The sequence below is a fragment of the Nonomuraea sp. CX421 genome (genome assembly GCF_059358955.1).
Genome location: NZ_JCADBK010000020.1, coordinates 1 through 57671, shown reverse-complemented (window position 1 = coordinate 57671; position 57671 = coordinate 1). Strand labels below are relative to the sequence as shown.

Here is a 57671-nt window from a genome sequence, read left to right as displayed (position 1 = left end):
TCGGCGCCGCCGACGCCCACTGGGCAAGCTGGAACCCACACTTCGGCAGGCCCAACACCGACACATCCACAGTCGGCACCCACGAACCATCCACCGACTCACCATCCACCACTCCGGCGGAAAACCGTCAGACCACCGCCTCCCAGGACCCCTCCCAGCGAGCCGACCCCGCAGCGCACACGGGACCGCCACCACGGCCAGCACCATACGGCGACGCGCCGTCACGGACCGCACAAGACGTCGAACCGGCGCCAGGCACCGATCCGCCCCCACGTCCGACAGCAGCCACAGACCCTCGCACCATGCTCGCCCAGCACGAACCTCAACAGCACGCGAGCCCCGACGGCGCGCGACAGGCGCAGCAGCCCTCCACCCCACGTCAGGACCTCGTACCTGGGCCCCGCTCCATCGACAGCCTCCTCAACTGGGGCCCGGAACGGCCCGCCAGCGATCAACCCGCGCCGCCGCACACATCCCGAACGGTAGCGGCCTCATCTCCGCCGGAGAGCCCATCCCAGCACCTCGCCCCCCAGAGCCGGGAAGCCGGGATCATCGCGGACCTCAGGGACACCACTTCGCCCGGCGCCGATCGCCCCCTGATGGACCCCGCCCAGCGGCTGACCGAGAACCTCAGCGATGTCGCGACCCTGGGCAGGTACGGCGACACCACCGTTGTCATCTTCCGAGACGGGTCGCAGGCACTTGAGCTGACCGGCGAGGCAGCCACCCAAGCGATAGAGGCCGCGCTGACCCGGCGCGCCCTCGGCCTGGACGGCCCCGCCATCCACCAGACCGCCGACGGCGTCGTCTACCAGGCCCACGGCAGCGACCAACTGCGCGCCGCCCTGGCCAGCGGCATCCGCCAGACCGACCTGATGCCGCTCCTCCTGGCGGGGAAAGAAGTGGTGACGTTCAACGACGGCACGCGCGCCATTCGCCACGAGTTCATCACCGTCAAACAGGCCGACAAGTTCGAGATGCGTGCCAACGCCGCGCACAGCATCAGGAATGGCGTTCCGGGCACCTACCGGGCCGCCCCACCATTGTCTACGAGCACCGCATCGACCCACCGTACGTGGAGAACAAGGGCGCCGCGCCCGCCGCGCTCCGGCCGGAGCTGGACAGGCGAGCGCTGTACGTCGCACTCACCCGCAACGACGGCTTTCTCACCCGCAACAACGGCTTTCGGGACGGACCGCCCGTGTCGGCGGCGATCCGGCGGAACCCACTCCTGAAGCATGTCGCCTACGTCGGCAAGGCACTGCTCACCGAAGCCGACAGCACCGCGCTGCGCGCTCGATACGAGGCGTTGCGGCCAGAGTTCGAAAGACATGGCCTGACCGCCCACTACGACGAACACCTGAAACTGATCAGCCGCACCGACCCGAACGCGCCGCTCGACCTCGGCCCGCTACACGATTCCTCCCCTCTGACACCCGACTTCCGGGACATGCCCTGGCGACCACCAGACCACCACGCCCGCGCACTGCCACACCTGCTGGAGAGCACCCATCTGCGCCAGGTCAACGAACTCCTCGCCGAACGCATCGACGACCCGGCGCTCGTCACCGCCGCCGAGTCCATCCTCGGCAGGGCGGACGCCGAGCTCGCCGCCCGGCTCACCACGGAGGGCCACGTCTCGGCGCGCGTGCCCGCCCACTGGCTGCCGCGCTACGTCCGGCCCGGCAGCGAGATCGCCTTCCACGGAATCTTGGAAGGCGTCAACGCACCTAACTTCCTGGGCGACATGCCCAACAGCGTGCGCCTGACCATCAGGGGCGAGTACATCGGAGTGACGGATCTTTCGGGCAAACCCGCCCACGCCGTCTTCCGAGCCGGGGTCCGGCTGAAGGTGGTGGCCCAGCTGGAGTCGTTCGGCGAGCGGCATCTGCTGGTCATGCAGGTGCCCGAGGGCCGCGACACTGACTCGATCGCGATCTCGGAACCGCGAAACAAACCCCGACTCTCCCGGCAGCTGCGCCACCACCTCTTCCAGGACGTCGAGCGGATCCCCGCAGGCGTATGGCTGCGCGACCTCAACGACGCGCACGACATGCAACTGGCCCCTCACGCCCGCGCCAGAGTGCCCGTCAACGGCCTCTTCAACGTCGTGGGGCACGGCTCAGAGGACGGCAACTGGATCGGCGCACAACGCCTGGACGCCGACCAGACCGCCTCGCTGCTGTTGCACATGCCCTGGCTGTCGGAGCACGACGTCATCCTGCTCACTAACTGCCATGTTGGCGCGAACCGGCACGCGTTAGAGATCGCCCAGTGGACCGGGCACGTGGTGATCGCCAACGACTCCGAGACCTGGCTGTCGCTGGACGGCTACCTGTCGACGGCCGAGCCGGGGAAACTGGGCAGCAGCGGCCAGTTACGCATCTTCCTCCCGGACGACATAGTTCCCCCCAAGTGATCGACAAGGTCAAGGGACGGTTCCGGCGGTGAGGAGGGCTGACAGAGATGGCTTTCCCTGCTTGGAGCGGACGCGTACGATGGCTGACGTGATCGTCAAGTCTGAGGCGCTGACAGCTCGCGGGCGGCGGACCAGGGCCGCGCTGGTGCAGGCTGGGCGGGAGGCGTTCGACGAGCACGGATACGAGGCCGCGCGCATCGACGACGTCTGCGCCCGGGCCGGGGTGTCGCACGGCACGTTCTACACCTACTTCGACTCCAAGGAGTCGCTGTTCGGTGAGGTCGCCGGGGCCGTGGTGGGCGAGATGTTCACCGCGAGCATCGTCGGCCCGGCCGCGCCCGGCGACCCCTACACCCGGATCGAGGCCGCCAACCGGCTCTACCTGCGCGCCTGGGCCGCCAACTCGCGGCTGGTCAGGATGCTGGAGCAGGCCGCGCTGACCGAGGACGGCTTCCGCGACCTGCTGCTGGAGCTGCGCGAGGTGTTCGTGCGCCGGGGCGCTGAGGGGCTGCGCCGGCTGCAGGAGCAGGGGCTGGCCGATCCCACCCTCGACCCCAGGCTCACCGCGATCATGCTCGGCGGCATGGTCGAGCACTTCGCGCACGTCTGGCTCGACCTGGGTGAGCGGGCCGACGAGCGGACGGCGGTCGACCTGCTGACCAAGCTCTGGGCGCGGGCCATCGGCCTGACGCCGGTGTCAACTACGGAGGCGGGCCAGTGATCAGGAGCGAGCTCGACCCGACGGCGGCCGACCATCTCGGGCGGCGGGCGGCGATGCTGGCCAAGCTGGCCGACCTCGACGCCGAGCACGCCAAGGCGGTCGCGGGCGGCGGGGCGAAGTACGTCGAGCGGCACCGCGCGCGGGGCAAGCTGCTGGCCAGGGAGCGCGTCGAGCTGCTCGTCGATCCCGACTCGCCGTTCCTGGAGCTGTCGCCGCTCGCGGCGTGGGGCAGCGACTTCCCGGTGGGCGCCAGCGTGGTCACCGGCATCGGCGTGGTGGAGGGCGTCGAGTGCCTGATCTCGGCGAGCGACCCCACGGTCAGGGGCGGCGCGTCCAACCCGTGGACGCTGCGCAAGTCGCTGCGGGCCTCCGACATCGCGCTGCGCAACCGGCTGCCGTTCATCAACCTGGTGGAGAGCGGCGGCGCGGACCTGCCGACGCAGAAGGAGATCTTCATCCCGGGCGGCCGGATATTTCGTGATCTGACGCGGATGTCCGCGGCCGGGATCCCCACGATCGCGCTCGTGTTCGGCAACTCCACCGCCGGCGGCGCGTACGTGCCCGGCCTGAGCGACCACGTGGTGATGGTGCGCGAGCGAGCCAAGGTGTTCCTGGGCGGCCCGCCGCTGGTCAAGATGGCGACCGGCGAGGAGTCCGACGACGAGTCGCTGGGCGGCGCCGAGATGCACGCGCGCACCAGCGGCCTGGCCGACTACCTGGCCCTGGACGAGCACGACGCGCTGCGGATCGGCCGGCGGATCGTGCGCTCGCTCAACTGGCGCAAGCGCGGCGTGCAGCCGCTGCCCGTGCGCGAGCCCGCCTACCCGGCCGACGAGCTGCTGGGCATCGTGCCCGAGGACCTGAGGATCCCGTTCGACCCCCGCGAGGTGATCGCGCGGATCGTGGACGGGAGCGAGTTCGAGGAGTTCAAGCCGGTCTACGGGACGTCCCTGGTCACCGGGTGGGCCACCCTGCACGGCTATCCGGTGGGCATCCTGGCCAACGCGCGGGGCGTGCTGTTCAGCGAGGAGTCGCAGAAGGCGACCCAGTTCATCCAGCTGGCCGACCAGTCGCGCACGCCGCTGCTGTTCCTGCAGAACACGACCGGCTACATGGTCGGCAAGGAGTACGAGCAGGGCGGCATCATCAAGCACGGCGCGATGATGATCAACGCCGTGTCCAACTCGACGGTGCCGCACCTGACCGTGGTGATGGGCGCCTCGTACGGAGCGGGCAACTACGGGATGTGCGGGCGGGCCTACGATCCGCGCTTCCTGTTCAGCTGGCCCAGCGCGAAGTCGGCCGTGATGGGGCCCGCGCAGCTGGCCGGAGTGCTGTCGATCGTCGGGCGGGCCTCGGCCCAGGCCCGAGGGCAGGTCTACGACGAGGAGGCCGACGCGGCGATGCGGGCGATGGTGGAGGCGCAGATCGAGGCGGAGTCGCTGCCGTTCTTCCTGTCCGGGCGGCTCTACGACGACGGGGTGATCGATCCCCGCGACACCCGGACGGTGCTGGGGATGTGCCTGTCGGCGATCAACAGCGCCCCGGTGCCGGAGGCGGCGGGATTCGGGGTGTTCCGGCCATGACCACTCCTCCCACGAACACCCCCGTGAACACTCCTCCCGAGACCGCTCCTGTCGCCATCACTCCTGTCGCCATCACGCGCCTGCTGGTGGCCAACCGGGGAGAGATCGCCCGGCGGATCTTCCGCACCTGCCGCGCGCTCGGCATCGAGACCGTGGCCGTGCACTCCGACGCCGACGCCTCCGCGCCGCACGTGGCCGAGGCCGACTACGCGGTACGTCTCGACGGCGTGCTGCCCGCCGAGACGTACCTCGACATCCCGAGGATCACGGCGGCCTGCCGGGCCGCCGGCGCCGACGCGGTGCACCCGGGCTACGGGTTCCTGTCGGAGAACGCCGCCTTCGCCCAGGAGGTGCTGGACGCGGGGCTGGTGTGGGTGGGGCCGCCGCCCTCGGCGATCGCCGCGATGGGTTCGAAGATCGAGGCGAAGCGGCTGATGAGTGAGGCGGGAATGCCCGTGCTGCCGTCGCTGCCGCCCGAGGGGCCGGCCGGCGCGCCGGACTGGGAGTATCCCGTGCTGGTGAAGGCGTCCGCCGGAGGCGGCGGGCGCGGCATGCGCGTGGTGCGGGCGGCGGCCGATCTCGAACGCGAGGTCGCGTCCGCGCGGCGCGAGGCCGAGGCCGCGTTCGGCGACGGGTCGGTGTTCGTAGAGCCGCTGCTGGAACGGGCCCGGCACGTGGAGGTGCAGATCCTCGCCGACCGGCACGGGCACGTCTGGGCGCTCGGCGAGCGCGAGTGCAGCATCCAGCGCCGGCACCAGAAGATCGTGGAGGAGTGCCCGTCGCCCGGGATCGGCGACGAGACGCGGGCCCTGCTGCTGGAGGCCGCGGTCAGGGCCGCCCGCACCATCGGGTACGTGGGTGCCGGGACCGTGGAGTTCCTGGTGCGGGACGACCGGGTGGCGTTCCTGGAGATGAACACCCGGCTCCAGGTGGAGCACCCCGTCACCGAGCTGGTCTACGGGGTCGATCTCGTCCGGCTGCAGGTGGAGGTCGCCGAGGGGGCCGCGCTGCCGGACGGGCCGCCGGAGCCGCGCGGGCACGCGATCGAGGTCCGGCTGTACGCCGAGGACCACGACCACCTGCCCCAGACGGGGGTGCTGCGGCGCTTCGAGATCCCGGGTGACGTCCGCGTCGACTCGGGGGTGGAGTCAGGCTCGGTGGTCTCGCCGTATTACGACGCGATGCTGGCCAAGGTGATCGCGTACGGGGCCGGGCGCGACGAGGCCGTGCGGAAGCTCGCGGCGGCCCTGCGGCGCGCGAAGCTGCACGGGGTGACCACGAACCGCGAGCTGCTGGTAAGCATCCTGAAAAATCCTGAATTTCGGGCGGGCAACACGCACACCGGTTTCCTCGACGACCACCGGGAGGCGCTGGTCGGGGGACGACCCGAGGTCCCGCGATCCGCGCGGCCCGCGCCGCCGCACCTGCCCGTCCAGGCCGAGCAGGCCGAGCAGGCCGAGCAAGCCGGGCCGCCCATGCTGTCCGTGCTGGCCGCCGCGCTCGCCATGGCCGCCGCCAACCGCGGCCGGGCCAGAGTGCTGGGCAGTCTGCCCGGCGGCTGGCGCAACGTCCGGTCACAACCGCACCTCGCCAGGTTCGAGGAGGCCGAGGTCGTCTACCAGCCACTTCCCGACGGCGTCACGGTCGTCGCCGCCGAGCCTCACCGGGTCGTCCTGGAGCACGACGGCGTCCGGCACACTTTCGACGTCGCCCAGTACGGACGCTCGCACGACGGCGGGCCTGACAACGCGCACGACGAGAAGGTGTACGTCGACTCCCCCGCCGGGTCCGTCGCGCTGACCCCGGTGCCGAGGCTGCCCGAGCCGGTCGCGCACGTGGCCCCGGGATCCCTGCTCGCCCCCATGCCCGGTAGCGTGCTGCGCGTCGAGGTCGAGCCGGGTGACCGCGTCGTCAAGGGCCGGCCGGTGCTCGTCCTGGAGGCGATGAAGATGGAGCACCGGATAACCGCGCCGGCGGACGGGGTCGTCTCCGACGTACGCGTGGAGAAGGGCCGGCAGGTCGAGGCGGGAGAGGTGCTGGCGATCATCGAGCAGATCACCCAGGAGAGGGAAGCATGACACGGCTGGTGCACCAGGAGCTCGTGAACGGCGTGGCGACGATCACGCTCGACTCGCCGCCCAACCGCAACGCGCTGTCCGTGCGGCTGCTGAGCGACCTGAAGGACCGGCTGGACTGGGCGCTGGCCGAGCCCGAGGCGCGGGTCATCGTGCTGACCGGCGCCGGCAAGGTCTTCTGCTCCGGCGCCGACCTGAAGGAGCAGCGGGCCGACCCGGCCTCGGGCGCGGCGCGGGCGCCGGTGACCGCGTCGTTCCCCGAGATCCTCACGCTCATCTGGGAGAGCCCGAAGCCGGTCATCTGCCGGCTCAACGGCACGGCCCGGGCGGGCGGGCTCGGCCTGGTCGCCGCGTGCGACCTGTCGATCGCACCGCTGACCGCCTCGTTCGCCTTCACCGAGGTGCGCCTGGGCGTGGTGCCCGCGATGATCGCGGTGCCCGTGCTGCGCCGGCTGGACTCCAGGGCGGCGGCCGAATACTTCCTGACCGGCGAGGTGTTCGACGCCGCCAGGGCCGTGCAGATCGGGCTGCTGACGCGGGCCGTGCCCGAGGAGGAGCTCGACGCGACGACCGCCCGCTACGCCGGGCTGCTGGCCAGGGGCGGCCCCGAAGCGCTCGCCATCACGAAGAGGCTGATCAGGGACCTTCCGGAGGTGCCGTTCGAGGAGGGGCTGCGGCAGATGGCGGAGCTGTCGGCCGAGCGCTTCACCTCCGCGGAGGGCCAGGAGGGCATCGCGGCCTTCATGCAGAAGCGTCCCCCGTCGTGGGTCCCTCCGGCCCTGTGAGGAGCAGCCATGTCCACCAGCGCGGCCGGTGACCGGGTATCGGCGCGGGCGCCGTTGCGCGTCGCCAACTGCAGCGGCTTCTACGGCGACCGGCTGTCGGCGGCGCGCGAGCAGGTGGAGGGCGGCCCGATCGACGTGCTCACCGGCGACTGGCTGGCCGAGCTGACCATGCTCATCCTGGCCGGCAACCGCCTCAAGGGCCGTCCCGGCTACGCGACGACGTTCCTGAGGCAGCTCGAGGACGTCCTGGGGACGTGTCTCGACCGGGGCATCAAGATCGTGGCCAACGCCGGCGGGCTCGACCCGGCCGGATGCGCGCAGGCCGTGCGAGAGCTGGCCGCCGGGCTGGGCCTGTCGCCCAGGATCGCCCACGTGACCGGCGACGACCTCACCGGCCGCGACCTCGACCTGGTCAACGCCGACACGGGTGAGCGGCTGAGCGCCACCCCGCTCACCGCCAACGCCTACCTGGGCGGCCGCCCGATCGCGACCGCCCTGTCGGCGGGCGCCGACGTCGTGGTGACCGGCCGCGTGACCGACGCCGCCCTGGTGACGGGGCCCGGCATCTGGTGGCACCGCTGGCGGCCCGGCGACCTCGACGCCCTGGCCGGCTCGGTCGTGGCGGGCCACGTCATCGAGTGCGGCTGCCAGGCCACGGGCGGCAACTACGCCTTCTTCCAGGACGTGCCCGACCTCGCGCACTGCGGCTTCCCCATCGCCGAGCTGCACGCCGACGGCTCCTCCGTCATCACCAAGCACCCCGGCACCGGCGGGCTGGTCTCGACCGGCACGGTCACGGCCCAGCTGATGTACGAGATCGGGGGCCCCCGCTACCTGGGCCCGGACGTGACGGCCAGGTTCGACACGATCGTCCTGTCCGACGACGGCCCCGACCGCGTCCGGATCTCCGGCGTGCGCGGTGAGCCGCCGCCCGGCACGCTCAAGGTCGCGGTCAACCACCTGGGCGGCTACCGCAACACGATGACCCTGGTGCTCACCGGGCTCGATCTCCCGGCCAAGGCCCGGCTGGCCGAGGAGGCCATCTGGGCCAGGGTGCCGCGCGACTCGTTCGACCAGGTCGACGTCACCCTCACCGACTCGGGGCTGCTGCGGATCACCGTCATGGACGCCGACCGACGCCGGGCCGGTCGCGCCTTCTCCGCCGCCGTGGTGGAGACGGGGCTGGCCAGCTATCCGGGGTTCTACGGTCTCAACCCGCCGGGCGACGCGTCGCCGTACGGGGTCTACTGGCCGGTGCTCGTCCCGGCGGGCGAGGTGCAGCCCGAAGTCTTCCTGGACGGTGAGCCGCTCCCCTCCGCCGTCCTGGTACCCGACGCCGCTCTCGCCGCCAGTGCGCCCGACGGCCCGGTACCCGACGCCGCTCTCGCCGCCGGGGCCTCCGACAGCCCGGCCCCGCCTCCGGACGCGCCGGTTCCGAGCCCGCCGGCCGGCCGGACCCTCGACGTGCCGCCCGGCCAGACCGTCTTCATCCCGTGCGGCCGTACGGTCGAGGTGCCGCTGGGGCGCGTCGTGGGGGCCCGCTCGGGCGACAAGGGCGGCAACGCCAACCTGGGCGTCTGGGTGCGCACGACCGAGCAGTACACCTGGCTGGCCGGGCACCTCACCGCCGACCGGCTGCGGGAGCTGCTGCCCGGCCTTGCCGGGCACCGGATCGACCGCTACGAGTTCCCCAACCTCAACGCCCTGAACTTCGTCGTCCACGGCCTGCTCGGCCGGGGTGTGGCGGCCAGCCCCCGGATGGACCCTCAGGCCAAGGCCCTGGGCGAGGAGCTCCGTGCCCGGCCCGTCGCCCTGCCGGAGGAGCTGCTGCCGTAAAGGCCGCCATACCTGCACAAATCTGTTTGAACGGGTCGGAACGAATACTGCAGGATGACGCGCATGAACATCCGCCGCCTCACCGCCGACGACCTCGACGACTGCGCCCGCCTGGCCAAGGACCGTGACTGGCCGCCCGAGCGGCACAAGTGGGCGCTGCTGCTGGAGGTTGGCGAGGGTTACGGCATCGACGCCGACGACGGCGACGGGCTGGCGGCGACCAACGTCATGACCCGTTACGGCGACGACCACGCCGTTATCAGCATGGTGCTGACCGCGTCCCGCTACGCCCGGCGGGGGCTGGGCCGCGCGCTGATGGAGCACGTGCTGGAGCGGGCGGAGGACCGGACCGTCTCGCTGCACGCGACCGAGAACGGCCGCCCCCTGTACGAACGCCTCGGTTTCCGCACGGTGAGCCGGGTCGCCATGCGCACCGGCGTCTTCCGGGGCGAGCCGTCGGGCGCGACCCGTCTTGCCACCGAGGACGACCTCGGCGAGATCCTGGCGCTCGACGCCGAGGTGTTCGGCACCGACCGGTCACGGCTGCTGCGCCGGATGTTCGGCTTCGGTGAGCAGGTGCGGATCGCCGACGGCGGCTTCGGTCACTGCTGGCGCAACGACCACAACGTGGTCCTCGGCCCCGTCGTGGCCCGCGACCTGGCGACCGCCCAGGCGCTGATCGGCGATCTGGCGCTGCACGCCGGCGGCACGGTGCGGATGGACCTCGATCAGGCCCAGGAGGAGCTGGCCGGGTGGGCCGGGCGGCACGGCATGGGCGAGCCTTGGGAGGTCTCGCTCATGGTGCGCGACGGCGACCCGCCTGGCGACCGGAGCCGTCAGTTCCTGCCGTTCATGCAAGCTCTGGGTTGACCGTGTCGGCGCGGCTCTCGTAGGGTCGCGACTAGAATATCATTCGGTCCTAAAGGACGGCCATGACCTCCACCCACATCGACGTCAACGCCATCGACCTCGGCGGGCTCGGCGCGTGGATGGACGCCAAGGGCCTGCCCGGCGGCCCGATCACCGGCACCGCTCCGGTCGCGGGCGGCACCCAGAACGTCATGGTCCGCTTCGAGCGCGGCGGCAGCACCTACATCCTGCGCAGGCCCCCTCAGCACGCCCGGCGCAAGAGCAACGAGGTGCTGCGCCGCGAGGCGCGGCTGCTCGCGGCGCTGCGCGACACGCGGGTGCCCGCGCCGCGACTGGTGGCCGCGCAGACCGAGCACGAGCCGGTCTACTATCTGATGGAGCCGGTCGACGGGTTCAACCCATCGCTCGGGCTGCCCGACCCGCACGCCTCCGACCCGGCCATCAGGCACCGGATGGGGCTGGAGGCCGCGGCGGCGCTGGCCGAGCTGGGCCGGGTCGATCCCGGCGTGCTGCCCGGCTTCGGCCGGCCGGACGGCTTCCTCGAACGGCAGGTGCCGCGCTGGCTGGGCGAGCTCGACTCCTACGGCCGGCTCGACGGCTATCCCGGCCCTGACATCCCCCACCTGGCCGAGACGGCCGGCTGGCTGGAACGCCACCGCCCGGCGACGTTCACCCCGGGCGTCATGCACGGCGACTACCACTTCGCCAACCTGATGTTCGCCCACGACAGCCCCCGGGTGGCCGCGATCGTCGACTGGGAGATGTCCACGATCGGCGATCCCCTGCTCGACCTCGGCTGGCTGGTGGCCATGTGGCCCGCCAACAACGGTCACGTGCCGGGGCTGCCGTCGCCACGGGAGATCGTCGACTGCTACGGCGCCCTGTCCGACCGCGACCTGTCCGCCCTCGACTGGTACGCCGTCCTCGCCTGCTTCAAGCTCGGCATCGTCCTGGAGGGCACCCACGCGCGCGCCTTCGCCGGCCAGGCGCCCAAGGAGATCGGGGACCTGCTGCACGCCACCACGCTCACCCTGTTCGGCCGGGCCCGGCAGATCATGGACGGGCTGCTCGACGAGGGCTGACCCGCACCGGGCACGGGATCGACCAGAACAGTCAGATTCCAGAAAACTCACCATATATACCGATTTTTCATGAAACGATCACGTATGCCCTGAGAAGCCGTACAATTGCGCGCAATTGCAGTTTTCATCGGGGAAGGAATGTCCATGCGTATGCGGTTCCTCGGCTCCACCTCGGAGGCGGGCGCCTGCCCCACCCTGTACGAAACCGATCGCGGCACCATCGTCGTGCAGGGACTTCAGCTCACCGACCCTCAGGCACTCGCCGACCTGCGCGACGTGCTCGACGGCGAGACCGCGGTCGAAGTGCCCCGCGAGCTCATCACCGAGATCGCCCGCCGGGTGCTGCCCGACGGCTCGGCGACCACGTGGCCCGCCCACCCCTCCCCACCTACAGCGATGGGTTAGTCACAATTGCGCGACTGCCCCTGGCATGATCCACCCACGCGGGTCTAGCCTCTTGGCGCGTGACGTCCTTTCAGCAGGCGCGCATCGACCTCGGCAGCCAGCTCCGGCAGCTGCGCGAGACCGCACATCTGTCGGGGAAGGAGCTTGCCGAGAGGCTGCGCTGGCAGCCCTCCAAGGTCTCCCGGCTGGAGAACGCCCGGCAGACTCCGACCGAAGACGACGTCGTCGTGTGGGCGCAGGCCGTCCACGCGGCTCCCGAGACGACCGACACCCTGATCAGGCAGGCGATCGCGCTGCTGGAGCGGCACGACGGCTGGAAGCAACGCCACCGCAGCGGCCTGGCCGCCATCCAGGAGGACGTCCGCGACCTCGAGTCCAAGACCAAGCTCTTCAGGGTGTTCGAGCCCAACATCGTGGTCGGGCTGCTGCAGACGGCGGAGTACGCCAGGCACGTGTTCCACAAGGTGAAGCGCCTCTACAGCGCACCCGACCAGATCGACGCTGCGGTCCGGATCCGGATGCAGCGGCAGGAGATCCTCTACGACCGCAACCGCTCGTTCAGGTTCGTGGTGTACGAATCGGCCCTGCGCACCCGGCTCACCCCGATCGACGTCATGCGGGGCCAGTTCGACCGGCTGCTCGCGGTCAGCACGCTGCCCAACGTGGAGTTCGGCGTCATCCCGTTCGGCGCCGAGCTGCCGGCCTCACCGATCAACGGCTTCTGGATCTTCAACGAGGCTCTAGTCATCGTCGGCACCATGACGAAGGATCTGATCCTGCGCGACCCCGATGACATCGCGTTCTACGCGCGGGCCTTCGACGACTACGCAAAGGCGGCACAGTTCGACGAAGCCGGACGAGATGTCATCATCCGCATTCTTGACGAATATCGGAAACAATCGTCACATTAATCCACGCAATTGCTTGCCTGCCACCGCAAGATCGTGCAATTCTGTCGCCGAAGACGTTGCGGAGGTGACGCATGATGCTTGATACCGCGCACAGCCTCGAGCGGTTCGCGTGGTGCGCCGGCCGTCACGCTGACCTGTCGGTCCAGAACGTCGCCCTGGCCAGCGAGCCCGCCTACGTGTCGGTGCGCAACCGGTTCTCCGCCACCCTCGCCGAGAGCGTCACCTGCTCCGAGGACGGCAGCTTCGTCACCTCGTGGGGCTACCGCCTCGGCACCGTCGACGACGTCGAGGGCGCGGCCGCGCGGCTCGCCTTCCTCCTCGCCGCCCTGCCCGCCTGACGGGTCGCCACTGCTCCCGCCGGAACCCCGTTGCCCGTTCCCCGTCACCGGCCCGCCGCGGCCTCGGACGTCGCGCAGGCCCCTCTCAGTCAGCGGCCCTGCGCGAAGACGCTCACCGGGATGCCGGCCTCCCGGGCCGCGGCCGTGCGGGCGTGGGCGAGCAGGCGGGCGCCCGACAGGACGTCAGGATGCAGGGTGTAGCGGATGACCAGGCCGTCGAGCATGGCGTCGATCCGCTCGGCCGCGCCCTCGGGGTCGTCGCAGGCGAACTCGCCGGAGCTCGTGCCGTCGGCCAGCACCCGGCTCAGCGCCGTCAGCCAGGTGGTCTCCAGCTCCAGCATGATCTGGTTGATCGCGGGCTCGCGCAGCGCGGTGTTCCAGGCGTCGATCCAGAGCAGCCAGCTCTGGTCGGACCTCGACTCGGGGATGTAGTAGCGCAGCACCCGGTCGAGGCGCTCGACCGCCGTGCCCGGCCCCCCGACCAGCTCGTCGAGCCTGGCGCTCTCGACGTCGAGGGAGGCCCGGAGCATGGCGGTGATCAGCTCGTCCTTGGTGGCGAAGTGGTAGTGGACGAGGCCGCCGCTGACGTTGACGGACTTGGCGATGTCGGCGATGCGCGTGTGGGCCAGACCTCGCTCCAGGACCACCCTGCGGGTGGCCTCCAGCAGCTCGGCCCTGCGCTGGTCGGCCTGCTCGGCCCGGCTCGTACTCCGCACCGGGCAAGCCTATCCGCCTTCGGCGGCGTGCTTCGCGGAGCGCCGCCCGCCATGGTCATCAGGAGGGTCGTCAGGAAGGTCGTCAGGAAGGTCGTCAGGAGGGTCGTCGGGACGTTCCGCGGCTCGGGTGGAAGATCCACACGCGCAGCAGGAGGAAGCGCACCAGGGTGGCGCACGCGTTCGCGATGACGACCGCGACCAGTCGCACCTCATGGGAGACGCCGTCGGGCAGCAGCGCCAGCCCTCCGGTGGTGAGCGCTAGCCCGACGAGAAACGCGATGAGCCCCTCGACCTGGTGCCGCAGCGCCCCGGCCGGGCCGCTCACGCCGAAGGTGAAGCGGCGGTTCGCGGCGGTGTTGGCCACGGCCGTCACGAGCAGCGCGACGGCGTTCGCGGCGAGCACCGGCATCATCAGCCCTAGCAGCGAGAACAGCAGCAGATAGGCGACGGTGCTGACCACCCCCACGATCGCGAACCTGGGCAACTGGTGCGCCATGCCTCGCGGCAGCCGGGCCTCGCGCACCCGGGCGGGCATGGGGAGGTTGGCGGCGCCGGACAGGGTCCTGCGGGCCACCCTGGTAAGGCCGCGCAGGTCGTCCAGAGCGGTGCGCAGGATGTCGACGCGGCTGTCCGGATCGTCCACCCAGTCGACGGGCACCTCGTGGATGCGCAACCCGTACCGTTCGGCGAGCAGCAGTAACTCGGTGTCGAAGAACCACTGCTCGTCCTCGACGGCGGGCAGCAGCGCCTGCGCGATCTCGGTGCGCGCCGCCTTGAAGCCGCACTGCGCGTCGGAGAACCGCGCGCCCATCACGGACCGGAGCAGCAGGTTGTACGAACGGGAGATGAACTCACGCTTGGGCCCGCGCACCACCCGCGACGCCCTGGACAGCCGGGTGCCGATCGCCAGGTCGCTGTGGCCCGACAGGAGCGGCGCGACCAGCGGCAGGAACGCGTCCAGGTCGGTGGACAGGTCGACGTCCATGTAGCTGACGACGTCGGCGGCGCTGACCGACCAGACCTGGCGCAGCGCCCTGCCCCGCCCCTTGGCGTCGAGGTGGACGGCCCGCACGTTCGCCAGCTCGGCCGCCAGCTCCCTAGCTAACCGCCAGGTGTCGTCGGTGCTGGCGTTGTCGGCGATCGTGATCTGGAAGCCGTACGGGAACGTGCTGGTGAGATAGGTGTGCAGCCGCAGGACGCTCGCGCGCAGGGCCCGCTGCTCGTTGTGAACGGGGACGACCACCTCGACCAGGCGCGTCTTGACTGATGATTCCATGCCCCCAGCTCACGCCCCCGGCCTATAAGCAGACTTATCCGATTATGAGGGTGAAGTGCGATCACCGGGAAGAGTGATCGTCGCGATCACCCCGCCGTCCGGCGCGTTGGCCAGCCGTACGTCTCCCCCGGCCTCGGCCACGGCCTGCGCCACGATCGCCAGGCCGAGCCCCGACCCGGGCAGGCCGCGCGCCGACGGCGACCGCCAGAAGCGCTCGAAGACGTGCGGCAGATCCTCCTCGGGGATGCCCGGCCCGTGGTCGCGGACGGTCAGCGTGCCGCCGTGGAGGCCCACCTCGACCTGGCCGGGACCGAACTTCCCGGCGTTGTCGATGAGGTTGAGCACCGCCCGTTCTAGAGAGGCGGCGTTGCCGACGACGTACCAGGGTTCGAGGTCGGTGGTGACCTCCGCGCCGCGCAGCCTGGCCCGGTCGACGGCGGCCCGCACCACGTCGTGCAGGGCCACCTCGACGTGCGGCTCGTGGTCGGTGTCGCCGCGGGCCAGTTGCAGCAGATCGCCGACGAGCGTGGACAGCTCGGCGAACTGCGCCTTCACGTTGACCAGCAGCCGCTCCTTGGCGCCGGGATCGAGCTGCCGGCCGGTCTGCTCGCTGCGCAGCAGCAGGTCGATGTTGGTGCGCAGGGTGGTGAGCGGGGTGCGCAGCTCGTGGCCGGCGTCGGCGACGAGCTGGTGCTGCCGGTCGCGCGACCCCGCCAGGGAGGCGGTCATGGCGTTGAACGAGGCGCTCAGCCGGGCGATCTCGTCGGTGCCCTCGACCGGGATGCGGGTGTCGAGATCCTCGGTCTGCGCGATGTGCTCGACTGCCTTGGTCAGGCGGCCCACGGGCGCCAGCCCGGCCCGCGCGACGGCCATCCCGGCCCACGCCGCTCCCAGGACACCGAGCGCGGCCACGGCGCCGAGCAGCAGCGCGACGTTGCGCAGGGTGTCCTTCAGCTGGTCGATCCGCTTGGCGTCCATGACGGCCATGCCGGGGCCGACGTTCTCGGTGAGGATCCGCATCGGGGTGCCGTCCGCGGTGGTGCCGTTGTGCAGGTGGGACCTGCCCCCCTGGGCGGCGATGCGCAGGTCGTACGGCGTGATCGTCAGAGCCGGGCCCATGTGGCAGGTGGGCCGCCCGTCGCTGTAGATCACCTGGGTGGACTCGGGCGGCCGGTACCGGCCCGTCGGCTGCTCCGGCGAGGTGGTGCAGTGCTTCATCAGCCAGTCGAGGTCGTTCTGCTTCTGGTACGAGTTCTGCGCCTTGGCGGGAGACGGCACGAGGGCGCGGTCCACCTGGTCGTACAGCTGCTTGCGGACGATCATGAAGCACGCGCCGGCGCTGATCGCGATGGCCAGGGCCACCGCGACCGTGACCAGGAGCGTCAGCCTGGAGCGCAGGCTGCCCCATCTCATGACGCCGCTCGCAACACGTACCCGACCCCGCGGACGGTGTGGATCAGCCGCGCCTCCCCGCCCGCCTCGGTCTTGCGCCGCAGGTACATCACGTACACGTCGAGCGAGTTGGACGTCGGCTCGAAGTCGAACCCCCAGACCTCGCCGAGGATCTGGTCACGCGTCAGCACCTGGCGCGGATGCGCCAGGAACAGCTCCAGCAGGAGGTATTCGGTCCTGGTCAGGTCGAGCGGCCGGTCGCCCCTGGTGACCTCCCGGGTGGCCGGGTCCATGCGCAGGTCGTCGTAGGACAGCACGCTCTCCTGGGCGCCGGCGCCGAGCGCGCCCCGCCGCAGCAGCGCGCGCACCCGCGCCAGCAACTCGTCCAGCTCGAACGGCTTGACCAGGTAGTCGTCGGCCCCCGCGTCGAGGCCGGAGACCCGGTCGCCGACGGCGTCGCGGGCCGTCAGCATGAGCACCGGCACGTGGTTGCCGGTCGCGCGGAGCCGGCGGCAGGCGGTCAGCCCGTCGAGCCGGGGCATCATGACGTCGAGCAGCACCGCGTCGTAGCTCTCACCGGACAGCCGCTCCAGCGCCGCCTGCCCGTCGTTGGCCGTGACGACCCGGTACCCCTCGAACTCCAGGCTCGACTGCAGAGCCTCGCGCAGCGCGGGCTCGTCGTCCACCACCAGCAACCGCGCCGACTCGCTCATGCTCACAAACCTAAGGGAGCATCATGAGAACGCTATGAAGTCCTCTTGAGGTCCTCCCCTGGCGTCCCTGACGTCGATCGCCCCTGTCAGCCGACGCCATCCGACAAGGGCGGGAGGACCTGTCGGGGTCGGGACTGTCCGGGTCGGCGCCGGGACCGTCGGGGCCGTCACGTCAGGAGCGCCATGGCCGCGTTGTGGCCGGGGATGCCGCTGACGCCGCCGCCCCTGCGGGCGCCGGCGCCGCACAGCAGGATCCGCTCGTGCTCGGTCTCCACACCCCAGCCGCCCTCGTCCGCGTACGGCCAGCTCAGGTCGCGGTGGAAGATGTGGCCGCCGGGCAGCCCGGCCTCGTCTTCGAGATCGACGGGGGTCTTGGCCTCGACGCACAGGCCGCCGTCGGGGGCCCGCAGCAGGCAGTCCTCGATGGGCTCGGCCAGCACGCGGTTGATGGAGTCCAGGGTGGCGCGCAGCGCCTCAACCCGCGCCTGTTCCGGATTTTCCCGGAAAAGGCGGGCGGGCATGTGCAGGCCGAACAGCGTCATCGTCTCCGCCCGCCCGCGCAACTCGGGGCCGAGGATGGACGGGTCGGTCAGCGAGTGGCAGTAGACCTCGGCGGGCGGCAGCTCGGGGATCCGGCCGGCGGCGGCCTGCGCGTAGGCCCGGGCCAGCTGGTCGCGGCTCTCGTTGATGTGGAAGGTCCCGCTGAACGCGGCCCTCGGGTCCACCGCCGCGTCCCTGAGCCGGGGCAGCCGGGTCAGCACCATGTTGACCTTGAGCTGCGCCCCCTCCGGCGTGCTCTCCGGCCTGCCCCGCACCCGGTCGAGCACCCGGTCGAGCACGGCGGGCGGCAGGTTTACCAGCACGTGGCCGCCCGTGACCGTGTGCTCGCCGTCCTCCGTCCGGAACGTGACCTCGCCCGAGGGGGAGATGCCGACGATCTCCGCTCCGGTCCTGATCTCCGCCCCGGCCCGCCTGGCCGTGGCCTCCAGCGCCCCGGAGACGGCGCCCATGCCGCCCACCGGCACGTTCCACTCTCCGGTGCCGTCGCCGATCACGTGGTAGAGGAAGCACCGGTTGGCCAGCAGGTCCGCGGCGGGGTCGGCGAACGTGCCGATCAGCGCGTCGGTCAGCACCACGCCGCGCACCGTGTCGTCGCCGAACCGCTCGTCCACCGTCTGGCCGATGGGCCGCCCGAACAGGTCCCGCCACGCCTCGGCGCCCACCAGCCGCTCGATCTCGCCAGCGGTCCTCAGGGGTTCGAGCAGGGTGGGCGCCAGGGTCCGCGCGACCTCGCCGGCCATGGCGTAGAACTCCTGCCATGCCTTGTGGTCGGCGTCTCCCCCGGTGACCTCCCGGAACGAGGCCGCCGTACGGTCCGCGTCGCCGTTGTCGACGAGCAGGCCCGTGCCGCCCGTGGGCGTGTAGGAGGCGTAGCGGCGGCGGCGCAGCTCCAGGTCGAGGCCCAGGTCCCGAACGATCTTCGTCGGCAGCAGGCTGACCAGGTAGGAGTAGCGCGACAGCCGTACGTCCACGCCGGGAAAGGCTCGGGCGGAGATCGCCAGCCCCCCGGTGTGGTCCAGTCGCTCCAGCACCAGCACCCGCCGCCCCGCCCTGGCCAGGTAGGCGGCGGCGACCAGCCCGTTGTGCCCGCCACCGGCGACGACGATGTCATAGATCCCCATATCGGCACAATACGGCCCAGAGCACCACAACCACAGTCCTCCACGGTCACGGAAGGTGTCCGGTCAGGGGCGGCTGGCGATCGTGAGCAGGGTCGCGGCCGGGCCGGCGAGGAGGCGGCCCCGTCGCCACACCGCGCGCAGGTTGCGCACGAGGTTGAGCCCCGCCAGCGGCACCTCCACCAGCCGCCCGGTGGCCAGCTCGGCCTCGACCGCGTAACCGCTGAGTACGGCGGGCGCCGACCCCGCCTGCGCCGCCCCCTTGACCGCCGCGTTGGACCCCAGCTCCAGGCGCGGGCTGGCCTGGCGCAACTCCCTGAACGCCACGTCGAGCGTCTCCCGCGTGCCCGACCCCGGCTCGCGGACGACGAGCGGCGTGGCGGCCAGCTCGGGCCCCCTGAGCACGGTACGGCGACGCGTCCAGGGATGACCGGGCGCCACCACGACCACCAGCCGGTCGGTGCCCACCACCCGTCCGGCGAGCCCGTCGGGCACGGTCGGCCCCTCGACGAAGCCCAGCTCGACATCCTCGGCCAGCACCCGGGCGGCGACGTCGGCGGAGTTGACCACGTCCAGCCCCACCTGCACGTCGGGGTCGCGGTCCTGCAACTCCCCCAGCCAGCGCGGCATCAGGTATTCGGCCACCGTCATGCTCGACGCCACCCGCAGGTGGGCGGCCCCGCTGTGCCGTACGGCCTGCGCGGCGCGCGTGAGCTCCCGGGCCGCGGCCAGCACCCGGGTGGCCCAGCCCGCCACCATCCGGCCCTCGGCGGTGAGCGTGGAGCCGCGAGGTGTCCGTTCCAGCAGCGGAAGGCCGAGCCGGCGCTCCAGCAGCGCGAGCCGTTTGCTGGCCGACGGCTGCGTGATGCCCGACGCCCTGGCCGCCCGCCCCAGGCTGCCCAGCTCGCCCACGTCGACCAGGAGCTGGAGCGAGTCCAGGTCGGGCAGTGCACTCATAGCCTCAGGCTATGACCTGCCAGGCAACCCACGGCTACCGGAACCGGCGGGGCCTCAGAAGACTCGGGGCATGCCCTTCGCCGATCGTCTGCCCGGTGTCGCCGCGGCCCTGGCGGCGGTGGTCTTCGCCCTGACCGCCCACCACTTCGTGCCCGCGTTCAGCCCGGCGATGGTCGCCGTCGTCACCGGCGCGGTCGTGGCCAACGTGTGGGGGATCGGCGAGCGGCTGCTGCCCGGCCTGCGGTTCGTGGCCAGGCGGGTGCTGCGGGTCGCGATCGTGCTGCTCGGGCTGCAGATCGCGGTGCCGCAGCTGCTCGCGCTGGGCTGGCAGGCACCCGCGATCATCGTGGTCGCCACCGGCGTCACGTTCACCCTCACCCCGCTCGCCGGTCGCCGCCTCGGCCTGCCGCCCGGCACGTCGCTGCTGGTCGCCGCCGGGGTGTCCATCTGCGGCGCCGCGGCCGTCGCCGCCATGCGCCAGAGCACCGACGCCACGGACGACGACGTGGCCGCCGCGCTCAGCGTCGTCGTCCTCTACGGCAGCGCCGCCATCCTCGTGGTCCCCCTGGCGGCGACGTGGCTCGGACTGTCCGGTCCGCAGCTGGGAGTCTGGACGGGCGCGGCGGTCCACGAGGTCGCCCAGGTGGCGGCGATCGGCTCGGCCACCGGCGTCCTCGCCACGGCGGTCACCGTCAAGCTCGGCCGTGTCGTGCTGCTGGCCCCGATCATCGCCCTGACGACCGCACGACGGCGATACGCCGAGAGCATCGCCGTCGGCCGCGGTGCCCGCGCCGACGCCGGCACCGCGCGCGGGGCTCACCCCACGAAATCCGCCGGTGCGCCGGTGGTCCCGTTGTTCGTGGCAGGGTTCCTGGCGATGGTCGCGCTTCGCGGCACCGGCCTGGTGCCGTCACAGGTCACGGCGGTGGTGCCGGAGGTGACCGGCATCCTGATGGCCGCCGCCATGTTCGCCCTGGGCACCGGGATCGACGTCCGTACGCTGGTCAGGGCCGGCCGGGTGCTGGCGCTCGGCGCGCTCGCCACCGGATGCGTCGCGGCCGTCTCGCTGGCGGGTGTCCTGATCCTGACCTGACATCCTCGCCCGCAGGAGGGGATGATCGGACAGACAGCCTTATCAGGCACATAGCGTGCCCGATTTCGCACAAAATCCGTGAAATACACTTAGGCACGCTATTTATCTGGATTCACACCGGATCACATGAGGAGCACCGGACCCACATGCGCGACACCGCAGACCCCATACTCCAGCAGTCCGACGAGGTCGCCGAGGCCCTGGCCGCGGGCGCGCCGGTGGTGGCGCTGGAGTCCACGATCATCTCCCATGGCCTGCCGCAGCCTCGCAATCTGGAGGTCGCCAGGGAGCTGGAGGGGATCGTCCGGGAGGCGGGCGCCGTGCCCGCCACGATCGCGGTGCTCGACGGCGTCGCCCGCGTCGGGCTGGACGAGGCCGAGCTGGAGCGCGTCGCGACCGAGCCGGGGCTGCGCAAGCTGGGCCAGCGCGACCTGCCGGTGGCGGCGGCCCTGAAGGCGAGCGGCGCGACGACCGTCTCGGCGACCTCGTTCCTGGCCGCCCGCGCCGGCATCCGGATCTTCGCCACGGGCGGGCTCGGCGGCGTCCACCGGGGCTGGACCCAGGAGCAGGACGAGTCGGCCGACCTCGACACCCTGGCCCGCACCCGGATCACCGTGGTGTGCGCCGGCGTCAAGTCGATCCTCGACGTGCCCGCGACGCTGCAGCGCCTGGAGACCCGTGGCGTGACCGTGGCGGGCTACCGTACGGACACGTTCCCGGGCTTCTACCTGCACTCCTCCGGCGAGCCGATCGACTGGCGGATCGAGTCGCCCGAGCAGGCCGCGGCGATCATGCGCGGCCAGGACTCGTTCGGCGGCCAGGAGAGCGCGCTGATCGTGGCCAACCCCGTCCCGGTGGACCAGCAGCTCGACCCCGTCCTGCACGACCGCGTGCTGGCCGAGGCACTCGCCGCGGCCGAGCGCGAGGGCGTCACCGGGCAGGCGATCACCCCGTTCCTGCTCGGCTACCTGGTGCGCGGCACGGGCGGAGCCTCGCTGGAGGCCAATCTGGCGGCGGTCCGCGGCAACACGGCCCTGGCGGCGCTGATCGCGCTCCGCTGGGCAGAGCGGTGACCGGCGGGGGTCTGCTCGTCATCGGCGACGTCATCACCGATGTGGTGGCGATCCACGGCGCTCCGGTGCTGGCGGGCACCGACACCGCCGCGGACATCGCGCTCCGGCCGGGCGGCTCGGGCGCCAACACCGCCGCCTGGGCCGCCCACCTGGGCGCCGACGCGCGACTGCTGGCCAGACTCGGCTACGACAGCAGCGAGTGGCACACGACGGAGCTGGCCCGAACGGGAGTCCGGCCGCACGTCAGGGTGGACCCCGCCCATCCCACGGCCGTGGTCATCGCGATGGTCGACGGGTCGGGCGAACGCTCCATGCTCACCAACCGCGGCGCGGGCGGCCGCATCTCCGTCGACGACTGGGATCCGTCCCTGCTCGACGGGGTGGGCCGGCTGCACCTGTCGGGCTACCTCCTCTTCGCCGAGCCGGGGCTGGAGCTGGCCAGGCTGGCCATCTCCGAGGCGGCGGCCACGGGTGCCCGCATCAGCGTCGACCCGGCCTCCACCGGCCCGCTGCGCGAGTTCGGCGTGGACCGGTTCCTGCGCGAGACCGCCGCCGCCGACCTGATCATCCCCAACCTCGACGAGGCCCTCCTGCTCACCGGCGCCCCGTCACCGGAGCGCGCCGCCGAGCTCCTCAGTGACAGGTACGGCACCGCCGTCGTGAAGCTGGGATCCAAAGGCGCCGCGGTGGCGACAGGAGGGCGAATCCTCGCTACTGCCGAAGCGTCGCCCGCCAAGGTCGTAGACTCGACCGGAGCCGGAGACGCGTTCGCAGCCGGATATCTCACAGCTTTTCTCAAGGGCGCCGACGAAGCGGCAGCTCTGCAGGCGGGTTGTCAGGCAGGTGCCACATGCGTGGCCCTGGTGGGCGGTCGGCCACGATACGGTTTGGAAGTGAACCGTCTTTACCCTATTCACACCGATTGATAGCTTGCCGCGTAGGCTGCACCATTAGCCACATGCGTAATTCCTAGCAACGCGGCTCACTCTGGGGAGGATAAGGTCCGCCGATGGACGTCGAGTCATCGATCTGCCTGAGCGACCTGGTCCCTGCCCTGCGCTGGAGCCGTCCCCAGCAGGTCGCGGAGGCACTGGGCGATCCGCGGCTGCCGACCGGCTGGTGGTCGTCGCTCGCGCTGTCGCGGGCCCTCGGCACGGCCGGGCTCGACTGGATCTGCGAGCGGCTGGCCCGCCTGGCCGCCTCCCGCTGGGACCACCTGCCCCTCACCGACCTCCTGCCCGCGCTCACCGTTCACCAGGTCGACCCGGCGATGCCCGGCTGGCCCGAGGCCACCCGCACGGCGGTCACCGGCCTGGGCGGCTGGCATCGGCTGCGCCGCCTGGCCCCCGGTGACCTGGTGACGCCCTCGATCTCTCCCGAAGTCGTGATCGGCGCGGTGTTCCGCGAGGTGCTCGGCCAGCTCCAACTCCAGCTCGACGCGTCCCGCCCCGCCGCCGTCTCGCCCGTATCCACGGGACACCCGGAGGCCACCCGCCCCCTGCTCCCGCGCGGCACCGTTCCCGGGCAGCGTGAGGGAGCCGCCGTCCAGGGCACGACGGGCCCGGCCCACCCCGAAGCCACTCCCCAGACCGGTTCCTTCTCCGGCCAGCCCGGCGCCGCCTCTCCAGCGGCCGGGCTCCCGGCCCGGGGCGTCCCTCAGTCCGGTTCGTTCACCGCCCAGCCGTCAAGCGGCGGCTATCCCGCGCAGCCCGAGGGCGCACCCCGCACCGGCGGTTATCCCGGCCGATCCGATGCCCCGTCCCGAGCCGGCGGACACGCCGCCCAGGCTGCCCAGCCCGACGGCGGCCCGCAGACCGGCGGCTTCCCCGCCCTGCCCGGCTCCGCGTCCCAGACCGGCGGCTTCCCCGCCCAGCCCGGCTCCCCATCCCAGACCGGCGGCATCCCCACACTGCCCGGCTCCCCATCCCAGACCGGCGGCCTCCCCGCTGTGCCCGGCTCCGCGTCCCAGACCGGTGCCACCGCCCAGCCCGGATCCACGCCACAGACCGGGGGTTATCCGGCGCGACCAGGCGCGACCCCCCAGACCGGCGGCTTCCCCGCCCAGCCGGCCTCGGGCCCGCGAACCGGCGGCTATGCGGCGCAGCCCGGCTCCGACTCACAGAGCGGATCGGCGCCGTCAACCGGATCCGGCGCGCGGAGCGACTCGGCCTCCCAGACCGGCGGCCTCCCCGCCCAGCCCGGCTCGGCACCCCAGACCGGCGGCTTCCCCGCCCAGCCCGGCTCGGCACCCCAGACCGGCGGCTTCCCGGCCCAACCCGGCCCCGCCCCCCAGACCGGCGGCTTCCGGGCACAGGGTGAAGGAGGGGCCGCACGACAGACCGGATCCTTCCCCGCCCAGTCCAACGGCCTCCCGCAGCGTCCGACCGGCGACCGCCAGAAGGCCGACCCGCTGGCCGGCACGCCCAACGGGCTGTCCGGCGCGCCCCACACGGGCCCGCTGCCGAGCGTGAGCGGTGCCGGCGCCTACGGCGGCACCACCGAGCAGGCCGCCACGCCCCCGCTGTCCGACACGGACCACGCGATGGTCCGGGTCGTCGACAGCCTCTTCCGCAGCCTGGACAAACTCGAGCTCGCCGTCGCCGTGCACCGGCTGTTCGCCGAGGACCCGATCAGCCTGCGCACGCTGGCGCACAAGATGCTCGTCGATCGCGACGTGCTCTCCCAGGCCCAGCGCACGGCGGAGGAGCGCGTGCTGCACTGGCTGCGTTCGTCGGAGTCGGCTCCGGTGACCGGGCACATGTTCCGGCTGACGGAGTGGCTGGGCGCCGCCGCCACGGAGGAGCAACTGATCGGCGCCGACCCGGCGCACCCGGTGATGGTGCCGTCGCTGCGCACCCCGCTGTGGCGGGTGCTCGTCACGCTCATGCCCGACCGCCGCCTGCAGGACGGCTGGCTGGTCATCGGCGACCTGCAGCGGCTGCAGGACCGCACCCGGCAGCTTCTCGCGACCCGCACCTCCGACGTCGACGTGGTGGAGGTGCTGAGCGAGCTCGGCATCCGCGCCCACTCGGCCAAGGCGTGGCTCGACGCCCTGCCGCCGGAGTCCGCGGCGCACCCCACGGCCTCCTCCCAGGCTCCGGCCCAGCCGCTGCCGCGCCGCACTCCCGGCGCCAACGGCCACCACCACCGCGGCGGACAGCCCATCCCCGCGGCCCCGGCGGGGTCGATCGACCCGTCGGCGGCGCTGGCCACGCTGTCGGCCCTGTCGGGCGGGCGCTCGCCGATCCTTCCCAGCCTCGCCGGCGCCCCGTCCACCCCGCCGCCTCCGCTGCCGAGCCCGTCGTCCGACCCGCGCCGCTGGCAGCGCATAGAGGTCACGCCCGAGCATCTGCGGGGCGGCCCGGTGCCGGTGCCGGAGGGCTACGCCACCCAGCTCGGCATGCGCCCGGGCACCCTGTTGTCGGTGACGGGCCCGGGAGACAACGCGATCGTCCTGGTCTGGCAGGGGCACCAGCCGGTCTTCGACTCGCTGCAACCGGTGCTGATGCGCCTCAACGCCCGCCCCGGCGACCAGGTGTACGTGACGGTCGACGGCTATCGGCTGGAGGCGCAGCTCACGGGCTGACCTCAGGCGAGCCCGTCGAGGTCCTCGAACAGGCGCAGGCGGTGCGCCGTGGCGGCGGCCTCACCCCGTGAGGCGACGCCGAGCTTGGCCAGGATGTTGGACACGTGCACGCTGACGGTCTTGACCGCGATGAACAGCTGACCGGCGATCTCCCGGTTGCTGTGCCCGGCCGCCACATGGCGCAGCACCTCCAGCTCACGCGCGGTCAGCCCCAGCGGCGGGCCGTCGACCGGAGCCCCGTCGGCGAGGGCGATGCGGGCGCGCCGGGCGATGCCGTCGAGCTCGGCCAGCAGGGGCGCGGCACCGAGTCGTTCGGCGAACTCACGGGCCCGGGTCAGCCGGCTGGCGGCCTGCTGCCGATCTCCGCACGCCAGCGCCGCCTGGGCGGCACGGGCCAGCGCGCGAGCCTCCGCGTACGGCTGGCGCAGCGCCGCCCAGGCGGCCACGGCCTCGTCCAGGGTCTTGAGCCGGTCGGCGGCCTCGTCGCCGCCGGACTCCGGGCCGGCCACGGCGGCGAAGGTCAGGCGCTGGGCCTGCTGGAGATCGCCGTCCACGCCGAGCCGCCCGGCCAGCGACCGCAGCTCCGCGAGCAGCGGCCCGCCGAACTGGGCGAACGTCACCAGCAGCGGCCACGAGTAACGCGGGCTGGCCATCAGGTCCTGCTCGCGCAGGGTGCGCGCGGCCAGCTCGCCCGCGTCGTCGGCCCGGCCGCCCGCCAGCAGCAGCTCGAACTCCCTGCGCACGTGCGGCAGCACGCTCTGGTCGCGGAACGTGCCACGCGACAGGACGGCGCGCGACTTGGCCCACAACCGCTCGGCCGACTCGATCTGGCCGCGGGCCAGCGCGAGGTCGCCGGCCAGCCCCTGCAGGCTCGCCTGGATCGGCGGCGGCGGCACGAGGTCGAGTGCGTGGTCGACGACCTCCAGCGCCTCGTCCCAGCGTCCGAGCGACACCAGGGGCTCGGCCAGGTTGATCGCCAGGAACGCGCCCGAGGTGCGGGCCAAACCGTGTCGCTCGGCCTCGGCGATGCCCTCGCGGGCCACCCGGGCCGCCTGTTCGTGGCGGCCGGCGCCCTCCAGCGCGTCGGACTCGGAGATCGCGCACCGCATCAGCGCGTTGTAGGAGCCGGACGTGGTCGCGATGCGCCGCGCCTCGGCGAACGCCTCGACCTGCCGGTCGATCTCGGCGTAACGGTAGCGTCCCCAGGCCAGCGTGATCAGCGCGTTGGCCTCGACCGGGGCGTCACCGGCCGTGTGGGCGAGCTCGGCGGCGTGGCCCGCCGCCTGGAGCTTCTCCGGCCGGTCGCCGGGCGCGTGCAACATCCGGGCGAGGCTCTCCAGCACCTGGGCGCGGAGCCTGACGGGGGCTCCGTCGGGCAGCAGGGCGGCGGCCTCGCGCAGGTCGTCGATATAGCCGGGCCGGCTCAGGTCGTAGCGGACGAGCCCGCGCTGGCGCAGCAGCCGGGCGGTCCTGATGGGGTCGGCGGCACGGTCGACCTCGGCCAGGGCGGCGCCGGCGAGGGTCAGGCCACGCTCGAACTCGCCGGCGAGGTGGGCGACGGTGATCGCCTGGCGGAGCACGCCGACGTGGTCGATCCCGATGCGCTGCTCGGCGTCGGGCACCTGCCGCCACAGCTCCAGCACCCGGGACAGCATCCGGAGCTGCTCGCCGTAGGCGGTGGACCTGCGCGCCGCGGCGGCGGCGTGCCAGGCGCTGACCAGGGCCCAGTCGGCGTCGCGGGCGGCGTGCCAGTGGTGGGCCAGCTCGATCGCGCCGCGCGGCGCGGGCAGCACGGACAGGTCGCGCTCCAGCGCCTGGGCGAAGCGGGTGTGCAGGCGGATGTGCTCGCCCGGCAGCAGGTCGTCGTGCAGCGCCTCACGGATCAGGGCGTGGCGGAAGGAGTAGCCCTCGCCGTCGACCACCAGCACGTTGCCCGCCACCGCGGGCCGCAGCGCGCGAGAGAGCGCGGCCTCGTCGAGGCCGGCCACGCCGGACAACAGGTCGTGCTCGATGTGCTGGCCACCGGCGCTGGCCACCCGCATCAGCTCCTGGGTCTCCTCGGGCAGTCGCTCGACGCCGGCGAGCAGCAGGTCGCGTAGCGACTCGGGCAGTGACTCGTCGCCGCCGGCCTCGCTGAGCAGGGCCTCGACGAACAGCGGGTTGCCCTCGCTGCGCGCGTAGATGAGGTCGATGGCGGACGTCGACGGCTCGCGCTCCAGGATGCTCGCCGCCTGGGCGACGACCTCCCGGCGGGTGAGCCTGCGCAGCTCCAGCCTGGTCACCCAGTCGACGCGGCTCAGCTCGGCCAGCAGCGGGCGGAGCGGGTGGGTGCGGTGCAGCTCGTCGGACCGGTAGGTGACGGCGATCAGCAGGGCGGCGTCGGAGCGCTGGTAGCGCACCAGGAACGTGAGCAGGTCGCGGGTGGACCGGTCGGCCCAGTGGGCGTCCTCGACGACCAGGACCACCGGCCGGTCCTCGGCCAGCCGCTCCAGCAGGCCCAGCACCTGCTCGAACAGCCGGGCACGGGCATCGGAGCCGTCGCGGTCGGGCTCGCCGAACTCCGGCAGCAGCCGGGCCAGGCCGCGGGTGTCGCCGCCGGGCACCAGCGCGGCGACGCCGTCTCCGCCCAGCTCGCGCACGAGGCCGCGCAACACGGCGGAGAAGGGCGCGAACGGCAGCCCCTCGGTGCCGAGTTCGAGACAGCCGCCGGACAGGACCAGGGCGTCACCGGCGAGCGAACCGAACTCCTTGATCAGGCGGGTCTTGCCGACGCCCGCCTCGCCTCCGATGAGCACGGTGGAGGACGCTCCCGCGCGGGCGGCGGCCAGGGCGTCGACGAGCGCGGCGAGCTCGTCGGACCGGCCGACGAACAGGGGGCTCACCGGGTGGATGGTCACGCCCCAAGGATGCCACCCCGGCGCGGAGGGACGCGGCGCGCCCCTTAGCGCAGGACTTTGCGGAAGAACGTGGCCGACGCCTCGTAGCCGAGCGCGTGGTAGAACTCCGGCGCCCGCCGGGTGGCCATCGCGACGTAGCCGGCCTCACGCGAGCGGGCCCACTTCTCGAACTCCTCCAGCAGCGACCGGCCGATCCCCTGCCTGCGCGACCCGGTCCGCACCATGGCCTCCTCCACCCAGGCGACCGGGCCGTTGGCGAACAGCGTCAGGTGCACGAATCCGAGCAGGTAGCCGGTGACCTGGCCGCCGACCACGGCCGTGAGCAGCAGGGCGTCGTCGTTGCGGAGCAGCTGGGGCAGCGCCCGGTCGAACGCCTCGCGCTCGGGGCTGAAGGTCAGCCCGAACTCCCTGGCCAGAGCGAACACCTCATCCGCGTCGGCCTGCTCGGCCCTTCTGATGAGAAGGTCGTCACACGTCATGACCTGTGACCCTGAATCGTGCTTCATGCCCTGTCCAATCCGGCTCAGCTCGTCAGCGCCTTGACCGCCTCTTTCACGATCTCCTCCGCGCCCTTCATGAGCACGTCCTCGGGCACCGGCCTGGTGTCGCCACCACGGGCCAGGATCTCGCCGCCCTCGTTGTCGGTGCCGTGGTAGCGGACGTTGATCGTGGTGTTGCCCATGACGACGTACGTCCAGACGTTCGTGGTGCCCTTGAGGTTGCCCGTGTACATGGCGTGCGCCTCGTCGCCGACGCCCTCGAACGTCCTCATCTCACCGTACGTGCTCAGATACTGCAGGCCGGGGTTCTCCTCCTTGGTGCCGGCCATGTCGCGCATCGAGCGGAAGTTGGACTCGGCGTCCTCCCTGGCGTCGTCGACCGTGGGCCAGACGTTGACGGCCAGGGAGATGCTGCGCCATTCGAGGTAGCCGTTCTTGATGTTCTTGCCTTGCGGGGTCCATTCGCAGCCCTTGCGGAGGGCGCCGTAGCCGTCCTTCTGGACGCCCGGAGCCGACTCGGACTTGGGCGCGAGCCGGGTGGTCAGGCTCGCCGGGAGCAGGTCGCACACTTCGGGCACGGCCTTCAGCGCCGGGAAGGTCGAGGTGGCCGCCGGGGTCTCGGAGCCGGCCGACGTGGGCTGCTCGGAGGCGGTGGGCGGGCCGTCGGACGGCAGCGCGGAGGGCAGGTCCACCGTGGGCGGTGGCGTGGACAGCGCGACCGGCGGGGTGCCCTGACCGGCGTCGCGCACCGCGATGAGCCCGCCGCCGAGCACCGCCACCGCGGCGGCGCCCGCCAGGATCCCCTTGGCCCACCCCGGCGCCTTCGACGTCGCGGGACGCTCACCCCCGGCGTCCGGCCAGTAGGAGGCGGGAGGGACCGGCGGTGCCTGCGGAGCTCCTATCATGGCCACCCCCTATGTTCGGTTATGGCAAATGAGATGCCTGTTTCAGGTGTCAAGCACCGAAATATAGCGAACTTGGAGCAACAAACACTATGGTCTCCTGCGTGCCTGGACAGGGGGTTTCGAAAATCGCAGGCCGCTACCGAGTGTTACGCGCGCTCGGCCAGGGAGGCATGGGGACGATCTGGCTGGCTCACGACGAGCTGCTGGATCGCCAGGTGGCCATCAAGGAAGTGCTGCTACCCCAGTCTCTGGACGAGGCCGGGCGGGCCGAGGCGCTCCAGCGTGCCATGCGCGAGGCGATGGCCGCCGCCCAGCTGCGCCATCCCGGGATCATCACGATCCACGACGTGCTGCAGCAGGACGGCAGGCCGTGGATCGTCATGGAGCTGCTCAGGGGCCGCGATCTCAAGGAGGCCGTGGCCGCCGAGGGGCCCTGGGCGCCCGAGCGCGTCGCGGGGCTCGGTGTGCGGGTCCTGGAGGCGCTCTCGGTCGCGCACGCGCGCGGCATCCAGCACCGTGACGTCAAACCGGCCAACGTGTACCTGAGCGACGACGGCCGCGTCATCCTCACCGACTTCGGCATCGCCCGCCTGGAGGACCAGGCGACGATCACGGAGTCGGGCCTGCTGATCGGCTCGCCCGGGTTCATCGCGCCCGAACGGCTGCGCGGCGAACGCGGCGGGCCCGAGTCCGATCTGTGGTCCCTGGCGGCCACGCTCTACGCCGCCGTCGAGGGCCAGGCGCCCTACACCGGCACCTCTCCCCTGTCGGTGCTGCGTGACGCGCTCACCCTGCCGCCGAGGCCACCGCAGCGGGCCGGTCATCTCGGCCCCGTGCTGATGGCGATGATGGCCCGCGAGCCGTACCAGAGGCCGGACCCGCAGGCCGCGGAGCAGATGCTGCGGCGCGTCGCGGAGGGCGGGCAGGCGCTGGCCCCGCTCGCGCCCGCCAGGCGGACCGGCCGGGCGCCGATCCTGGCCGGCGCGGTGGTGGTCGTGGCCGCTGCGGCGGCCGTCGCGTTCGTCGCCCTGCGGCCGGACCAGCAGCCACCGGCGCCCCGGCAGGCGTCCACACCGGCCGCGGCCCCGACGACCGCCCCGACGAGCGCGCCGACCCCGGCGGAGACGACCACGGCACCCACGCCGGAACCCGAGAAGACCGCCAGGTTCACCGCGGCGGTCAACCTCTGCACCCTGCTCACGACCCGCCAGGCCGGGCGGTTCGTCCCGGGCACGGGCGAGGGCAAGAGCGGCGCTGACTCCTGCGAGTGGACGACCCGCGGCAAGGGACTCCAGGTCAGGGTGCTGTCCAACAGCCAGCTCCCCGACCAGTGGAGCGGGGCCGTCGAGGACGCCGAGGAGCAGTACGCCAACTCCCGCAACAGCCGCGGCGGGGAGGGCTCCAGGATCACCTGGAGCTGGCCGGAGATCGGTCTGGCCAAACCCATCACGCAGCCCCGCCGCAACGTACAAGATCTGAAGGGGATCGGCGACGAGGCGTTCAGTTACGAACTCGTCAACCCCGACGGGCATCCCGAGCACATCACGCTGGTCTTCCGGCTGAGCAACATCAACGTCGAGGTCAGCCACGTCAACGCCGACAAGATCGGCAAGGACGCCGCACTGCGCGCGGCGACGCGCGACGCCGCGCGGCGACTCGCCAAAGCACTAGACGGCCAGGAGTGAGGCAATGAACCAACCACGACTCGTGGGCGGCCGCTACGAGCTGCTCGACCAACTGGGCCGGGGCGGCATGGGCATCGTCTGGCGCGCGCGTGACGTCACCATCGGCCGGGAGGTGGCCGTCAAGCAGGTGCTGCTCCCGACCGGCCTCTCCCCCGGCGACCAGGCCGCGCTGCGCCATCGCCTGCTCCACGAGGCTCGCACGGCGGCCGGGATCCGCCATCCCGCCGTGGTCGCCGTGCACGACGTGGTCGAGGACGGCGGCGAGCCGTGGATCGTGATGGAGCTGGTCCGTGGCCGGTCGCTCGACCAGGTCGTCAAGACGGGCGGGCCGATGTCGCCGGCGTGGGCGGCCTCGGTGGGGCTCTTCGTGCTGTCGGCGCTGGCCTCCGCCCACGCGCGGGGGTTGCTGCACCGCGACGTCAAACCGGGCAACGTGCTGCTCGCCGACGACGGGCGTGTCCTGCTGTCCGACTTCGGCATCGCCGCCCCCGCCGGCACGGCCCAGCAGGGCGCCGCGCCGGTGGGCACGGCCGGGTTCGCCGCGCCGGAGTGCCTGACGGACGGCCTCGTGCCCGGCCCTCCGTCCGACCTGTTCTCGCTCGGGGCGACGATCTACGCGGCGGTCGAGGGGGCGCAGCCGTTCCAGCGCAACACCGCGATGGCCACGCTGGGCGCGGTGATGACCGAGCCGCCCGCGCCGCCGCGACGGGCGGGCGCGCTCGCCCCGTTGCTGATGGCCCTGCTCGCGAAGGACCCGGCGCACCGGCCCGACGCGCGCACGGTCCGCCGGCTGCTGGAGAAGGCGACCGGGCAGCCGGTGGCCACCGTGAGTTCGCCCGCGGCCGCGTGGGTGGTGCCGCGCGCGGCCGCGTTCGGCTCGGCCGCCGCCGTGGTGGTGGCGTTCGTGGCCGCCGTCACGCTCATCCTGACCACGTCGTCGTCCGCCACCCGGGCGGAGCCGAAGCCGACGGTGGCGGCACCGACGGCGAGCCCGCGAACCGGCGACCCCACCGACGCCCCTACCGGCGACCCGACCGGTGCCGTTACCACCGAGTCACCCGCTCCCAGTGCCTCCCCGGCCGCCACGCTGCCGCCCGGCAAGTTCTCCAAGATGCCGCGGCCCTGCGTGCTGCTCAGCAGGCAGCAGGCCACCCAGCTGGTCGGCCCGTACATCACCTCGTCGCTCGATCCGTCCTTCAGGTGCACCTGGGGCACCACCGGGCTGCCCGCGAAGGGCAAGGAGCTGGGTCTCTACCTCACGCTCTGGCTCTATCCGCAGCAGGGCGACGGCTACGAGAGCACCCTGGCCCACGAGCACGTGGCCGGGGCCAGGAAGGCCGCCGAGGAAAAGGCGGGCAGGGGCGGCTCCGGCGAGACGCAGGGCGAGGTCTTCGAGATCTCCGGCGCCGGGGACGAGGCGATCGCCTACGAGGTGACCAAGACCCGGTTCGGCAGGGGCAAGGAGTTCGAGGTCCAGGTGATGTTCCGCACCGGCAACATGGTGGGCGAGTTCCGGTTCACCCGCGACGTGGCCAAGGACCCCGCCCTGCGGGACAAGGCCGCCCAGGCCGCCAAGTGGCTCGTGGCCGGCCTCGACGCCAAGGCCTCCTGACGCCATGAGGATGATCGCCGGACGCTACCGGCTGCTCGCGCCGCTCGGCGCGGGCGGCGCGGGCACGGTGTGGCGGGCCCGCGACGAGCTGCTGCACCGTGAGGTCGCGGTCAAGGAGGTACGCCTGCCGCCGGGCGAGGACCGGGGTCAGGCGCTGGTCGACACGCTGCGTGAGGCCCGCGCGGCGGCGTCGCTCAGCCATCCCTCGATCATCACCGTGCACGACGTGATCTCCGAGAACGGGCAGCCGTGGATCATCATGGACCTGCTCGCCGGCCGCTCGCTGGGCGACCTGGTCAAGGCACAGGGCCCGCTGCCGGTCGGCCAGGTGGCCACGGTGGGCCTGCGGGTGCTCGACGCGCTGGAGGCCGCGCACCGCCGGGGCATCCTGCACCGGGACGTCAAACCGGGCAACATCATGATCACCGACGCCGGTGAGGTGGTGCTGACCGACTTCGGCATCGCCGCGCACACCGCCGACGTGCCCGCCGCCCACGCGGCCTCCGGGCACGTCCCCGGGTCTCCCGGCTACGTCGCGCCCGAGCACCTGCGGGCCGAGCCGGCCGGCCCGGCCGCCGACCTGTGGTCGCTGGCGGCGGCCCTCTACCTGGCCGCCGAGGGCAGGCAGCCGTTCGACCGCGACTCGACGATGGCGGTCATCGCGGCCGTGCTCACCCAGCCACCGCCGCCACCGGTCAACGCGGGCCCGCTCAGCGGGCTGCTGCTGGCCATGCTCGACAAGAACCCGGCCGCCCGGCCGCACCCGCACGCGGTCGCGGCGCACCTGCGGACGCTGGCCACGCCGCTGCCCGGCCGCCGCCCTCGCGAGGCAGCCGCTGTCACGGTTCCGGTGCGGGCCCGCCCGCGACATACCGGCCTGCTGTTCGGCGGCCTGGCAGCCGGTACGGCGGCCACGGTCACGGCGGTCGTCCTGCTCAGCGGCACCGGATCGCCCTCCGCCAGGACGGCCACCACCACAGCCACCACGCCCCCCTCCCCCGCCATCGTGTCGGCCGGGCCGGCCACCCCGCCGCCGGCCACCACCACGGCCTCCCCGTCGCCGGCCGCCAGGGGCGACGGCAGGTTCGCCGAGCCACCCAGGGCCTGCAAGCTGCTCGACGAGGACCAGGCCGAGGACATCCTCCCCGGCTCCCGCTCCCGCCAGCCCCGCATGTACGACGAGAGCGAGTGCTACTGGTCCGTCGGCTCGCTCGGCCTGCTCGAGAGCACCTCGATCACCCTCAAGGTCAAACGCGCGGACGAGGTCGCGGCGGCCAGGCGGACGTTCGCCCAGACGGTGAAGTCCCGCGACGCGGCCGCCGGCAGCGCGCAGACCGTGACGGTCGGCCGCACCAGGCGCGTGTCCGCGGGCGACGAGGCCGCCACCCAGGACAAGGAGGCGGGCATCACCACCACCTCGACCACCACCGTCTGGATGCGCGTCAGCAACGTGATCGTCCAGATCGAGGTCAGCCATCCCAAGCGTACGAAGGTGACCGAGGAACTCCGCGACACCGCAGTCACGACCGCCCGCGCGGTGGCCGACACCCTCCAGAAGGCTTCATGAACCCCAACCAGCGAGACCAGTCCCCGACCGTGGCCGTGCAGCGCACCGCTCCCACCCAGCAGTCCCGGCCGGGGCTGCGGGTGACGCCCGTCATCCTGGGCACGGCCATGACCGTCGTCGTGCTCATGCTGTTCACCGTCGTGTTCCTGCTCACCCGCGAGCCCGAGCCGGCTCGCTCGGCCACTCCGGTCGCGACGCCGCCGTCACAGGCGGCGACGGCCGCGCCCGATCCGTCGCCGAGCGAGCAGTCCCCGACGAGCGAACCCGTCCCGACCGGCCCGGCCACGATCACGAAGGAGGCCGACCCGTGCGCGCTGGCCGACGAGGACCTGGTCAAGAAACTCACGCTCTATCCCGACGACAAGTCGCAGATCCGGGCGGACGAGTGCGAATGGTCCACGCTGCCCCGGGGAGCCTCCCTGCCGGACAACATGTCGTTCCAGCTCAGGGTGTACGTGAAGGTCTTCCCGGGCGATGTGGCGGCGGCGCATGAACAGCACGTGGCGCAGCGGCGGGAGGCCATACTGCTGGCCCGCGACTCCACCCCCGCCGACCCGCCCGTCGGCGACTCCTCCTGGACCACCCGTTTCACCATGCCCGGCGGCACCGGCAACGGCCCGACCACCGCGACCGTCGGCGTACGGGTCAGCAACGCCGTGATCCAGGTGGTCTACCAGCGGCGTGTCCCCGAGGACCCGTCGGGCAGGCTCACCAAGGGCGCGCTGGAGATGGCCACGGCGATCGCCGCCAAGCTCAGTGACTGACCGTTTCGGCCATTCCCACCCCGAATCTTCACACGCAGGAGTTGCGATGACCTCAGAGACGATCAATGCGGCGGCTGCAGGCACCTGGGAGCTCGGCGACCTGACCGTCAACCGGATCGGCTTCGGCGCGATGCGCCTGACCGGCAGCGCCGCCTTCGACCTCGGCACGCCGAGCGATCGCGACCGGTCGATCAGGGTGCTGCGGCGCGCGATCGAGCTCGGCGTCAACCACATCGACACCGCCGCGTTCTACTTCTCCCGGCTGCGTTCCGCGAACGAGCTGATCAATCGCGCGCTGGCCCCGTACCCGGACGATCTGGTCATCGCCACCAAGGTCGGCCCGAGCCGGGATCCTTCGGGGGCCTGGCTGCCCTGGGCCGCGCCAGAGCAATTGCGCGGCCAGGTCGAGGAGAACCTGCGTCAACTCGGTCGTGACCACCTCGACGTGGTGAACCTGCGCCTCAGCGGTCCCGGCCCGATCGCCGAACATTTCGGCGCGCTGGCCGACCTGCGCGAGGCCGGGCTGATCCGGCATTTGGGCATCTCCAACGCCGGCCAGGAGCAGCTCGCGGAGGCGCGGGCCATCGCGCCGGTGGTCTGCGTGCAGAACCGGTACGGCCTCGACTCCCGCAGCGCCGGCGATGACGACTTCCTCCAGGCGTGCGGCGAGCAGGGCATCGCGTTCGTGCCCTTCTTCGCGATCGCCGGCGAAGGAGGCGCGGCGGGCGCGAATGGCACCGACAGTGAGGAGGTTCTCGCCGTCGCCCGCGCCCACGGCGTCACGCCGGCGCAGGTCCGGCTGGCGTGGACGCTGCGGCGCGGGCCGCACGTGCTGGCCATCCCGGGCACCGGCAATCCGGATCACCTGGTCGCCAACGTGGCCGCCGGTGCGCTGCGGCTCACGGAGGACGAACTGGCCCGTCTCGAGTCGCCTCAGCCGGGCGGAGCCGCGGACTGACCGCACCCCTCGCGGCGCGGGTCAGAGGTCGCCGAGGCCGAGCTGACGGGCGATGAGCATGCGCTGGACCTCGCTGGTGCCCTCGCCGATCTCCAGGATCTTGGCGTCGCGGTAGAAGCGGCCGACCGGGAACTCGTTCATGAAGCCGTAGCCGCCGAAGATCTGCGTGGCGTCGCGGGAGTTGTCCATGGCCGCGTTGGACGAGACCAGCTTGGCGATCGCCGCCTCCTTCTTGAACGGCACCCCGGCCAGCATCTTCGCCGCCGCGTGGTAGTAGGCCAGGCGGGCGGTGTGGGCGCGGGCCTCCATGTCGGCGATCTTGAACTGGATGGCCTGGTAGTGGCCGATCGGGTGGCCGAACGCCTTTCTGTCCCTGACGTAGCGCAGGCACTCGTCGACGCAGCCCTGCGCGAGCCCGACGCCGACGGCGGCGATGGCGACGCGGCCCTCGTCGAGGGTGCGCAGGAACTGCGCGTAGCCCCGGCCGCGCTCGCCGAGCAGGTTGACGGCGGGCACGCGGCAGTCGGAGAACGACAGCTCACGGGTGTCGGAGGCGTTCCAGCCGACCTTGGAGTACTTCTTCGACACGGTGAACCCCGGGGTGCCGCTCGGCACGAGGATCGTGGAGATCTCCCGCTCGCCGGTGAGGGCGGCGACGGCCACGAGGCCGGTGATGTCGGTGCCGGAGTTGGTGATGAACGCCTTCGTGCCGTTGATCACCCATTCGTCGCCGTCCAGCACGGCCGTGGTGCGCATGCCGCCCGGCACGTCGGAGCCGCCGCCGGGCTCGGTCAGTCCGAACGCGCCGAGCATCTCGCCCGAGGTCAGCCGGGGCAGCCACTCCGCGCGCTGGGCCGGCGTGCCGTAGCGGTAGATGGGCATCGCGCCCAGCGACACCGCGGCCTCCACGGTGATCGACACGCTGGAGTCGACGCGGGCCAGCTCCTCCAGGGCCAGGCAGAGGGCGAAGGAGTCGCCGCCCATCCCGCCGTACTCCTCGGGGATGGGCAGCCCGAACAGGCCCATCGCGCCCATCTGCCGCACGATGTCGTACGGGAACTCCTCGCGCTCGTAGTAGTCGCCGATCACCGGGGCGACGACGTCACGGGCGAACGCCTCGACGGTCTTGCGCAGCTCTTCGTACTCGCTGCTGAGCTCGCTGGTGAACATGGGTGTCAGCCTTTCGACAGGGCCTGGACGACGCGGGAGGGGCTGGGGCGGCCGAGCCGCTCGGCCAGCCAGGTGCTGGTGGCCACGAGCTTGCCGAGGTCGAGGCCGGTCTCGATGCCCAGGCCGCGCAGCATCCAGACGAGGTCTTCGGTGGCGAGGTTGCCGGTGGCCGACTCGGCGTAGGGGCAGCCGCCGATGCCGCCCGTGGAGGCGTCGACGGTGGTGACGCCGGCCCTGAGCGCGGCCAGCGTGTTGCCGAGCGCCTGGCCGTACGTGTCGTGGAAGTGCACGGCCAGCCGGTCGGGGTCGCGGAACGCCTCGATCAGGGCGGTCACGTGACCGGGCGTGCCGACGCCGATGGTGTCGCCGAGCGACAGCTCGTGGCAGCCGAGCCCGAGCAGCCGCTCGCCGACCGCGACGACCTGCGCGATGGGCGTGTGCCCCTCCCAGGGGTCGCCGAAGCACATGGAGACGTACGCGCGCACCTTGACGCCGTGCTCCAGCGCCCTGGCGATGACCGGCTCGAACATGTCGAACTGGCTCTCCAGGCCGCGGTTGAGGTTCTTGGCGGCGAACGTCTCGGTGGCGCTGGCGAACACGGCGATCTCCTCGACACCGTGGGCCAGGGCCCGGTCGAGACCGCGCTCGTTGGGCACGAGCACCGGGTAGCGGATCCCCGGCCGCCGGTCGAGCCCGGTCAGCAGGTCCTCGGCGTCGGCCAGCTGCGGGACCCATCTCGGGTGGACGAAACTGGTCGCCTCGATCACCTTGTGCCCGGCATCGGCGAGGCGGCCGATGAACTCCGCCTTCACCTCGACGGGGATGATCGCGGACTCGTTCTGCAGCCCGTCACGGGGCCCGACCTCGTAGACGGTGACGTGCCGAGGAAGACCCGCCATCGGGTACGGCACGCTCATCACGCCTCCTCGGGTGTGATCACGGCCAGGACTGCGTCCATGTCGACCGGCTGGCCCGCCTGCGCGCGCAGCTCGGCGACCAGGCCGTCGAGGGGGGCCGTCACGGTGTGCTCCATCTTCATGGCCTCCACGATCAGCAGCGGCTGGCCCGCGCCGACCCGCTCGCCCTGCTGGGCCTTGACCACCAGGACGGTGCCCGGCATCGGGCTCCTGACCACGCCGTCGCCGGCCCCGGCCGCGCCGGGCCGGTCGCCCGGATCGCCGATGCGGTGGCGGGTGACGGCCCAGGCCGCGCCGCCCCTGCCGAGCCAGAGCGTGTCGCCGTGGCGGACGTGGGCGTAGTGCTCGGCACGGCCGCCGAGCGTGACGGTCAGGGTGTCGCCGTGGCGCCTGATCCGGGCCGGGACGCCCCGCCCGCCGCCGGCGCCCTCCGGAACGACCCCCTCGGCGTCCGCGCCGGACGAGCCGGGGACGCCGGGCAGGTCGTGGGGACGTACTTCGGCCGCCCGCTCCGGCAGGCCGCGGACCTGGACGGCGTGCAGCCCGCCGCGGGCCTCCAGCCGCCAGGTCGTCCAGGCGGGCCGGCCGACCCGCCAGCCGTCGGTGGCGTCCCACGGATCACCGCCCTGCGGCCTGGCGTGGAAGACGAGCGCGGCGGCGGCCAGCACCTCGGCGGGCACTCCGGCCGACGGCAGCAGGTCGGGCAGGATCCGCTCGACCAGCCCGGTGTCGAGCCGGCCCGCCCGGACCGCCGGGTGCGTGACCAGGGCGCGCAGGAACGGGATGTTGGTGGTGACGCCGAGGATCACGGTCTCGCCGAGTGCTCGGTCGAGCCGCCGCAGCGCGGCCTCCCGGTCGGGCGCCCAGGCCACGACCTTGGCCAGCATCGGGTCGAACTCACTGCCCACGACCCCGCCCTCCGCCAACCCGGAGTCGACCCGGACCTCCTCGGGCTCGCGCAGCGCGAGGACCGGGCCGCCGGTGGGCAGGAAGCCACGGGCGGGGTCCTCGGCGTAGACGCGGGCCTCCACGGCGTGGCCGTCGAGGCGTACCTGATCCTGGGTGAGCGGCAGCGGCTCGCCGGCGGCCACCCGGAGCTGGAGCTCGACCAGGTCGAGGCCCGTGACCAGCTCGGTGACCGGGTGCTCCACCTGGAGACGGGTGTTCATCTCCATGAAGTGGTGCTCGCCGGTCGTGCCGTCGACGATGAACTCGACAGTGCCGGCCCCGACGTAGCCCACCGCGCGGGCGGCCTCCACCGCGGCCGTGCCCATCCGGTCGCGCATCGCCGGGTCCACGAACGGGGACGGCGCCTCCTCGACGATCTTCTGGTGCCGTCGTTGCAGGCTGCACTCGCGTTCGCCCAGGTGCAGGACGTTGCCGTGGGTGTCGGCCAGCACCTGGATCTCGATGTGGCGTGGGTTCTCGACGTAGCGTTCGATCAGCAGGGTGCCGTCGCCGAACGCCGCGCGGGCCGTACGGCGGGCGGACTCCAGCGCCTCGGGCAGCTCGGCGGCGGACCTGACCAGCACCATGCCCTTACCGCCACCTCCCGCCGACGGCTTGATCAGCGCGGGGAAGTCGGCCCAGGCGGTCAGCTCGTCGTCCGGCTCGGCGCCGCCCGGCACCACGGGGACCCCGGCGGCCGACACGGTGGCCTTGGCGCGGATCTTGTCGCCCATGGCGTCGATCGCCTCGGGCGGCGGGCCGACGAAGACCAGCCCTGCCTCGGCGCAGCGGCGGGCGAACTCGGCGTTCTCGGCGAGGAAGCCGTATCCGGGATGTACGGCCTGGGCGCCGGACTCGACGGCCGCCGCCACGATCGCCCCCATGTCCAGATATTTCGGGACCTGGAGGGCTATGTCGGCGTCGAGAACGTGGCGCGCGCCCGCGTCCGACGCGGTGTGGACGGCCACCGAGGTGACGCCGAGCCGGCGCAGCGTGCGAATGATCCGGACCGCGATCTCACCCCGGTTGGCGATGAGCACCCGGTCGAACATGTGCGGCGAAGGAGTCATGCGATCAGATCCTGAAGACGCCGTAGGCGACGGGGTCGAGCGGGGCGTTGGCCGCCGCGGAGAGGGCCAGGCCAAGGACGGTACGGGTGTCGAGAGGATCGATCACGCCGTCGTCCCAGAGCCTGGCGGTGGAGTAGTAGGGGTTGCCCTGGTGCTCGTACTGGGCCCGGATCGCGTCGGCGTCGGCGTCGCCCACGGTGGTGAGCACGTTGGCGGCCTGCTCGCCGCCCATGACCGAGATGCGGGCGTTGGGCCACATCCACAGGAACCGGGGCGAGTAGGCGCGCCCGGCCATGGCGTAGTTGCCCGCGCCGAACGACCCGCCGATCACCACGGTGAACTTCGGCACCCGCGCGCACGAGACCGCCGTGACCATCTTGGCGCCGTGCTTGGCGATGCCACCCGCCTCGTACGCCTTGCCGACCATGAACCCGCTGATGTTCTGCAGGAACACCAGCGGGATCTTCCGCTGGTCGCACAGCTCGATGAAGTGGGCCCCCTTCATCGCCGACTCGCTGAACAGGATGCCGTTGTTGGCGACGATCCCGACCGGGTGGCCGTGCAGGTGGGCGAAGCCGGTGACCAGGGTGGCGCCGTACTCGGCCTTGAACTCCAGGAACCGCGACCCGTCGACGAGCCGGGCGATGACCTCGCGCACGTCGTAGGGCTGGCGGGTGTCGGCGGGCACGATGCCGTAGAGGTCGCGCGGGTCGTACGCGGGCTCCTCCGGCGGGAGGGTGTGCCACGGCCGCTCGGCCCGGGGCGCCAGCGTGGAGACGATGTCGCGGACGATGGCCAGCGCGTGGGCGTCGTCCTCGGCCAGGTGGTCGGTGACGCCGCTGACCCGGGAGTGCAGGTCGCCGCCGCCCAGCTCCTCGGCCGTGACCTCCTCGCCGGTGGCGGCCTTCACCAGCGGCGGGCCGCCGAGGAAGATCGTGCCCTGGCCGCGCACGATGACCGCCTCGTCGCTCATGGCCGGCACGTACGCGCCGCCGGCCGTACAGGATCCGAGGACGGCGGCGATCTGCGGGATGCCCCGCGCGGACATCGTGGCCTGGTTGTAGAAGATCCGGCCGAAGTGCTCGCGGTCGGGGAACACCTCGTCCTGCCGGGGCAGGAACGCGCCGCCGGAGTCGACGAGGTAGACGCACGGCAGCCGGTTGTGCAGCGCCACCTCCTGCGCGCGCAGGTGCTTCTTGACGGTGATCGGATAGTAGGTGCCGCCCTTGACGGTGGCGTCGTTGGCCACGATCACGCACTCACGCCCGGCGACCCGGCCGACGCCGGTGATGATGCCGGCGGCGGGCGCCTGGTCGTCGTAGAGACCGCCGGCCGCGAGCGGGGACAGCTCCAGGAAGCGGGAGCCGGGGTCGAGCAGGCCGTCGACGCGGTCACGCGGCAGCAGCTTGCCGCGCTCGACGTGCCGCCGCCGCGATCGCTCGGGACCGCCCAGGGCCGCCACGGTGAGCCGCTCCAGCAACTCGGCGGCCAGCCGCTCGTTGAGCTCGGCGTTGCGCTTGAAGAGCTCGCCGCCGGAGTCGGCGGACGACTGCAGCACCGGCCAATCGCTCATGACTCCCCTTTCGTCATGTGCGAGATGTTAGTCATCATTAACGAAACCGTCTAGCATGTGAGACGTGACGACTGCCCGGACACCTACCCGCAATCGCGGCAACCGGCGCACCGAAATCCTCGACGCCGCCGCGAGACTGTTCGCCGCCCGCGGCTTCCACGGCGTCTCGATCGAGGACATCGGAGGGGCGGTCGGCGTCTCCGGCCCCGCGCTCTACCGGCACTTCAGCGGCAAGGAGGCACTGCTCGCCGAGATGCTGCTCGGCATCAGCTCGCGGCTGCGCGAGTCGGCGGTCGCCGTCGTGACCGCGTCCGGCGGGCCGGGCGAGACGCTCGACGCGCTACTCGACACGCAGATCACGTTCGCCCTCGAGCAGCCCGCGCTGATCACCGTGCACGACCGCGAGCTGGGCAACGTGCCCGAGCCCGCGCGGCGGCAGATCAGGAGGCTGCAGCGGCTCTACGTCGAGGAGTGGGTGACCGTGCTGGCCGAGCTGCACCCGTCGTGCCCGGCGGCGCGGCTGCGCGCGGCCACGCACGCCGTCTTCGGCCTGCTCAACTCCACCCCGCACAGCGCCGGCGAGCTGCCGCCCGAGGCCATGCGGCCCCTGCTACGCGCGATGGCGCGAGCCGCCGTCGATGCCGCGGTTAACGTCCGCTAACACTCTCCACGTTCACCGAAAACGCCTTGCTGGCTCAACTATCTAGATATATCGTCAAGGTATCTCGATAGTTGGAGGTGTTATTCATGCACGCTTGGGACGATCATCCGGGCTTCCCGCCGGCCCCCCACGGCGCGACCGTTCCGCCGGCGCCCTTCCCTCCCGTGCCGCCCATGCCCCTCGTGCCGCCTCTCCCCCCTGTGGCCTGGGAGGGCGACGCGCCCCGGGTCCGGCGAGGCGACGTGCGGGCGGCGCTGCTGATCCTGCTCGCCGAGGAGCCGAAGAACGGCTACCAGATGATCCAGGACATCGAGGCCCGCAGCCGCGGCGTGTGGCGGCCGAGCCCCGGCTCGGTCTATCCCGCGCTCCAGCAGTTGGAGGACGAGGGGCTGGTGACCGGCGACGAGTCCGGCGGCACCCGCACCTACCGGCTGACCGGGCAGGGCCGCGCGCAGGCCGAACGGCAGCTCGGCGCCGAGGCCCCCTGGGACGAGGTGGCCCGCACGATCCCCGAGGACCGCCACGAGCTGCGCCTGCTGTGGGCCCAGCTCAACGAGGCGTTCATCCATCTGACACGCACGGCCAACGACCGCCAGGTCGTCGCGGCCAAGCAGTTGCTCAGGCAGACACGCAGATCCGTTTTCCAGATCCTGGCGGAGGACTGATGCCCGACCAGACGGCGGTGGCCGTACGGAAGTTATCCAAGACCTACGGAAAGGTGGAGGCCGTCAAGGGCGTCGACTTCGAGGTGCCGCCCGGCGAGGTGTTCGGCTTCCTCGGCCCCAACGGCGCCGGCAAGACCACCACGATCAGCATGCTGTGCACGCTGGTCAACCCCACGGGCGGCAGCGCCACCGTCGCCGGCTACGACGTCGTCCGCCAGCGCGACGACGTCCGCCGCAACATCGGCCTGGTCTTCCAGGACCCGACCCTCGACGGCTACCTGAGCGCCGAGCAGAACCTGCGCTTCCATGCGGAGCTGTACGGCGTGCCCAAGAGCGTCGTAGGCGACCGGATCCGGCAGGTCATGGAGATGGTCGCGCTCTGGGACCGCAAGGACGCCAAGGTCATGACGTTCTCCGGCGGCATGAAGCGGCGCCTGGAGATCGCCCGCGGCCTGCTCCACTCACCCCGGGTGCTGTTCCTGGACGAGCCGACCGTCGGGCTCGACCCGCAGACCCGCTCGGCCATCTGGGGCTACATCAACCAGTTGCGGCGCATGGAGGACATCACGATCTTCATGACCACGCACTACATGGACGAGGCCGAGTACTGCGACCGGATCGCGATCATCGACCACGGCGAGATCGTCGTCATCGACTCGCCGGAGGCACTGAAGGCCAGCGTCGGCAAGGACCGGGTGCAGATCCATACCGGTGACGACGCGCGCGCGATCGAGGCGCTCCGGGAGAGGTTCGGCCTCGACGCGGCCGTGCACGAGGGCGCGGTGACGTTCGCCGTGGCCTCGGGCGAGGAGTTCGTGCCCCGGCTGTTCGCCGAGCTCGGCATGCCGATCACCTCGGTCAGCGTCTCGCGGCCCTCGCTCGACGACGTGTTCATGTCCTACACCGGCTCCACCATCCGCGACGCCGAGTCCGGCGCCGACACGATGGCGTGGATGCGCACGATGGCGAGGCGATGACGATGGCGACAGAGGCGATCGCCGTCCGGACGCCCGCGCGCGGCACGGGCCACGACCTCCGGGCGATCAAGGTGGTGCTCCATCGCGAGATGCTGCGCTTCGTCAACGACCGGACGCGCATGCTGTCGATGCTGCTGCAGCCGGTGCTCTGGCTCTTCGTCATGGGCACCGGGCTGGGCTCGCTGGTGCAGGGCTCGATCCCGGGCGTCGACTTCCGTACGTTCATGTATCCCGGAATGATCTCGATGACCGTGATCATGACCGGCATGTTCTCCGCCGGCTCGATCGTGTGGGATCGCGAGTTCGGCTTCCTGCGCGAGATGCTCGTCGCCCCCGTCTCACGAGGGGCGATCGTCGTGGGCAAGTGCCTCGGCGGCGCGCTGGTGGCCACCGGGCAGGGCGTCATCATCCTGGCCATGGCCGGGCTCGTGGGCATTCCCTACTCGCCGGCGCTGATGCTCACCCTGCTGGCCGAGATGTTCCTGGCCGCCTTCACGATCACCGCCTTCGGGGTGCTGCTGGCCGCCCGGATGAAGAACATGCAGACGTTCTTCGGGCTGATGCAGATGGCGATCATGCCGATGGTGTTCCTGTCGGGAGCGATGTTCCCGCTGGCCAACCTGCCGTCGTGGCTGCACTTCCTGACCGTGATCAACCCGATGACGTACGCGGTGGATCCGATGCGGCAGGCCGTCTTCTCCCACCTCGACGTCCCCGCCCAGGTGAACGCGGCGCTCAATCCCGGGGTCCAGTGGTTCGGCTACCAGGTGCCGGTGCCGCTGGAGCTCGGCCTGGTGGCGGCGCTCGGCGGGGTGCTGCTGATGTTCGCGGTCGCGCAGTTCCGCCGGGCCGAGTGAGAGCTTTTCGGAAACGGAGTGCGACGACTCGACAGCGGAGGGTAGTGTTCACGAAGTGCAACACCCCCCCGAAAGGATTGAACATGCTTGACCTCCAGGTGCAGGTTCGTGACCTCCAGACCAGGGTCGCGGCTCTCGAGTCTCGTACAGTGAGTGGCGTGTCAGACATGAGCATCGCCGAACGCTTCACCGCCCTGCACGACCGCGTCAGCGACGTCGGGCAGAACATCCTCGCCAAGATCGACACCCTCGACAAGAAGATCGACATACGGATCGAAGAGGTCCGGATGGAGATGCGGGCAGGCTTCGCGCAAGTCGACCAGCGGTTCGAAGCCATGGACCAGCGGTTCGAGGCGATAGACCAGCGATTCGAGCGGGTCGACCAGCGGTTCGAGGCCATGGACCAGCGGTTCGAGCGGGTCGACCAGCGGTTCGAGGCCATGGACCAGCGGTTCGAGCGGGTCGAAGGGAGCTTGACCGAGATCAAGGCGATGCTCGTCGGCTTGGGCGCGCAGGCGCCCGGGAGCCGGGTCAACTGAGCGGGTGAGGCCCGGAGCGGACACGCTCCGGGCCTCGATGTCGCGGCTGGGTGGTGGTTACCGCTTGACGCGGACGTAGTCCCTGCGGCTGGTGTCGCCCCAGGTGTCGTCGTCACCGCGGAAGACGAGCTTCCACCAGCCCGACTTCCAGCCCTTGACCTTGGTGTAGACCTTGCCGCTGTCGTTGGACCAGGTCGACTTCACGTACTGCCACTTGTGCGAGCCGGCCGGCTTGAAGTAGAGCCGCACCTTGCCGGAGTAGCCCTCCCAGGAGCCCTCGTCGTCGACCTGCAGCTTGCCGCGGAACTTCACGTACTTGCCGCGCTTGACCGGCTCCGGGTAGGCGTTGAACTTGATCAGGCGGGTGTCGGCCTTGTCGACCTGCACCGGCGGCGGGGTGGGCTGGACGACGCGGACCCAGTCGGGGCCGCTGGCCGAGCCGTTGATCCCCTTGGTGCCGGCGTACTCCGCGCGCCACCAGCCCGAGGTCTCGGCCGTGGTGGAGGCCCAGAAGCGGCCGTCGCGGCCGGTCACGTCACTGGCGACCCACTGCCAGCGGTCGGTTCCGGGCGCCTTGAACACGATGTTCACGCGCTGGCCGGGCAGCGAGCGCCAGCCCTCGGCCTGGAGGGCGCCGGTGAAGGTGAGCTTGTCGCCCTTGTCTACCGGCTCGGGATGGGCGTCGAACCCGACGATCCTGCTGTCGCGGTCGCGGCGCTTGACGTCGACCCTGTCGGTGTCGCTGACGGAGGACCTGGCGAACGCGTCGCCGCCGAACTCGGCCCGCCACCAGCCGGTGGCCTCGGCCTTCACGTGGGCGGAGAACCAGCCGTTGGCCGCGGTCGTCGACTTGGCGACGTGCCGGTAGGCGTCGGTGCCCTTGGCGCGGAAGGTGATCGTCACCGACTTGCCGCCGTAGCCCTTGCCGTCGGCGAGGAGCCGGGCGGAGACCCTGATCCGGTCGCCTCTGTCGACCAGGTCGGGGTTGGCGTCGAAGTCGACGATCTTGGTGTCGAGTGCCTTGCGGACCTCGAGCGTGCCGTTGACGGACTTCTCGCCGTCGCCGTGGGCGATGGCGAGGAAGCTCCACTGGCCGGCGTTCGCGGCCTCGAAGGTCTTGGTGCCGGTCCACTTGGTCCACTGACCGAACGGCTTCGGCGTCAGCGCGACCTGGCCGCCGACGCTCGCGCCGGGCGGCTTGAGCTGGAGCTCGGCCTTGCCGGCGTCCTTCGTGGTGAACGAGAACGTCGCCGTCACCGGCTTGTCGAAGACGACGATCGGCGATGCGGGACTGACGGCTACGGGGGAGATGGTCGGCGCTTTGGCCGTGGCCGACGCGGGTGTCGCCAGGACGAGTGTCCCGGCGCCCATCGCCAGCACGAGGGCGGCCGCGCGCATGCGTCGTAACATGCGGGTTCCTTTCTGGTGGAGACCCCAGTGGTTTCAACGCGGCATTGAGGGTGCCACGCGTATCTATCTCAGTAGACGTATAAATCGCGCTAATGGTTTAGAAATCTGACAAGCTGTTATTGATCGCTGTCAATAGGATCGGTCCAATTTACCGGTGACCCCGGACCGGCAGACGTGGACCGCTCCAGGGAGACATAATCGGTTTTGTGGCGCGCGACACTGTTGAGACTCACTTCACCCAGACGGTTGCGACGCTCAAGGCGGGCGCGGCCCGAGATCCCGGGCAGCCCCTTCGCGAGGGCGGTCCGCTGACCGGCGAGCAGTGCCGCAGGCTGTTCCAGCGCCAGCTCGACAGCCGCATCCTCGACATCGCGGCCCGCTGGCTCCGCGAGCAGCAGCAGGGGCACTACACGATCGGCTCGGCCGGGCACGAGGGCAACGCGGCCGTGGCCGCCGCCCTCCGGCCGGACGACCCGGCGCTGCTGCACTACCGTTCGGGCGCCTTCTACCTGACCCGGTCCGAGCAGGCCGGGCGCCTGCCCGAGCAGGGCATCCGCGACGTCCTGCTGGGGCTGACCGCCTCGTCCGAGGAGCCGATCGCGGGCGGCCGGCACAAGGTGTTCGGCCATCCCGACCTGGCGATCATTCCGCAGACCTCGACGATCGCCAGCCACCTGCCCCGCGCCGTCGGCGTGGCCTTCGCCATCGAGCGGGCCCGCGCGCTCGGCGTCCCCGCGGCCTGGCCGGGCGACGCGATCGCCGTGTGCAGCTTCGGTGACGCCTCGGTCAACCACGCGACCGCGCTGGCCGGCTTCAACACCGCCGCCTACGCCACCCACCAGGGTCAGGCGATGCCGATCCTGTTCGTGTGCGAGGACAACGGCCTCGGCATCAGCGTGCGCACGCCCAAGGGCTGGGTGGAGTCGGCGGCACGGCGTCCCGGCATCGCCTACTTCTCCGGCGATGGCTGCGACCTGGCCGACGCGTACGATGCGGCGACGCGGGCGGTCCATCACGTGCGCACCCACCGCTCCCCCGCGTTCCTGCACCTGAGCATGGTCCGGCTGATGGGCCACGCCGGCTCCGACGTCGAGGCCGCCTACCGCGGCCAGCGGGAGATCCGCGCCGACCTCGAACGCGACCCGCTCATCGCCTCCGCCCGCCTGCTCGTCGAGGCCGGCCTGATCACGCCTGACGAGTTGCTCAGGAGATACGAGCTGTCGCGCGAGCACGTGCTGCGCATCGCCCTGGAGACCACCCGCACCCCACGGCTGGGGTCGGCCAAGGAGGTCATGGAGCCGCTGGCGCCGCGCCGCGCCGACATGATCGCCAAGATCAGCCCGGTGGCCGCCGAGAGCACGGTCAGGGAGCGGGCGTTCGCCGGGGCGCTGCCCGAGACGGAGCGGCCGTTGACGCTGTCCCAGTCGATCAACCGCACGCTCGCCGACGCGCTCGCCGTCTACCCCGAGATGATGGTCTTCGGCGAGGATGTCGGCCGCAAGGGCGGCGTCTACGGCGTGACCCGGGGCCTGCAGAAACGCTTCGGTGGCGGCCGGGTCTTCGACACGCTCCTCGACGAGCAGACCGTCCTCGGGCTGGCGCTGGGCGGCGGGGTGTCCGGGCTGCTGCCGGTGCCCGAGATCCAGTACCTCGCCTACCTGCACAACGCGCTCGACCAGATCCGTGGCGAGGCCGCGACGCTGTCGTTCTTCTCCCAGGGCGCATACGTCAACCCGCTGGTGGTCCGGGTCGCCGGCTACGGCTACCAGAAGGGGTTCGGCGGCCACTTCCACAACGACAACGCGGTCGGCGCGCTGCGCGACATCCCCGGCCTGGTCATCGCCTCGCCGTCGCGCCCCGACGACGCGTCGGCCATGCTGCGCACCTGCCTGGCCGCCGCCCGCACCGAGGGGTCGGTGTGCGTGTTCCTGGAGCCGATCGCGCTCTACCACACGCGTGACCTGTTCGACGAGGGCGACGGCGGCTGGCTGGCGCCGTACGCCCCGCCGGCGCGGTGGCGGGAGACCCACGTGCCGATCGGCCGCGCCCGCTCCTATGGCGACGGCCGCGACCTGACGATCGTGACGTTCGGCAACGGGCTGCGGATGAGCCTGCGGGCCGCGGTCCGGTTGACACAGGAGGGCTACAGTTGCCGGGTCCTCGACCTGCGGTGGCTGGCGCCGCTCCCGGTCGACGATCTGCTGCGGGCGGCCGAGCTGACCGGCAAGGTGCTGATCGCCGACGAGACCCGCCACACCGGCGGCGTCTCGGAGGGCATCGTGGCCGAGCTCGTCGACGCCGGCTTCACTGGGCAGATCGCGCGGGTGACGTCGGCCGACAGTTTCATTCCGCTGGGGGCCGCCGCCGATCACGTGCTGCTGTCGGAGGAGGAGATCGAACAGGCCGCTCGCAAGCTACTCGGCTGATTATGCAACTTGTCGCATAATGACTGCATCTGTTAACAAAGCCGAAACGCTGGTAGTTTAGGGAGCGCTCCCAATAGATCTTGGGCGAGGTGCATCGTGACCGATTTGCCCACGCTCGCACAGGTGGCAGCGGCAGCCGGTGTATCCCCGGCGACCGCCTCTCGCGTATTGACTGGCACCGTCAGGGTCAGCACCTCGACCCGCCGCCAGGTCTACGAGGCGATGTCACGTCTGGGCTACGTGCGCCACCGGGCGCCCCGGGGCGCCCCCGCCAGGCGGACGACCGGCGGCGTGGCCGTGGTGATCTGTGACCACCTCCACCGGCTGTTCTCCGACCCCTACTACGCGCGGTTCCTGTCGGCCGCCGGAGAGGTGCTGGCGGAGCACGGCGTGCCGCTCATGGTGACGACGGTGCCTCCGGCCGGCCCCGGCGCCATGCCCGCGCTGGCCGGGGCCGCCGACGGGGTGCTGCTGATCGGCGCGCGGGAGCGGCATCCGCTGGCCATCACGCTGTCCACCTCGGGCATCGCCGTACGCGGCATCGGCCGCCCGCCCGACGACGTGAAACTGCCGTACGCCGACGTCGACAACCACGACGGCGCCCGGCAGGCGGCCGAGCATCTGCTGCTCGGCGGGCGCCGGGCGGTGGCCATGATCGCCGGGCCGCCGCCGCTGCCCGCCGCGCAGGACCGGCTCGAAGGGTTCGTCCACATGCTCCGGCGGGCCGGGATCGGCGACGTGCCCGTGGCGTACGGCGACTTCAGCATGCCGTCGGGCACGCACGCGATGCAGTGGCTGCTGCGGCGCGCGCCCGCGCTCGACGCGGTGTTCGCGGCGTCCGACCTGATGGCGGCCGGGGCGATCCACGCGCTGAGACGGGCCGGGCGCAGGGTGCCAGACGACGTGGCGGTGATCGGGTTCGACGACGCGCCGGTGGCGCGGCGGACCGTGCCGGCGCTGACGACCGTCCGCCAGCCCGTGGAGGAGCTCGCCGCGCTGGCCACCCGGCTGTTGCTGGCCGGCACCTCCTCGGTCAACCCCGTCCTGCCCGCGGAGCTGATCGTCCGTGAATCAGCATGAGCCGGGCGATGTCCTGGCCCGCCGGTACGTGCTGCTCGACCTCATCGCCGCGGGCGGCACGTCGGTGCTGTGGCGGGCCCGCGACCGGTCCCTGGACCGGCTCGTCGCAGTGAAGGTGCTGCAGGACCAGCGCGAGCTGGCCCGCAAGGAGGCCAGGACGACGGCCCGGCTGTCCCATCCCGACGCGATCGAGGTCTACGACTACGGCGAGACGGTGACGGCGCGGGGCCGCGTGGCGGCCTTCGTGGTGCTGCGGCTGCTGGACGGGGAGCCGCTGGCGGAACGGCTGACGCGCGGGCCGCTGTCCTGGACCGAGGCCGCCGGCACGACCGCCCGGATCGCCCGCGTGCTGGAGGCGGCGCACGCGCAGGGCATCGTGCACCGGGACGTCTCGGCGGAGAACGTGCTGCTGACCGAGGGCGGGCCGAAGCTCCTGGACTTCGGGATCGCGGCGCTGGCCGGGGATCCCGACGACGAGCGTGGCACGCCGCCGTACGTCGCGCCGGAGCGGCTCACGGGCGCCCCGGCCCATCCGGCGGTCGACGTGTACGCCCTGGGCGTGCTGTTCTTCCAGATGCTCACCGGCGCGACCCCGTACCCGGAGACCACCTGGGAGCAGTTGGAGACGGCGAGCAGAGCCGGGCCCTGCCCTCGGCCGCCGGGCGTGCCGGGTGACCTGGCGGAGCTCTGTCAGCGCTGCCTCGACCCGGCGCCCTCGCGGCGGCCCAGCGCCCGCGAGGTGGCCGACCAGCTGGGGCAGACGCTGGGCCGGGCCAGGTTCCGGCACCGGGTGCGGCACGGCCTGGCGCTGATGGCGCTGGGCACGGTGGCGGCGACGATGCTGTGGGCCGGGCCGGTCGGCGACCAGGGGCGCCCGGCGGGCCCGGCGGCGCTGCCCGAGCCGCGACGCACGGCCGCCGAGCTCCCCTCCTCGGCGCCCCTGGCCTCGCCGGCGCCGCTGCTCTCGTCCACGCCTCTGGCCTCGCCGGCGCCGCTCGCCTCGTCCACGCCCTCCGCCTCGCCGGCGCCGCTGGCATCGTCCACGCCGCGGAACACCCTCGCGGCGAGCGCCGTCCCCGAGGTGCTCGACCGGTTCCGCGTCCAGCTGGCGGAGGCGGCGCGGGCTCAGCGGATCAGGTCGGACGTGGCGCTGGACCTGCGCCAGACGCTGGCGAACGGCACCACCCCCCAAGGGGTCGCCGACCTGCGGCGAAAGCTCGACGACCGGTTGCGGGAAGGGGCCGTCGAGCTTCGCCTGCACGGCGAGCTCGACGCGTTGCTGGCCGAGCTCGCCGTGGTCGTCCGGAGCTGAGTACGTCCGGACCTGAGTCATCCCGAACCGGGTCGTCCCGAACTGAGCGGACGTACGGCTACGGTGTGCGGGCGCACGATACGGCGGGTGCCGGGTTCGTGCCGGTCCAGGTGCCGAGGAAGCCGAACGTGGTGCTCGCGCCGGGTGCCAGAGCGCCGTTGTAGGTCTCGTTGGTGACCGTGTAGGGGCTGGTCGTCTGGTTGGTCCGGCCGTTCCAGACCTGGGTGACGGTCTGGCCGCCGCCGAACGTCAGCGTCACCCGCCAGCCGGTCGTGGCCGTGGCGCCGGCGTTGGTCACGATGACCTGGCCCTGGAAGCCGCCACCCCAGCTGCCCGTCTGGGTGTAGGCGGCCGTGCAGCCGCCTCCGCCGCCGCCTCCGGTCGTGGTCACCGTGACCGTGTTGGACACCGCCGAGACGTTGCCCGCCGCGTCCCGCGCCCGCACCTGATAGCGATACGTCGTATTCGCCGACAACCCCGCATCACCGAACGACGTCGAACCCGACGACCCCACCACTGCGAACGCCCCCGACACACCGGCACGCAACACGTCATAACCCACCACGCCCACATCGTCCGACGACGCCGACCACGACAAACCCACCCCACTCGCCGTCACCCACGAAGCGGCCAGACCGCCCGGCGCGCTCGGCGGGGTGGTGTCGCCCGGGACTCCGCCGGTGCTGTAGCCGAAGGTGTCGACGGCGAGACCGACGCCGCCGACCCATGGCTCGAACCCGGCCTGGACACTGGTCAGGTACCAGGACCGCTGGGCGTAGCCGCGGCTGACAGCGTCGCCGTAGAAGGTGTCCACGGCGAAGTCGATCGAGGTGGCGGGCGCGGTCCGGACGTAGGAGACGACGTTCCAGCCGATGTTGCCGAACCACACGTCCCACGTGCCGCCCGCCAGGTTGACCGTGGCCACCCGCGAGCCGACGGGCTGGACGGAGCCGGTGCGGTGCAGCCAGATCATCAGCTCCGCGCCGGTGTTCTGCCCGTCGGTGCGGGGCGTGGGGTCGAACCACAGGTCGTAGGCGGCGTCGTACACGCCGGAGCTCGGATACCTGAAGGTCACGTTGGTCCGCACGCCGGCGAACCGGGCGTCGCTCGCCTGCATCGGCAGGCCGCTGCCGGTGGAGCAGACCGCGTAGTGGCAGCCCGCGAAGACGCTCGGGTAGGAGCCTGGGGCGCCATTCTGCGGCTTGTCGTGCACGGCCTGCGTCACCGTGAAGCCGGTGTCGGTGACGTCGATGCACTGGGTGGTGTCGTCGCCCCAGTTGTTGTTCTGGACGACGTACCTGCCGCCCTGGATGGTGGTCGAGCCCCACTTCTCGCAGATCACGACGTCGGCGTGGGCCGGGCCGGTGAGCATCGCCGTGGCGGCGACGAGGGTGGCGAGCGCGGCCAGGATGCGCGCGATCATGATGTGACCCCCTGACAGGCGTAGCCGGACGGCACGGAGGTGTCGCCGCCCGGGCGGGCGGCCTGGAAGCCGAAGCCGGCGGTGGCGTTCGGCGCGATCGTCCCGTTGTAGGAGAGGTGGCGGGCGGTGACGGTCTGCCCGCTCACCGATACGGCGGCGTTCCACGAGCCGGTGACGGTGTGGCCGGCGGGGAGCGTGAAGGTCACGGTCCAGCCGTTGATCGCCGAGCCGCCCGTGTTGGTCACGGTCACCGGCTGCACCACGTAGCCGTTGCCCCACCGGCTCTGTACGGTCGCCACGGCCGTGCAGCCGCCTCCGCCGCCGCCTCCGGTCGTGGTCACCGTGACCGTGTTGGACACCGCCGAGACGTTGCCCGCCGCGTCCCGCGCCCGCACCTGATACCGGTACGTCGTGTTCGCCGACAACCCCGCATCACTGAACGACGTCGAACCCGACGTCCCCACCGGCGCAAACGCACCCGACGCACCGGCACGCAGCACGTCATAACCCGTCACACCCACGTTGTCCGACGACGCCGACCACGACAGACCCACCCCACTCGCCGTCACCCCCGAGGCGGCCAGACCGCCCGGCGCGCTCGGCGGGGTGGTGTCGGAGGAGCCGCCGTAGATCGTGGCCTCACGGGCCGTCGCCCGGATGCCGTTCGCGCCGTTGAACAGCCGCTGCCCCCACGAGGTGAGGTTGGCGGCGTTGAACGAGGTGACCTGGTCGAGGTACTCGACGCCGCCGCCGTTGCCGCTCCACGACCAGCCGAGGTAGCCGATGCCCCGGCTCTGCGCCTGGGCCATGATCGTGTCCTCGTCGGGGTCGCCGTCGGAGTGCAGGTGGCCGAACTCACCGATGACCAGCGGCAACCCGGCCGTCTGGAAGGCGTCCAGGTAGGCGGTGATCTCGGCGGCCGTGTCGTAGACGCCGTACATGTGGATGGAGAAGACGGTGTTCTTCTGCGGATCGGCGTTGAACACCGTGCTCGCGTTGTCGCGCATCACGCCCTGCCAGTCCTGGCCCCAGTTGGGGGCGTCGACCATGAGCAGGTGCTGGAACCCGGCGCCCCGCATCCGGGTGATGGCGGCGGAGGTGGCCTGCGTCCAGCCGGGGGTGACCGCGTTGTTGCCGACCGGCTCGTTGCCGAGGTTGATCACGATGTGGTTCTCCTGGCCGGTCAGCACGCTCTGCAGCCCGATCCAGTACGTGACCGCCTGGTCCAGGGTGTAGGCGCCGCTCTGCTCGCCGTAGCCGGTGGTGTCGTGGTTCTCCAGCACGCAGATGAGCCGGTTCTGCTTGCACAGGGAGACGACATTGGCCACGTCGGAGGCCGAGTTGGCCGTCCACCTGCCGCCGCTGAGCACCACGCGGACGGTGTTGGCGCCGAGCGACTTGACCCCGGCGAAGGAACTCGTCTCGCTGGGATACCAGGTGTGCGCGTGGCTGGTGCCGCGCATGACGAAGGCGCTGCCGTTGGCCTCCAGGACGCGGGTGCCGCTGACCCGCAGGCCCACCGCGGCGGCGGCGGACTGCGGGACCAGCAACACGGCGCCCACGAGAGCGAGGAGCGCGAGGAGTCTCGTGGTCATCTGACGGTCATCCGTTCGGGAAGAGGCTGCCGTAGTCGGCGGCGGCCATGGCGATGTCGGCCTGCGCCCAGAACCGGTGGTAGCTGAAGGACGGCGCCGGGCCGGTGCCGTTCAGGTACGCCTGGACGGATCCCCAGGCGGGGTCGTTCTTGTAGAAGGACCTGATGTCGAGGAACGTCTTGCCGGAGCTGATGACGTCGCCGTTCGGCATGGTGCCGGAGTAGCCCGGAGGGACGTACAGGCCGGTGTCGGTGGCGTCGTCGTGCGGGTCGTCGAAGCGGTTGTAGTCCGCGCGGGTCTCGCTGACCGTGGCGCCCTTGGCGTCCTTGTGCGACAGGATGCCGTCGATCAGGTTCTTGGCCGCGCTCTTAGCGGTGGCGCTGCCGGACTTGGCGGCGTACCAGGTGAGCGTCCTGGCGTAGGCCGCGGCCACGCCGACGTCGTCGGTGTGGTTGACGACGGTGACGTGCAGGCCCGGGTTGGCGGCCGGGCCGCTGCCGCCGCCCGAGTAACTGGCCGACGGGGCGCCGGACCAGGTCATGTCGTTGGGGATCCGGTAGCTGTTGTTCGCGCCGAACGTGGTGTTGGCCAGCGCCCACGGCACCCACTTGTCGAGGATGGCCTTGGCCTTGGCGTCACCGGTCACGTAGTAGTACTCCGCGACCCGCTCCAGCGACCACGCCTGGAACCCGAACCACCGGTTGCTCGGCGGGTCGTGGAAGACCGGCTGGTGGTCGTAGGCCCAGCCGTGGAAGGTCGGCGTGCCGGCCGGGGGCGTCTGGTAGTCGCCGTTCCAGCTGTTGGTGGCGCCGCCCGCGATGCCGCCCTCGGCCGACTGCAGCCACAGGTAGGAGTCGAGTTGCCTGCCCAGGCTGGTCTGCCAGTCGGAGGCCGCCGTCGCCGACCGCGGACGCAGCGACGAGGGGCCGGCCGGCGACAGCACCCAGGCGGCCAGCGGGTTCTGGTAGCCCTGGTGCCAGGAGCTGGAGCCGATCCGCCACGCCCACGAGCCGCCGATGTCGCCGCCCCAGGAGTAGTACCAGGTCAGCATGTACGACGAGCTGCTCTTGCCGGTGCCCGGGGTGCAGGAGGTCGAGGTGCAGCCCGGGTTCTTGAAGTACTTGTCGTAGAAGGCGTACCTCAGGTGGTCGCCCATCTTGGCGGCCTTGGCCATGGTCGCGCTGACCTGCGACTGGTTGCCCTGGGCCGTCGCCCAAGTCAGCGCCCAGTAGGCGGCCTGCACGGCGCGGGCGTCGGCGTCGGGGGCGTTGGTGTAGCGCCACTGGTTCGCGCCGCCGCCCTGGATGAACAGCGGCGGGTAGCCGGCGCCCGGCTGCCCGAAGCGCCCGGTCTCACACGACGGATGCGGCACGGTCTCCCACACCGACTCCTGCGGTCCGCGCTGGTAGGTGTTGATGTACGTGACGCGCTTGGTGTCGTCGCCGCACTCGCTCAGGCCGCTGCCCCTGCCGGTGCCGTAGCCGTACACGTCGTCCACGTCGAGCAGCCAGTGCATGCCGTACACGAGCCGGTTGCCGTAGGTGCTCTGCAGTTCGTTGGCGAGCGGGTCCTGACCCGCCACGACGCCGGTGTTGAGCGCGACCGGGTAGCCGCTGGGCTTGGGCCGCTCGGGCGCGTAGTCGGCCGGGTCGTTCGGGTTGTAGGTGGCGGAGCCGCCCGGCTGCCCCGCGGCGCTCGGGATGATGTACTGCTCCATCACGTTCCAGGCGTTGTTGAACGGCGTCCAGTTGCCGGTCACGCGGCCGTACTGCGCCTCCAGCCACAGCCAGAAGCTGAACGCCTCCGAGGTGGTCTCGTGGCCGTGATCGGGCGCCTCGACCATGAGCGTCTCGACCGAGTGGTACGGCACGCCCTCCGGTGAGAAGTAGCCGTTGGCCGGGTCCTTGAGCTTGTTGTACTGGGTGGTGAACTCGGTCAGGTAGCTGTTCTGGGGCGCGTCGTCGTCGGCTTCGGTGGCGGTGACGGTGACGCTGGTCAGGCCGGTGGAGGCGACGGTGATGGGCCGGCTGCCGTTGGTGGTGTCACTGTCCTCGGCGGCGGCGACGGTGACGTTCTGCGGGATGTTCCAGTTGGCGGTGGTGAAGGTCAGCGACGCGCCGGAGGTGATGGTGAGGCTGGTGTCGCCGCTGCCGGCCGTGGAGGTGACGGTGACGTTCGCCGTGGGCTGCGCGGCGAGGCGGACGGAGAACGTCGCGCTGGAGCCTTCGGGCACGGTCAGCACGGTGGGGGCGACGACCAGGGCCTGCTGCGTGGAGCCGGTGACGGTGAACGACGTCGTGGGCGTGGTCGTGGTGAGCGCCGGGTTGCCGTCGTCCACGGCCCGGGCCTGCGCGGTGTGGCCGCCCGCGGCCAGGCCGGTGGCGCCGAAGGTGTAGGGCGAGGTGGTGTCGGTGCCCACGAGGACGCCGTCGACGAGGAACTCGACGCGGGCCACCGCCCCGCCGGGGTCGCTCGCGGTGGCGGCCAGCGGCACGGTGCTGCCCGACGGGTAGGAGGCGCCGGCGCCCGGGCTGGTCAGGGTCACTGTGGGCGGGGTGTTGGCACCGGTGCCGCCGCAGGTGACGCCGTTGATGGCGAAGGTGGCGGGGTTGGTGTTGGTTCCGGTGTAGGTGCCGTTGAAGCCGAT

General features: G+C 71.9%; 46 protein-coding genes (1 of these 46 running past the window's edge). 29 read left to right on the top strand and 17 right to left on the bottom strand.

The window, feature by feature from the left end:
* From AC5L3X_RS28855 to AC5L3X_RS28800, 12 genes are all read left to right on the top strand, one after another.
* On the top strand, window positions 1–1235 hold the 3' portion of the coding sequence (locus tag AC5L3X_RS28855; RefSeq protein ID WP_494861076.1) for a WXG100-like domain-containing protein. It extends 763 nt beyond the left edge of the window; only the last 1235 of its 1998 coding nucleotides appear in the window; its start codon lies beyond the left edge, outside the window; it ends in the stop codon at window positions 1233–1235.
* The gene (locus AC5L3X_RS28850) at window positions 1202–2419 is read left to right on the top strand and encodes a DUF8616 domain-containing protein (protein ID WP_494861075.1); all 1218 of its coding nucleotides are present in this window, start codon (window positions 1202–1204) and stop codon (window positions 2417–2419) included. Before AC5L3X_RS28855 ends, AC5L3X_RS28850 begins: the two co-directional genes overlap by 34 nt.
* 88 nt (window positions 2420–2507) lie before the next feature.
* Window positions 2508–3140 (top strand): TetR/AcrR family transcriptional regulator, encoded by a 633-nt coding sequence (locus AC5L3X_RS28845; protein ID WP_494861073.1) that lies wholly within the window; start codon window positions 2508–2510, stop codon window positions 3138–3140.
* Between the two features lie 53 nt (window positions 3141–3193).
* On the top strand, window positions 3194–4726 hold the full coding sequence (locus AC5L3X_RS28840) for an acyl-CoA carboxylase subunit beta (protein WP_494861177.1): 1533 nt from the start codon (window positions 3194–3196) through the stop codon (window positions 4724–4726).
* On the top strand, window positions 4723–6804 hold the full coding sequence (locus AC5L3X_RS28835; RefSeq protein ID WP_494861071.1) for an acetyl/propionyl/methylcrotonyl-CoA carboxylase subunit alpha: 2082 nt from the start codon (window positions 4723–4725) through the stop codon (window positions 6802–6804). Before AC5L3X_RS28840 ends, AC5L3X_RS28835 begins: the two co-directional genes overlap by 4 nt.
* Window positions 6801–7586 (top strand): enoyl-CoA hydratase-related protein, encoded by a 786-nt coding sequence (locus tag AC5L3X_RS28830; RefSeq protein ID WP_494861069.1) that lies wholly within the window; start codon window positions 6801–6803, stop codon window positions 7584–7586. Before AC5L3X_RS28835 ends, AC5L3X_RS28830 begins: the two co-directional genes overlap by 4 nt.
* Window positions 7587–7595: 9 nt before the next feature.
* The gene (locus AC5L3X_RS28825) at window positions 7596–9422 is read left to right on the top strand and encodes an acyclic terpene utilization AtuA family protein (RefSeq protein WP_494861067.1); all 1827 of its coding nucleotides are present in this window, start codon (window positions 7596–7598) and stop codon (window positions 9420–9422) included.
* A gap of 63 nt (window positions 9423–9485) precedes the next feature.
* A complete protein-coding gene (locus AC5L3X_RS28820; protein WP_494861065.1) occupies window positions 9486–10292 on the top strand; it encodes a GNAT family N-acetyltransferase in 807 nt (268 codons plus the stop codon).
* Window positions 10293–10354: 62 nt separating this feature from the next.
* Entirely contained in the window at window positions 10355–11374 is a 1020-nt protein-coding gene (locus AC5L3X_RS28815) for a phosphotransferase family protein (RefSeq protein ID WP_494861063.1), read from the top strand.
* Window positions 11375–11518: 144 nt separating this feature from the next.
* Entirely contained in the window at window positions 11519–11779 is a 261-nt protein-coding gene (locus AC5L3X_RS28810; RefSeq protein ID WP_494861061.1) for a hypothetical protein, read from the top strand.
* A 59-nt stretch (window positions 11780–11838) separates the two neighbouring features.
* On the top strand, window positions 11839–12690 hold the full coding sequence (locus tag AC5L3X_RS28805; RefSeq protein WP_189126998.1) for a helix-turn-helix domain-containing protein: 852 nt from the start codon (window positions 11839–11841) through the stop codon (window positions 12688–12690).
* A 71-nt stretch (window positions 12691–12761) separates the two neighbouring features.
* On the top strand, window positions 12762–13028 hold the full coding sequence (locus AC5L3X_RS28800; protein WP_189126997.1) for a hypothetical protein: 267 nt from the start codon (window positions 12762–12764) through the stop codon (window positions 13026–13028).
* 89 nt (window positions 13029–13117) lie between these two features.
* On the opposite strand, the gene AC5L3X_RS28795 is transcribed toward AC5L3X_RS28800, so the two are convergent.
* The 6 genes from AC5L3X_RS28795 to AC5L3X_RS28770 all read right to left on the bottom strand — a co-directional run bounded on the left by AC5L3X_RS28795 (window position 13118) and on the right by AC5L3X_RS28770 (window position 19761).
* Window positions 13118–13744, bottom strand: coding sequence for a TetR/AcrR family transcriptional regulator (locus tag AC5L3X_RS28795; protein WP_494861059.1), 627 nt, complete (start codon window positions 13742–13744; stop codon window positions 13118–13120).
* 94 nt (window positions 13745–13838) lie between these two features.
* Window positions 13839–15020, bottom strand: a complete 1182-nt coding sequence (locus AC5L3X_RS28790) for a bifunctional glycosyltransferase family 2/GtrA family protein (RefSeq protein ID WP_494861057.1) — start codon at window positions 15018–15020, stop codon at window positions 13839–13841.
* A gap of 42 nt (window positions 15021–15062) precedes the next feature.
* Window positions 15063–16433, bottom strand: a complete 1371-nt coding sequence (locus AC5L3X_RS28785) for a sensor histidine kinase (RefSeq protein ID WP_189126994.1) — start codon at window positions 16431–16433, stop codon at window positions 15063–15065.
* A complete protein-coding gene (locus AC5L3X_RS28780) occupies window positions 16430–17125 on the bottom strand; it encodes a response regulator transcription factor (RefSeq protein ID WP_494861055.1) in 696 nt (231 codons plus the stop codon). The genes AC5L3X_RS28785 and AC5L3X_RS28780 overlap by 4 nt, the downstream gene beginning before the upstream one ends.
* A 167-nt stretch (window positions 17126–17292) precedes the next feature.
* Window positions 17293–18807: a phytoene desaturase family protein gene (locus AC5L3X_RS28775; RefSeq protein WP_494861053.1), complete on the bottom strand. Its 1515-nt coding sequence runs from the start codon at window positions 18805–18807 to the stop codon at window positions 17293–17295.
* Window positions 18808–18870: 63 nt separating this feature from the next.
* Window positions 18871–19761, bottom strand: a complete 891-nt coding sequence (locus AC5L3X_RS28770) for a LysR family transcriptional regulator (protein WP_494861051.1) — start codon at window positions 19759–19761, stop codon at window positions 18871–18873.
* Window positions 19762–19831: 70 nt separating this feature from the next.
* Here AC5L3X_RS28770 and AC5L3X_RS28765 point away from each other — a divergent pair, with 70 nt between their 5' ends.
* The 4 genes from AC5L3X_RS28765 to AC5L3X_RS28750 all read left to right on the top strand — a co-directional run bounded on the left by AC5L3X_RS28765 (window position 19832) and on the right by AC5L3X_RS28750 (window position 25513).
* The gene (locus tag AC5L3X_RS28765; protein WP_494861049.1) at window positions 19832–20854 is read left to right on the top strand and encodes a YeiH family protein; all 1023 of its coding nucleotides are present in this window, start codon (window positions 19832–19834) and stop codon (window positions 20852–20854) included.
* Window positions 20855–21000: 146 nt separating this feature from the next.
* Window positions 21001–21927 (top strand): pseudouridine-5'-phosphate glycosidase, encoded by a 927-nt coding sequence (locus AC5L3X_RS28760; RefSeq protein WP_494861048.1) that lies wholly within the window; start codon window positions 21001–21003, stop codon window positions 21925–21927.
* Window positions 21924–22853, top strand: a complete 930-nt coding sequence (locus tag AC5L3X_RS28755; RefSeq protein WP_494861046.1) for a carbohydrate kinase family protein — start codon at window positions 21924–21926, stop codon at window positions 22851–22853. Before AC5L3X_RS28760 ends, AC5L3X_RS28755 begins: the two co-directional genes overlap by 4 nt.
* An 83-nt stretch (window positions 22854–22936) precedes the next feature.
* On the top strand, window positions 22937–25513 hold the full coding sequence (locus tag AC5L3X_RS28750) for a hypothetical protein (RefSeq protein WP_494861045.1): 2577 nt from the start codon (window positions 22937–22939) through the stop codon (window positions 25511–25513).
* 2 nt (window positions 25514–25515) lie between these two features.
* On the opposite strand, the gene AC5L3X_RS28745 is transcribed toward AC5L3X_RS28750, so the two are convergent.
* Genes AC5L3X_RS28745 through AC5L3X_RS28735 form a run of 3 tightly spaced genes read right to left on the bottom strand, consistent with a single transcriptional unit; the run spans window position 25516 to window position 29815 of the window.
* The gene (locus tag AC5L3X_RS28745) at window positions 25516–28410 is read right to left on the bottom strand and encodes a helix-turn-helix transcriptional regulator (RefSeq protein WP_494861044.1); all 2895 of its coding nucleotides are present in this window, start codon (window positions 28408–28410) and stop codon (window positions 25516–25518) included.
* Between the two features lie 44 nt (window positions 28411–28454).
* Window positions 28455–28889 carry a GNAT family N-acetyltransferase gene (locus tag AC5L3X_RS28740; protein ID WP_189127075.1) on the bottom strand — a complete coding sequence of 145 codons (435 nt, stop codon included), beginning with the start codon at window positions 28887–28889 and terminating at the stop codon, window positions 28455–28457.
* A 44-nt stretch (window positions 28890–28933) separates the two neighbouring features.
* Window positions 28934–29815 (bottom strand): hypothetical protein, encoded by an 882-nt coding sequence (locus AC5L3X_RS28735; protein ID WP_494861042.1) that lies wholly within the window; start codon window positions 29813–29815, stop codon window positions 28934–28936.
* An 89-nt stretch (window positions 29816–29904) separates the two neighbouring features.
* Between AC5L3X_RS28735 and AC5L3X_RS28730 the strand changes: the two genes are divergently transcribed.
* From AC5L3X_RS28730 to AC5L3X_RS28710, 5 genes are read left to right on the top strand one after another with little or no spacing between them, the layout of a single operon-like run.
* Window positions 29905–31500, top strand: coding sequence for a serine/threonine-protein kinase (locus AC5L3X_RS28730; protein WP_494861041.1), 1596 nt, complete (start codon window positions 29905–29907; stop codon window positions 31498–31500).
* Between the two features lie 4 nt (window positions 31501–31504).
* Window positions 31505–33112 carry a serine/threonine-protein kinase gene (locus AC5L3X_RS28725; RefSeq protein ID WP_494861040.1) on the top strand — a complete coding sequence of 536 codons (1608 nt, stop codon included), beginning with the start codon at window positions 31505–31507 and terminating at the stop codon, window positions 33110–33112.
* Between the two features lie 4 nt (window positions 33113–33116).
* Window positions 33117–34679, top strand: a complete 1563-nt coding sequence (locus AC5L3X_RS28720) for a serine/threonine-protein kinase (RefSeq protein ID WP_494861039.1) — start codon at window positions 33117–33119, stop codon at window positions 34677–34679.
* A complete protein-coding gene (locus AC5L3X_RS28715; RefSeq protein WP_494861037.1) occupies window positions 34676–35443 on the top strand; it encodes a hypothetical protein in 768 nt (255 codons plus the stop codon). The genes AC5L3X_RS28720 and AC5L3X_RS28715 overlap by 4 nt, the downstream gene beginning before the upstream one ends.
* Window positions 35444–35489: 46 nt before the next feature.
* Window positions 35490–36401: an oxidoreductase gene (locus AC5L3X_RS28710; RefSeq protein ID WP_494861036.1), complete on the top strand. Its 912-nt coding sequence runs from the start codon at window positions 35490–35492 to the stop codon at window positions 36399–36401.
* 21 nt (window positions 36402–36422) lie between these two features.
* Here AC5L3X_RS28710 and AC5L3X_RS28705 read toward each other — a convergent pair whose 3' ends face one another.
* The 4 genes from AC5L3X_RS28705 to AC5L3X_RS28690 are packed head-to-tail and all read right to left on the bottom strand — an operon-like array spanning window position 36423 to window position 42079.
* Entirely contained in the window at window positions 36423–37571 is a 1149-nt protein-coding gene (locus AC5L3X_RS28705; RefSeq protein WP_494861034.1) for an acyl-CoA dehydrogenase family protein, read from the bottom strand.
* Between the two features lie 5 nt (window positions 37572–37576).
* On the bottom strand, window positions 37577–38488 hold the full coding sequence (locus AC5L3X_RS28700; RefSeq protein ID WP_494861033.1) for a hydroxymethylglutaryl-CoA lyase: 912 nt from the start codon (window positions 38486–38488) through the stop codon (window positions 37577–37579).
* Window positions 38488–40506 (bottom strand): acetyl/propionyl/methylcrotonyl-CoA carboxylase subunit alpha, encoded by a 2019-nt coding sequence (locus AC5L3X_RS28695; protein WP_494861032.1) that lies wholly within the window; start codon window positions 40504–40506, stop codon window positions 38488–38490. Before AC5L3X_RS28695 ends, AC5L3X_RS28700 begins: the two co-directional genes overlap by 1 nt.
* A gap of 4 nt (window positions 40507–40510) precedes the next feature.
* Window positions 40511–42079, bottom strand: coding sequence for a carboxyl transferase domain-containing protein (locus tag AC5L3X_RS28690; RefSeq protein WP_494861031.1), 1569 nt, complete (start codon window positions 42077–42079; stop codon window positions 40511–40513).
* A gap of 64 nt (window positions 42080–42143) precedes the next feature.
* On the opposite strand from AC5L3X_RS28690, the gene AC5L3X_RS28685 reads away from it, so the two are divergent.
* The 5 genes from AC5L3X_RS28685 to AC5L3X_RS28665 all read left to right on the top strand — a co-directional run bounded on the left by AC5L3X_RS28685 (window position 42144) and on the right by AC5L3X_RS28665 (window position 45778).
* Window positions 42144–42740, top strand: coding sequence for an SACE_7040 family transcriptional regulator (locus AC5L3X_RS28685; protein ID WP_494861030.1), 597 nt, complete (start codon window positions 42144–42146; stop codon window positions 42738–42740).
* Window positions 42741–42913: 173 nt separating this feature from the next.
* A complete protein-coding gene (locus AC5L3X_RS28680; protein WP_494861028.1) occupies window positions 42914–43405 on the top strand; it encodes a PadR family transcriptional regulator in 492 nt (163 codons plus the stop codon).
* Window positions 43405–44382: an ATP-binding cassette domain-containing protein gene (locus tag AC5L3X_RS28675; RefSeq protein ID WP_494861027.1), complete on the top strand. Its 978-nt coding sequence runs from the start codon at window positions 43405–43407 to the stop codon at window positions 44380–44382. The genes AC5L3X_RS28680 and AC5L3X_RS28675 overlap by 1 nt, the downstream gene beginning before the upstream one ends.
* Window positions 44379–45239, top strand: a complete 861-nt coding sequence (locus tag AC5L3X_RS28670; protein ID WP_494861025.1) for an ABC transporter permease — start codon at window positions 44379–44381, stop codon at window positions 45237–45239. Before AC5L3X_RS28675 ends, AC5L3X_RS28670 begins: the two co-directional genes overlap by 4 nt.
* A gap of 158 nt (window positions 45240–45397) precedes the next feature.
* A complete protein-coding gene (locus tag AC5L3X_RS28665; RefSeq protein WP_494861023.1) occupies window positions 45398–45778 on the top strand; it encodes a hypothetical protein in 381 nt (126 codons plus the stop codon).
* 57 nt (window positions 45779–45835) lie between these two features.
* Here the strand turns inward: AC5L3X_RS28665 and AC5L3X_RS28660 are convergent, their stop codons facing one another.
* Window positions 45836–47188, bottom strand: a complete 1353-nt coding sequence (locus AC5L3X_RS28660; RefSeq protein ID WP_494861021.1) for a hypothetical protein — start codon at window positions 47186–47188, stop codon at window positions 45836–45838.
* Between the two features lie 206 nt (window positions 47189–47394).
* Between AC5L3X_RS28660 and AC5L3X_RS28655 the strand changes: the two genes are divergently transcribed.
* The 3 genes from AC5L3X_RS28655 (at window position 47395) to AC5L3X_RS28645 (ending at window position 52006) form a co-directional block, all read left to right on the top strand.
* Window positions 47395–49614, top strand: a complete 2220-nt coding sequence (locus tag AC5L3X_RS28655; RefSeq protein ID WP_494861019.1) for a thiamine pyrophosphate-dependent enzyme — start codon at window positions 47395–47397, stop codon at window positions 49612–49614.
* Between the two features lie 96 nt (window positions 49615–49710).
* Window positions 49711–50694 (top strand): LacI family DNA-binding transcriptional regulator, encoded by a 984-nt coding sequence (locus AC5L3X_RS28650; protein ID WP_189126969.1) that lies wholly within the window; start codon window positions 49711–49713, stop codon window positions 50692–50694.
* Entirely contained in the window at window positions 50681–52006 is a 1326-nt protein-coding gene (locus tag AC5L3X_RS28645; protein WP_494861017.1) for a protein kinase domain-containing protein, read from the top strand. The genes AC5L3X_RS28650 and AC5L3X_RS28645 overlap by 14 nt, the downstream gene beginning before the upstream one ends.
* Window positions 52007–52064: 58 nt before the next feature.
* Here AC5L3X_RS28645 and AC5L3X_RS28640 read toward each other — a convergent pair whose 3' ends face one another.
* The 3 genes from AC5L3X_RS28640 to AC5L3X_RS28630 form a co-directional block, all read right to left on the bottom strand.
* Window positions 52065–53429, bottom strand: a complete 1365-nt coding sequence (locus tag AC5L3X_RS28640) for a GH12 family glycosyl hydrolase domain-containing protein (RefSeq protein WP_494861015.1) — start codon at window positions 53427–53429, stop codon at window positions 52065–52067.
* Entirely contained in the window at window positions 53426–55024 is a 1599-nt protein-coding gene (locus AC5L3X_RS28635) for a cellulase family glycosylhydrolase (protein ID WP_494861013.1), read from the bottom strand. The genes AC5L3X_RS28640 and AC5L3X_RS28635 overlap by 4 nt, the downstream gene beginning before the upstream one ends.
* Window positions 55025–55031: 7 nt before the next feature.
* The coding region (locus tag AC5L3X_RS28630; RefSeq protein ID WP_494861011.1) for a glycoside hydrolase family 48 protein at window positions 55032–57671 on the bottom strand (2640 nt) is incomplete at its 5' end.

Excerpts from the sequence above, each read along its gene's own strand:
- AC5L3X_RS28840 (WP_494861177.1), top strand. The coding sequence starts at position 3,194 with ATGCTGGCCAAGCTGGCCGACCTCGACGCCGAGCACGCCAAGGCGGTC.
- AC5L3X_RS28835 (WP_494861071.1), top strand. The coding sequence starts at position 4,723 with ATGACCACTCCTCCCACGAACACCCCCGTGAACACTCCTCCCGAGACC.
- AC5L3X_RS28830 (WP_494861069.1), top strand. The coding sequence starts at position 6,801 with ATGACACGGCTGGTGCACCAGGAGCTCGTGAACGGCGTGGCGACGATC.
- AC5L3X_RS28825 (WP_494861067.1), top strand. The coding sequence starts at position 7,596 with ATGTCCACCAGCGCGGCCGGTGACCGGGTATCGGCGCGGGCGCCGTTG.
- AC5L3X_RS28820 (WP_494861065.1), top strand. The coding sequence starts at position 9,486 with ATGAACATCCGCCGCCTCACCGCCGACGACCTCGACGACTGCGCCCGC.
- AC5L3X_RS28815 (WP_494861063.1), top strand. The coding sequence starts at position 10,355 with ATGACCTCCACCCACATCGACGTCAACGCCATCGACCTCGGCGGGCTC.
- AC5L3X_RS28810 (WP_494861061.1), top strand. The coding sequence starts at position 11,519 with ATGCGTATGCGGTTCCTCGGCTCCACCTCGGAGGCGGGCGCCTGCCCC.
- AC5L3X_RS28800 (WP_189126997.1), top strand. The coding sequence starts at position 12,762 with ATGATGCTTGATACCGCGCACAGCCTCGAGCGGTTCGCGTGGTGCGCC.
- AC5L3X_RS28790 (WP_494861057.1), bottom strand. The coding sequence starts at position 15,020 with ATGGAATCATCAGTCAAGACGCGCCTGGTCGAGGTGGTCGTCCCCGTT.
- AC5L3X_RS28785 (WP_189126994.1), bottom strand. The coding sequence starts at position 16,433 with ATGAGATGGGGCAGCCTGCGCTCCAGGCTGACGCTCCTGGTCACGGTC.
- AC5L3X_RS28780 (WP_494861055.1), bottom strand. The coding sequence starts at position 17,125 with ATGAGCGAGTCGGCGCGGTTGCTGGTGGTGGACGACGAGCCCGCGCTG.
- AC5L3X_RS28775 (WP_494861053.1), bottom strand. The coding sequence starts at position 18,807 with ATGGGGATCTATGACATCGTCGTCGCCGGTGGCGGGCACAACGGGCTG.
- AC5L3X_RS28770 (WP_494861051.1), bottom strand. The coding sequence starts at position 19,761 with ATGAGTGCACTGCCCGACCTGGACTCGCTCCAGCTCCTGGTCGACGTG.
- AC5L3X_RS28765 (WP_494861049.1), top strand. The coding sequence starts at position 19,832 with ATGCCCTTCGCCGATCGTCTGCCCGGTGTCGCCGCGGCCCTGGCGGCG.
- AC5L3X_RS28760 (WP_494861048.1), top strand. The coding sequence starts at position 21,001 with ATGCGCGACACCGCAGACCCCATACTCCAGCAGTCCGACGAGGTCGCC.
- AC5L3X_RS28750 (WP_494861045.1), top strand. The coding sequence starts at position 22,937 with ATGGACGTCGAGTCATCGATCTGCCTGAGCGACCTGGTCCCTGCCCTG.
- AC5L3X_RS28740 (WP_189127075.1), bottom strand. The coding sequence starts at position 28,889 with ATGACGTGTGACGACCTTCTCATCAGAAGGGCCGAGCAGGCCGACGCG.
- AC5L3X_RS28735 (WP_494861042.1), bottom strand. The coding sequence starts at position 29,815 with ATGATAGGAGCTCCGCAGGCACCGCCGGTCCCTCCCGCCTCCTACTGG.
- AC5L3X_RS28730 (WP_494861041.1), top strand. The coding sequence starts at position 29,905 with ATGGTCTCCTGCGTGCCTGGACAGGGGGTTTCGAAAATCGCAGGCCGC.
- AC5L3X_RS28725 (WP_494861040.1), top strand. The coding sequence starts at position 31,505 with ATGAACCAACCACGACTCGTGGGCGGCCGCTACGAGCTGCTCGACCAA.
- AC5L3X_RS28720 (WP_494861039.1), top strand. The coding sequence starts at position 33,117 with ATGAGGATGATCGCCGGACGCTACCGGCTGCTCGCGCCGCTCGGCGCG.
- AC5L3X_RS28715 (WP_494861037.1), top strand. The coding sequence starts at position 34,676 with ATGAACCCCAACCAGCGAGACCAGTCCCCGACCGTGGCCGTGCAGCGC.
- AC5L3X_RS28710 (WP_494861036.1), top strand. The coding sequence starts at position 35,490 with ATGACCTCAGAGACGATCAATGCGGCGGCTGCAGGCACCTGGGAGCTC.
- AC5L3X_RS28705 (WP_494861034.1), bottom strand. The coding sequence starts at position 37,571 with ATGTTCACCAGCGAGCTCAGCAGCGAGTACGAAGAGCTGCGCAAGACC.
- AC5L3X_RS28700 (WP_494861033.1), bottom strand. The coding sequence starts at position 38,488 with ATGAGCGTGCCGTACCCGATGGCGGGTCTTCCTCGGCACGTCACCGTC.
- AC5L3X_RS28695 (WP_494861032.1), bottom strand. The coding sequence starts at position 40,506 with ATGACTCCTTCGCCGCACATGTTCGACCGGGTGCTCATCGCCAACCGG.
- AC5L3X_RS28690 (WP_494861031.1), bottom strand. The coding sequence starts at position 42,079 with ATGAGCGATTGGCCGGTGCTGCAGTCGTCCGCCGACTCCGGCGGCGAG.
- AC5L3X_RS28680 (WP_494861028.1), top strand. The coding sequence starts at position 42,914 with ATGCCCCTCGTGCCGCCTCTCCCCCCTGTGGCCTGGGAGGGCGACGCG.
- AC5L3X_RS28675 (WP_494861027.1), top strand. The coding sequence starts at position 43,405 with ATGCCCGACCAGACGGCGGTGGCCGTACGGAAGTTATCCAAGACCTAC.
- AC5L3X_RS28670 (WP_494861025.1), top strand. The coding sequence starts at position 44,379 with ATGACGATGGCGACAGAGGCGATCGCCGTCCGGACGCCCGCGCGCGGC.
- AC5L3X_RS28660 (WP_494861021.1), bottom strand. The coding sequence starts at position 47,188 with ATGTTACGACGCATGCGCGCGGCCGCCCTCGTGCTGGCGATGGGCGCC.
- AC5L3X_RS28640 (WP_494861015.1), bottom strand. The coding sequence starts at position 53,429 with ATGATCGCGCGCATCCTGGCCGCGCTCGCCACCCTCGTCGCCGCCACG.
- AC5L3X_RS28635 (WP_494861013.1), bottom strand. The coding sequence starts at position 55,024 with ATGACCACGAGACTCCTCGCGCTCCTCGCTCTCGTGGGCGCCGTGTTG.